Here is a 57,671-nt window from a genome sequence, read left to right on the forward strand (position 1 = left end):
GCCACGGAAGTGAATGGAAGTTTTCAGCTGTTGGGGAAGGCACACAAGATAAAAACTTAAGTGAGATTGTATCACGTTATCAATAAAATAAACCGAGGAGGAATTGTGTATGGCATCAATTTCATTGAAAAAAGGACAAAAGGTAGACTTAACAAAAACGAATCCAGGTCTTTCAAAAGTTCTTGTAGGACTTGGTTGGGATACAAATCGTTATGATGGACAAGCTGATTTTGATTTAGATGTTAGTATTTTCTTAGTAGGTGCGAACGGTAAAGTTTCAGGTGCAGAGGATTTCGTTTTCTATAATAATCCAAAAGGCGCAAATGGTGCTGTAGAGCATCTAGGAGATAACCGAACTGGCGAAGGTGAAGGCGATGATGAATCTATCAAAGTAGATTTGAAAAATGTACCTGCACATATCGAACGTATTTGTTTCACAATTACAATTTACGATGGAGAAGGTCGTAGCCAAAACTTTGGTCAAGTTTCTAACTCTTTCGTACGTATTTTAGATGAAGAAAAGAATGCAGAGTTAATTCGTTACGATTTAGGAGAAGATTTCTCTATTGAAACAGCTGTTGTAGTAGGTGAACTATACCGCCATGCAGGTGACTGGAAGTTCAATGCAATCGGAAGTGGATTCCAAGGTGGATTAGCGTCTCTATGTAATAACTTTGGTTTAGACGTAGAGTAATAGAGTTATATATCCATCCGTAAATATGTATTTACGGATGGATATATTCTTTAAGATTAAAATATAGAGGTGAATATAAATGGCTATTCAGTTACAAAAAGGACAAAAGATTGATTTAGGTAAGACGAGTCCTGGTTTAACAAAAGCGGTAATTGGTCTTGGCTGGGATATTAAATCTTACGACGGTGGATCAGATTTCGATTTAGATGCATCAGCATTCCTATTAGATGCGAACGGAAAATGTACAAAGGAAACTGATTTTATCTTCTATAATAATTTACAGTCTCCTTGTGGATCTGTTCTACATACAGGAGATAACCGCACAGGTGAAGGTGAAGGTGACGATGAACAACTTGTTGTGGACTTAAAGAAAGTTCCAGCAGATGTGCACAAAATTGCTATTACAGTTACAATTTATGATGCAGAAGGCCGTAGTCAAAACTTTGGACAAGTAGGGAATGCGTTCGTTCGTTTAGCGAATGAAGAAACGAATGAAGAAGTTCTTCGTTTTGATTTAGGGGAAGATTTCTCCATCGAAACAGCAGTTGTCTTTTGTGAATTATACCGTCATAATGGACAGTGGAAGTTTAATGCAGTAGGAAGCGGATTCCAAGGTGGCTTAGGTGCGCTTGTAAGAGCGTATGGCTTGGATGCATAGGAAGGAAACGATATTCGTTTCCTTTTTTTGACCTTTCTATAAATCTAGCAAAGAATAGGGGATAAAGGTAAGATGAGTATTTTGCAAGGAATCCTTGATACGTATGCTCAATTTTTCGACTTGGACATGTGGATTAAAGTGTTGCAGGATCCAGTATCTTGGGGATTAATAGGTACACTTGTTGTACTTGAAGGATTGTTATCTGCTGATAACGCACTTGTATTAGCGGTAATGGTAAAACACCTTCCGGAAGAAAAACGTAAAAAAGCATTATTCTATGGACTTATTGGAGCTTATGTATTTCGATTTATCGCAATTGGAATTGGAATGTTCTTAATTAAATTAGCATGGGTAAAAGTGTTAGGTGCACTTTACTTAGCATGGCTTTCAGTTAAATACTTTATTGATAAACGAAAAGGTAATGCAGAAGAAGAGGAAGCTCATGGTATGAACCAAAACAGTGTTCTCTTCAGAATGTTTGGTGTCTTCTGGGGAACAGTTGCGATGGTTGAATTAATGGATATCGCATTCTCTGTAGATAGCGTACTTGCTGCATTTGGTGTATCAAATGAAGTTTGGATTCTATTATTAGGTGGAATGCTCGGTATTTTAATGATGCGCGGTATCGCTGGTGTATTCTTAAAATTGTTAGAGCGTATTCCAGAACTTGAAACGACAGCATATATTTTAATCTTAATTATCGCAGCAAAAATGTTATTGTCTGTCATTCATATTGAAATAAGCCATACAGTGTTCTTCATTATTTTAGTTGTAGCATTTGGAGCAACATTTATACTTCACTACATGAAGAATTCTGGACAAGCTAAAGAAGAAGTTGCAGCTACTAAAGAAGACAATAAATAATTGAAATGGGTTTGCTCGTTTTACGAGCGCCCATTTTTTATAGACAGAAATAGTTTATAATAGAAGAAAGACTTAGAAAAAGTAAATGTTTTTGGAGGTGAACTGTTGTGTTTTCACGTTTTACACTTCAACCATATGCATTAAAAGATGAATCAGATTTAAAGCAATTTGAAACGCTTTTAGAAAAACGTCCACAATATGAGCTGACAGAGAATGAGATGAAATTTAGTTATATAGCATGTCGAATCCTTGGCGTTCCTAATGATGTAGATGAATATTTCAATGAACTATTTGATTATAGTGAAGCGAAAGGAATTGAAGTTTTACATGAACAAAATTTAAATAAAGTAATCGATTCGGAAAAACTTCGTCACATTCAAGAAGTGTTCGGATTACATCAAGAAGCACCAAATGGCCTAACAGTAAATAGGCTAGTGGCACACTTATCTGGGAAACAACTTTTGCCGAAAGTAGATAATCCTGATTTACAACATTATATACATACGACATTTATTTCTGTATTGAAATTATATGAGAAACAACATAATCAATCTTTAAAGACAGAAGGCTTCCGTCGTTTCTTAATCGACATGATTAAATTAAGCGAAAATTACGTAGCGAAGTGGTTCTCTACGACTAACTATAAGAAACAAATGCCGCGTATTGTTTGGTACGGTGATGCACAGGAAAGCCGTATATATTTCTTATACTTTCTTATTATGCTCGGCTGCGATGTACTTTATTATCACCCAGAAGGAAAAGATGGATTTGAGAATGTTGATGAGGAAGGAAGAAGTTTTATTGTGTCTCATCCAAGTCGCATTTCTCTTGAGCCATTTCCAGATCGCCGCCGCGAGCGTGTTGCAACAGTGGCATATCAAGCTTCAAAAGAAATTGAACAAGTACTTCACCACGATAATTCATTATTATACAAGCCGTGGCAATTCCGTTCCTATACACCTGTAGCTCGTACGTTAAAAACAACATACGATGAACTATTTTTAATTACGAAAGAAAAGGCGTTTGTACGCCCGACATTCTTTGTTGAAAATAAACACATTTATATTCCATCCCTATTTGCGAAAATATCAGGTGTTTCAAAGAATGATAAAGAGTATTTTCAACGATTAAAGGCTGTTACATCATTTGATAACAGTTTATTAATTAATACATTTCCGTTTACGAAAGAACAAAAAGCAAATTTCCAATACCATTATCGAGATGCATTAGACCGCGGGGGAAAATTGCATCCAGATTTAATTATGAACAGTCATTGGTGGCCGCACAAACGATTGCCAGAAGGATTACAACATGGTATTGCAGAAGCGATTATCCATACGTGTGAAAGTGAAATGTGTAAACCAATTGCAAAAGAGACGAAACAAGATGTAGCGCTATATGTTTTCGCGCAACTTTCTCAAATACCACCGAATATTTTAGAACAGCTTGAGAAATTTGATTATTCACAAGATGTACCGAAAATTGTTATATTTAATAATGAGAAGAGTGGAGAGTTAACTCGTTCTGATGCTGTTTTATTACTATTTTTAAATCAAATTGGAGTAGATGTATTCCATTTCAATCCAACGGGAAGAAACGATATTGAACCGTATATTGAAGCGGGGGCATTTGATTCACATTGGCTTGAAGAGGTTAATTTCGATCTTGAATTTCATGGTTCATCAGCCTATAAAAATTTATCACAAACAATAAAAGGACTATTTCGTCCATTTTTATAAGGAAAGGGAGAATACCATATGAATAACCCAGTCGTACTAGATTCGAAAACAGAATTAAATGAGCAAACAGCACAAGATGTTCGCTTGCAACTTAGACAAGATGCGGATGTACAACGTATTTATAATGCGGTAGATATTAAAGATCAATTAGAATTAATTGAACTTGGAAAAGAACCTTCTATGGAAATTTCACGTTTTGCTGATCAAATTTTACATACGATGTCATTATCAAAGATAGAAGATTCTGGTGAATTATTAAAACAGCTTGGTAAAATTATGGACCGATTCGATAGCAAAGACTTTGCGGAAGAGAAAAGCGGTTTCTTCTCACGTATGTTCAAAAAAGCGGATAAAATGATTGAACAAATCTTTAGCAAATATCAAACGATGGGCCGTGAAATTGATAAAGTGTATGTGGAAATTACGAAGTATCAAGATGAAATGAAAAAATCAATTGGTACGTTAGATGGTTTATATGAGCAAAACTTAAAATATTATTTAGACTTAGAAAAATACGTAGTAGCAGGAGAAATGTTATTAGAGCGTTTAAATACAGAGTTAGTTCCGATGTATGAAGAGCGTGTACGTAATAATGATCAATTAGCAGGTATTGAATTAGAATCGCTTAAAAACTCTGTTGAAATTTTAGAACAGCGTATTGATGATTTAGAAAAGGCACGTATGGTTGCGTTACTGACAGCACCACAAATTCGTATGATTCAACGTGGTAATAATAAATTAATTGGTAAAATCAATACAGCATTTATTACGACGATTCCGATTTTTAAAAATGGTATTATTCAAGCGGTAAATGCGAAGCGTCAAAAGCTTGTTGCAGATTCTATGGCTGAACTGGATCGCCGCACAAATGAATTACTTAAGAAAAATGCACAAAATATCGCAACGCAAAGTGTGGAAGTAGCGAGATTATCAGGTTCTTCTAGTATTAAGATGGAAACACTTGAGGAAACTTGGAACATTATTTCAAGAGGTATGCAAGAAACACAACAAATTGAAGAGCAAAACAAACGTGAGCGTGAAGAAAGTCGCAAACGTATGGCTACATTAACTGAGAACATTAAAAAAGAATTACAAGGATAAAGTGAAACTTTAATCAGTGGGGTTTTGTTCATTCCCGCTGATTATTAGTCTTCACCGATCGGATGTTTACTGCCCGGTGAATAGTGGGATAAATGAAAAGGCAATGAGGAATAGTCCTCATTGCCTTTTAGTTTTTCTTCACTAATTTAATGATTTCATTCACAACAAGCGGAATGATACTTAATAAGAGAACAAATCCCCAATCTCGCAGCGTTAATGCATGCACACCGAATATATTTGCAAGGGGCGGGATGGAGATGATACAAACTTGCATAAGAACACCGATAAGAAGGGAGAAGACTAAATATTTATTTGTAAAAATCCCAATTGAAAAAATTGATTTCGTTCTTGAACGCAAGTTAAATGAATGAACGAGCTGAGAAAAACTAAGAACGACAAATGCCATCGTTTGAGCGTGTAATAGAGCATCCTCATCAATTCGCTCTGGGAAAAGAGGGAATAAATTTGTATCTCCAGTATAGAACTTTGCTCCGGCGATAAAGGCTATTAGCGTTAAAAGTCCAATGACAACCCCATTGAAAATAAGGAAAGGAACGCTACCACTAAATAAGCTTTCTTTCGCATGTCGCGGTTTTTCCTTCATCACATCAGGATCTTCAGGATCAACCCCAAGTGATAATGCAGGCAGCGTATCTGTAATTAAATTTACCCACAAAATGTGAATAGGTCGTAGTGGTGTTGCCCAGCCGAGTAAAATGGCTAAAAATAAAGTAATAATTTCTCCGAAGTTACAAGAGAGTAGGAAGAGAATTGATTTTTTTATGTTACGATAAATGTTTCTACCTTCCTCAACAGCTTTCACGATAGATGAGAAATTATCATCTGTTAATACGACATCCGCTGCCCCTTTTGCAACATCTGTTCCTGTAATGCCCATCGCTACGCCAACATCTGCTTGTTTTAAAGATGGAGCGTCATTGACGCCATCACCAGTCATAGAAACGATATTGCCTTTTGCACGTAATGCTTTTACGATCTTTACTTTATGTTCTGGAGAGACTCTAGCGAATACATGTAAGCGATCAATTTTGTTTGCTAGTTCTGTATCTGAAATGTTGTCTAATTCAGTTCCAATCATAATTTCAGATATTTCTTCAGCGATGCCAAGTTCTTTAGCAATTGCAAAGGCGGTATCTTTATGGTCACCAGTAATCATAACTGTGCGAATACCGGCTTTTTTACATTCTGTAATTGAATCTTTTACTTCAGTTCGCGGTGGATCAATCATACCGACAAGACCAATAAAGATGAGATTTTCTTCGAGATGATCTATATCCACATCGTTTGAATTGTATTGTTTAAATGCGAATGAAAGTACTCTTAAAGCTTCTTGAGACATTGACCCAGCGGCTTCTAATATTTGATCTTTATCAGCATCTGTTAGAACCTCGATTTTACCGTTTTTAAATATGTGGGTACATCGAGGTAAGAGTTTATCGATAGCACCTTTCGTCATGCTATAGTAGCTTTCATCATATGTATGCACGGTTGACATCATTTTACGATCTGAATCAAAAGGTAGCTCATTTACACGTTCATGTATTTTTTCTAAATGATCTTTTTGCATATTAAAGGTGCTCCCGGCAACGAGAAGAGCAATTTCAGTCGGGTCTCCCGTTTGTGAGTCATTATTGTAAGATGCATCATTACATAGCACCATATTTTCTAACAATAGACGTTGCACATCATTATTTACGTTTAAATTTTCTAATTGATCGTATGTGTTATCACTATAAAAGTGAGTAACGGTCATTTTATTTTGTGTTAACGTACCTGTTTTATCTGAACAAATAATTGTGACAGAACCGAGAGCTTCAACAGCTGGTAGTTTCCGAATGATAACATTTTGTTTAATCATACGCTGCACACCAATTGCAAGAACGATGGAAACGATAGCTGGCAAACCTTCTGGAATAGCTGCAACGGCTAAACTAATTGCAGTCATAAACATTTCTAGTGTATCTCGTCCTTGTAAAAAGCCGATGAGAAACATCACGATACAAATAGCTACAGCAACAAAGCCTAAATACTTTCCGACTTGAGCTAAGCTTTTTTGAAGTGGTGTCATATCATCGTCTGCTTCATGTAACAAGGTAGCAATCTTACCAATTTGTGAGTTCATTCCAGTTTCAACAGCAACACCGACGCCTCGTCCATATGTAACAAGAGTAGACATAAAGGCCATATTCTTTTGATCACCGAGTGGTACTTGTTCATCACTTTGCATGGAAGGGTGGTAGATTGCATCTTTATCAACAGGGACAGATTCACCAGTTAGAGCAGATTCTTCAACTTTTAAATTTGCGGTTTCGATCAGGCGTAAATCGCATGGGATATATCGTCCGGCGTCGAGCATAACGATATCACCTGGAACGACGTGCTCAGATGGAATTTCTTTTAGTTCACCATTTCGCTTGACGATAGCTTTAGGTGTCGCCATCTTTTTCAATGCCTCTAAAGCTTGTTCTGCTTTCGATTCTTGGACGACACCGATAACAGCATTTAAAACTACAACGAGCGCAATAATACTTGCATCAGCCCATTCACCTACAAAGGCTGAAATAAGGGCAGCAATAATAAGGACATATACGAGGACGTCATTAATTTGGGCGAAAATACGTTGCCATAAAGTGCGTTTTTGTTTTGTAGCTAATTCATTAAAACCGTATTGCTTTAAACGTTCACTGGCAATTTCTTCTGTTAAACCGTGTTGTTCATTTGTTTCTAAGTCAATTAATGTTTGGTCTTTCGTCTTACTGTACCAATTGCTCATAAGTAAGCACCTCCAGTAAAAACAGTTAGCAATGGTAGTGTTGCTATTATTTGTGAGTAGTATGTATGGAGAAAAAATCTAAGGTGAGGTTCTACTTCTATTGTACAATATTTTACAGTTGATTGAGGGAAAGAGAAGAGTTGTCATGAATTTGTTGGAAGTAAAAAAGAGCCTCATAAACGAGGCTCCTTTACTTTTTAATTAATGTACCTAATTCTTCTGTAATAGCTTGCATTTCACTAATGCTGAATGTTTCACGTTTCATAACATGCTCATAAATGTCACGTAAGTCTTCGTACATTTCTTCATTAAAGCTAGCAGCTCTCATCGCTCCAGCATTAACCATACGTAATTTTTCTTTAATAGCTTCAACCATATATTCAACGTTTTCTTCTGACTTTACGGATAAATCCACCGAAGTGTCCCCCTTTAAAATAACATAAGGCTATCTTAACATTTTTTATCATTTTCGTTAATGAATCTTTTCAATCCTATTAAATTAGTAGGGATTTCCTTTATATTCACTAATTGGTTGTTTATACTATAAGTATATATAAAGAAATGCACCAAGAAAGGAAGAAACAAAAATATGGTTCAAGTATTGTTTGTTTGTCTTGGGAATATTTGCCGTTCTCCGATGGCAGAAGCGATTTTTCGAGATCTTGTCGTAAAAGAGGAACTCGAAGAGAAAATTGTCATTGATTCTGCAGGAACTGGAGATTGGCATGTTGGCCATCCGCCACATAAAGGAACACAAAAAATTTTAAAAGAAAATGCAGTCACTTTTGAAGGAATTAAAGCAAGGCAAGTAGAAAAAGAAGACTTAACAAAGTTTGATTATATTATTGCCATGGACAACAAGAATATAGCAGATTTAAAAAGTTTAGGTAAAACTGGAGGCTATATTGGTAGGCTGTCCGATTTTGTTCCAGACGGTGGCTGGACAGACGTTCCCGACCCTTACTATACAGGGAATTTCCAAGAAGTATATGACCTTGTAACAGAAGGGTGTGCAAAGCTATTAGCTTTCATTCGAAAAGAACAAGGAATATGAGGAAACTTAGAAAGAAATACTTTCTAACATAAGAAATGAAAGGGTGAAGGAATATGGCAAAGAAAAATAATATTGCTCGAAACATTGCGATTGGTGTAGCTGCAGGTGTAGCTGTATCTATGTTGAAGAAAGAAAACCGTGAAAAAGTAAAAAATACTGCAGAAAAAGCAAAAACAAAGATGATTGAAATTGGTGAAAATGCAAAAATCAAAGAAAAAGTGCAAACTGTTACAGATAAAGGACGCGAACTTGCTGATTTAAATGTAGTGAAAGCAAAAGTAGCAGAAATTAAAAAATTGACGCCGTCTGTTGTAGAGACGTTAAAAGAAACGAAAGAAATTTTTAGTAAGAAAAAGGTTGAGCCAGCAGAGAAGCCAGAAACGATTGAAATTCAAGCTGTTTCTCCAAAAGTAGATGAACTGAAAGCAGAAGAAGAGCCGGTAGTTGCTGAAGATGGCGGTATGAAAGAAGCGCGTGAACTATTTATGAAAGACTCCAATGTAGAGGAAAAAAAAACTGAAGCGTACATTGAGTTGAAGCAAGATAAAGAAGAGAAGAAAAGCGTTTAACCATATATGAGAAAAATTTTAGAAAAGGTGAGAAGAAATCGTACTTATTCGTTTGGTAAAGATTTATATGACCGAACGATGCGCGATGATGTAGCGGGCTTGGCAGCACAGCTCGCTTATTTCTTCTTGCTTGCGATTTTTCCTGGGCTTGTTTTCTTAATTACGCTTCTTGGATTCATTGACCTTCAAACAGAAAGTGTGCTCAACTTATTAGAACCGTACGTACCCGAAGATGCAATGTCTTTAATTGAAGTAAACGTGGATAAAGTTGTAAATGAGCAAAATGGTGGTTTATTATCATTTGGTTTATTATCAATGCTATGGTTTGCTTCAAATGGTGTAAATGCGGTGATGAATGCTTTTAACCGTGCGTATGATGTAACAGAAACACGTTCTTTTATTAAAACGAGGGCGTTATCAATTGTATTTACATTAGCGATTATTTTTATGATTGTGTTTGCACTAATTGTTCCAGTGTTTGGACAAGTCATTGGGGCAGCTGTATTTAAAGCAATTGGTTTATCGGATAGTTTTTCTTACGTGTGGAGTATTACGCGTTTAGTAGCGAGTTTCTTCGTGTTATTTGCATTGTTTAGTTTTTTATATACATTTGCACCAGATCGAAAATTAAAAAGAAGAGAAGTCATTTCAGGAGCAACATTTGCTACTGTAGGATGGATTGTGGTATCGTACTCATTTGCTTATTATGTTGATAAGTTTGCGAATTACGCCAATACATATGGTGGTCTCGGTGGTATTATTATTTTAATGTTATGGTTTTACTTAACTGGATGGGTAATTTTACTTGGCGGTGAAATTAATGGTTTACTCCATCATTATAGAACGGGTGACAATAATTCCCGTAATGAAAAGTGAGCTCTTGTTCCATAATAATAGGGAACAGGGGGGATATTTCATGAGTAATAATAAAAAGAATCACAACAATAAAAATAACAATAAACAAAAGAGTAGTTCGCATCCAAAGCATAAAACGAGTGGTAGTGCAAACGGGCATAATAGCTACCATTAGAAAAAACGGGTCCTTTATGAGGGACCCGTTTTAATTGTTTCCTTTTAATAATCGTAAGCCATTTAAAATAACAAGAATCGTACTTCCCTCATGCCCGATAACACCGAATGGAAGAGCTAAAAATTGCATGAAGTTTGAACAAATCAGCATTGCAATTACAGCTAGTGAAAAGATTACGTTTTGCTTTACAATACGGTTCATTCGTTTTGATAAACGGATTGCTTGTGAAAGGCGAGATAATTCGTTCTTCATAAGTACAACGTCTGCCGTTTCTAAAGCTACGTCTGTTCCTTCACCCATTGCTACACCAATGCTAGCAGTAGCGAGTGCAGGGGCATCATTTATACCATCTCCGACCATTGCTACTGTCCCGTATTTTTCTTTTAGCTTTTTAATCGTTTCCACTTTTGTTTCTGGTAAGCATGATGCGTAATATTCCTTTATATTACTTTCAGAGGCAATTGCTTTTGCTGTTTCTTCATTATCACCAGTAATCATAATTGCTTCGACACCGATGCTTTGTAATTCGCGAATAGCAGCTATCGTTTCTTGGCGAAGTGTATCTTTTAAAGCGATAAGTCCAAGGATACCATCTTCGTCACTAATATAAACGACAGTTTTACCTTCTTTTTCAAGGGAAGCAGAAATACCATTATGAAATGTCTTTGTTTCTTCACCGATAAAATCAGCTTTACCTATTTTATAAGCTTTGTTTTCGAATGTTCCTTTTAGCCCAAAACCAGTTACATCTTCAACGTTTTCTGGTTTTTTTAATGTAATGTCATACGCATGTTGTGCATACTTCACAATAGATTCAGCTAAAGGATGTGTAGAGTGACTTTCAATTGCTGCTGTAATAGAAAGTACTTCTTTTTCTGTCATATTTTCTCGAACATATACATCTGTTACAGTAGGTTTTCCTTCTGTTAATGTTCCTGTTTTATCAAAAGCAATTGCTTTTACTGAAGCGAGACGCTCTAAATGTATGCCACCTTTAAAGAGAATTCCGTTTCTTGCGCCGTTAGAAATAGCAGATAACGTTGCTGGTGTAATGGCAGCAACGAGTGCACAAGGAGATGCGACTACAAGTAAGATCATAGCGCGATAAAACGTTTCATTCCAGCTCCAATCTAGTAAGAAATGAGGGACGAACATCATAAGCGCAACAACGAGTAGTACACCTTTTACATATGTTCCTTCAAACTTTTCGATGAATAGCTGTGATGGTGATTTTTCACTTTGTGCACTTTGAACGAGACGAATAATCTTTTGGAATAATGTTTGATCGCTCGGCTTCGTAATTGTAACTTCGATAGCGCCGCGTAAATTTACAGTACCAGCAAATACTTCATCACCATATTTTTTTTCATTTGGAATAGGTTCACCAGTAATCGCTGCCTCATCGATATTTGTTTCACCGCTATGAATCGTACCGTCAGCAGGAACGCGCTCCCCTGGTTTAATTAGAATAATGTCGTTAATTTGTAATCGTCCAACAGGAACACGTTCTTCAGTTCCATTTGAAATACGTAATGCTTCTTCAGGTTGTAGATCAAGAAGCGCTGAAATTTCTTTTTGACTTTTACTTAATGTATAAGATTCCATAGCACCGCTTAGTGCGAAGATAAAGATTAAAATCGCGCCTTCTGCCCAGTAGCCAATAATTGCAGCGCCGATAGCAGCAAGGAGCATAAGCATTTCGACATTTAGCTCTTTCTCCTCAATTGTATCTTCAATACCTTCTTTTGCTTTTGCATATCCACCAACTATATAAGCAAGGATATAGCAAGTAATGCCTATATTCATTACATCGTTCTTTGTGAATAACCAACCAGCTAAAATGAAAATACCAGATGCGATTGCAAATATAAGTTCATAATGTTTCTTTAATGTATCCCATAAAGAGGGATGAGAAATAGACTTTTGTACTTGTAATGTTTTTACTTCTGAGTTCATTACTACTCGCTCCTTCCAAATTCTTATTGAGAAAAATAATCAAAATCGAAACCCCTATAAAACGACGAAAGCTGCCATCCATAATGGATAGCAGCATTTCTGTTGAATCTGTTTTTAACAGTTATTATGTTGTAATTATTCTATAGTATAGCATATGTTTTCGTTAGATGATATGTTTTTGTTTGCATATAAACTGAAAACTTGTGTTTTCACACTTCCTTTGGTATATATGAATATTGTTCGTAAAAAAGATCGGAAAGGAAGACAACAAGTGAAGACAGAGAAATTTTTTACCCATCCGATTGGCGTATTTATTGCTGCAATAGTAGCGACTTTTTTATGGGGAAGCGCATTCCCTTTTATTAAATTAAGTTATGCTGAACTTGGAATTCAGCCACAAGAAGTTGGGGAGCAAATATTATTTGCTGGTTATCGTTTCTTCTTATCTGGGGTTATGCTTTTATTCTTCTTTAAAGCGTTAGGAAAAGATATGAGCTTCAAAAAAGGAACGGGGAAGCAGTTAGTACAAATTGGCTTATTTCAAACATTTCTTCAATATATATGTTTTTATATTGGAATGAGTTATAGTTCTGGCATTGAAGGAGCTATAATTTCAGGAACATCATCATTCTTTCAAATTTTACTTGCGCACTTCTTATATAAAGACGATGCGCTCAATATGAAAAAAATAATTGGAGTCTCTATCGGATTTTGTGGTGTCGTTTTAGTAAATGTACCGAGTGATGGTAGTTTGTCATTCCATTTCGGAATTGGTAGTTTATTACTTCTGATTGCAGCAATGTTGTACTCGTATGGGAATATATTGGCGAAAGAAGGTAGTAAAACATTAGATGTTGGCTATATGACAGCATACCAAATGATTTTTGGTTCTATCGGGCTATTATGTATAGGGGGTTTGCAAGTTGGAGTTATGCCATTTACATTTAGTATACATGCAATACTAATGCTTATCTACTTATCTTTCTTATCCGCAGCAGGCTTTTGTATTTGGAATACGATTATGAAGTACAACAAAGTTGGAAAAGTATCAATGTACATGTTCTTTATACCCGTATTTGGTGTGTTATTATCGAGCATGATTTTAGGAGAAGCAATTCATTCATTTGTATTATTTGGTTTAGCATGTGTAGCCGCGGGAATTATCGTGGTGAATCGTACGCCAGCTAAGCAGAAAATGGAGCAAGAAAAACAAGTAGCATAAATAACAGGAAACTGATTACAATGGAAGAACAGTACTGTTCTTCTTTTTTTATGTAGAAAAAGGATAATAGACTAGGTATAACGAAAAAAGATACAAAAAGCATTTATTGGGGAGAACGTGTTATGAATCTACTTTACATGGTGTTAATTGCACAAATCATTCTTTTTTTAATTGGTGTAATTTATGCAATAGGACAGACAAAAAAGAAAAGAAATAATATGCCGTTACCTTTAGCGGTGCGTCTTATTCTTAGTTTTTCTTTAACAGCAAGTGCAATTTGGATATGGTTACAAGATCCATCAGTAGATTATAGTACGTGGGTTGCACTAGGTATGACGTTATCAACTGTAGGGGATTTATTTATGGCAGGTTTAATTCCAATTGGTCACAGGCTAATTGGAGGGATGATTACTTTCGCGCTTGCACATTGTTTTTATGTAAAAGCATTTTTGCAAACAGGCATTTCATGGAATGGTTTTTGGATTGGTTTACTCGTATACGGACTCTTTCTCATTATAGGATGGTTCTTTTTTATTCGAAATGAGAAACAAGATAAATTGTTTACGATAGGGGCGCTAATTTACGGATTGTGGGTTGGAGGAATGGCTTGCTTTGCATTCGCCTTATACTATGAGAATACAGGAATATGGTGGATACCAGCTTTTGGTGGTTTACTATTTGTGATTTCTGATTTTATTATTGGCGTGACAGATATTGGAGGGCGCAAATTAAAGTATGAACCACTTTGGATTTGGTTTACATATGTAGCGGCTCAAATGTGTATTGTATATGTGGGAATATAAAAAGATACTCTTCGAATAGTGGATAGACTATTTGAAGAGTATCTTTTTTGTTACTATGCTACAATGTTTTTTTGTTGTAGAGCAGAAAGGCTGTATTCATCTGCTGCTTTATAACCTTGGGATAATAAATCATTGATGTAAAGCTTGTTGTAAATAAAGCAGAAGACTAAGTTAGAGAATCCGAATGTAAACATACTAGCGACTAAAATAATTAAAAACCATTTCCAGTCTCCACGGAATATAGCAGGGAAGAAACCAAAGAAAAATACAGTCCAACTAAAACCAATTTTTGCTTGTTTAATTTGACCGGTATTTTCATTTTTAAGCATAACTTTCATAGAAAAAGTCCTCCTAAGTAACTAAAAATATAATGATAAATGCAAGGTATAGTATATCAAAATAATACATTCTTGAATATTATTATTTGTATTTTTGTAATATTATAATTTCTTAATTCAGAATCTTGTGGAAAATATACAGTTGAAGTCTTTATAATAAAAGTAAAAAGACGATGAGATGGTGGAATGATGCAAAAGAAAAAACGTTTGCGTGAATTCTTTGGAACAATTGCAATTGCTTGTTTGCTCGTGCTTTTGGCGAAAATTTTCGTATTTTTTCCTACGACTGTAAAAGGGGCGTCTATGAAGCCAACGTTACAAGATGGGGATAAGGTGATTGTGAATAAGTTGGCAAAGCAATTTGAAAGTTATGGGAGAGAAGATATTATTGTTGTAAAGACAGATAATTTTTATGTGAAAAGGGTTATTGGTTTGCCTGGCGATGTTATTGAGGTGAGAAATGATCAATTATATGTGAATCATGAAGTGATAGAGGAAGCGTATTTGTATAGTAATAAAAAACAAGCTGAAAAAAAACTTATGAATTTAACGGAGGACTTTGGACCGATTACAGTTCCTAAAAATAAGATTTTTGTTATGGGAGATAATCGCTTAATAAGCAGAGATAGTAGAAATGGTTTAGGACTCATTGATAAAGCTGATGTATTAGGAGAATTAGCAGCAATTTATTATCCATTTGAACATATGAAAATAATGAATTAAAGTAAAAAACCAAGCAAATTTCAGTTTGCTTGGTTTTTTATGTTAAATCGTAGGAGACTCATTAAATTCATAGACGTCTTCATTGTTTTTGTGCGTACTTAAAACGAATTTGTGCTGCAATAGTTGCAGTTTAAAGAATGCTAACGGATCGTGATAAGTTTCTGGATTGCTTCTTAACGTTGCTAATGTTTGTTCGTCTTCCTGTATTTCAAGTTGAGCGGATTCTACATTTTGTTTCAATATGCTAAGTGGATCTTTAAAGAACATCATGATATCTCGTTCTAATGCGCCTTCAAATACTTCAAATTGAAGGAAGAATTGTTTTGAGATTATTTGAGCAATTTCCGTATAGTCTTCCGTTTCAATGTATTGTTTATATTTATTTGCAAGCATAGATTGATTTTTTTGCATGTTACCAAATAGTTTTCCTGCACTCTTTAAGAAAAATTGTGTCGGTGTAAAGCGTAATAAAATATTGATGTTCGATACTGTAATTCTATTTGTCATACGTACAACATCTCGATGCCAATCATCTAGTAATTTGAAATCGCAAGGAAGTTTCATACGTTCTTCTTTATATAATTTATTAAAGGTTTCACTCATTTCATCTAAATACGATTGAGCTTGAATAAATTCATTATGCGCTGTTTCAATCCACTCTTGAATAAACCCAGTAAATTTAGGGAGAAGCACTTGCTGTACATGTTTTTGAATTCGTTCGTTCATCGCAGTATTTAATTCTTCATGAACTAATTTGAAATCACTATCTTCTTGAACAAGGTCAGAGCAGCTCTGTAATAATTCAGGAATTTGAGAATGGATATCTCTTGTGATTTCTTCTTTCGTTAAAAGATAAGATTCTGTAATAGAACGAATTTTATCTTTTTCAAGAGCAGTAAGATTGTTAATAAATCCGTTTAGTTTTACTGAGATATGTTTATTCCAGCGTACTGATTTGACTAATGTATTTTCTAATTCCACACGTTCATTTACAAGGTATGCGATTGTCTTTTGAGTAAACCATATTAGTTTTTCGATACGTTCTTGTTCTATATCGCGTTCTGCTAGATTAGAAAGAATAGACTCTGTCACGTCCCCAAGTTGTTGGCTCCCCTCTTGTGAAGGAGAGTATGGGAAGAACTGCGCATTTGGGAAATGGACTTTCATCTTACTCATTAGTTTTTCATTCGTATCCGCACTATTTGTATGTAATACGAAATGAATTTGTAAGTTTGGTACTTGTTCACGTAAATAAAGTAATGTATCAAGTTCTTCACCATGTAACGATGAAGCAGAATTTAATACGTAAATAAGGCTATCTGCGGCTTGTAAGTATTCAAAATATGAGCTGTTTTTATCCACTTGTCCTCGAACAGATGGTGTAACAAGAAATGCAAATTTATTCTTTCTCAAAAATCTACTTGGTAATTTAATTTCTATACATTTGTTCTCAAGTTCTGATTGTTCAGGTGTAGCCATTATTTGATGGAATTCATCAAAGTTCGGTATATTGTGCACATCTAACGCAGTGAATTCTGTTATTTCAGTTTGGCTATCATCTTTAAATAGAATAGGAGTTGTTATAGTTTCAGTTAAGATGTTCTCTCCTAATATTGAATTGACGAATGATAATTTATCATAGTCACTAGTTCCCGAAATTAGTAATTTTGTAACATTTAAATCACATAGTTCATGAACGAGTAACGTAAATTGATGACTTAAATCTACATCATTTTTTTCAGCCCATACAGCAATTGTTTCGAATAAATGAGAAACAGTTTCCATATTCACATTTGTTTCAGCTGTTGAATTAGAGAGTAGGGCTCCCGCACTTTTTACGAGTAATGACTCTAAAGTTGTAGGTGAAACTTCATTCCACGCTAACACTGCAGCAGAGACGAATAGGGCGTCTTTTGCTCTCGTTAAACTAAACCAATTTGTTAATAAGTCAGGTACAAGTCCTTGCATTTCATGCATGAAATGTTCACCAGTAATTAATTCAAAGTACGTATCTTGATAGCGTTCAACAATTTCATGCCAATCGTCATTGTTGTCTGTCTCAATATGTAAGAATAAATGATTGATTGTTTGAATCCAAGGTAGATGTGATTTTTCATTTTGATAGCTGTTCCAAAGAGCGATAACAAGTTCCTTAAATTGGACTTGATCAATTGCATATAAAGCTTTTAAAGATTCATAGAAATATTCTGGTTTGATTTGTTTCGTAAATCCTTGATTCACATAATTAATTAAAGTATCGAACCAGTGTAATGATTTTGTTCGAATTCCTTCTTGAACGGCAAGTTCGATGGCATTATTCCAATCTTCTTGTTTTTCATAGAACGAGCGAGCAATTGAAGTAATATTTGGATAGTCAGGTTGAAATGCAACAGCTTCACTAATCGTTTTAAATGCTAGACCTAAACGATCTTGTTCGATATAAAGAGAAAGAAGTTGTAAGGAAACTTCCATTGTAAGAGTTGTATCTTCCGTTTGGATAGATTGATACATTTCTTCTGCTTTTGGTAAGAATCCTAGTTCAAAATAAGCATCTGCAATATTTTTGGTTGCCCAAAGTGCAAGCTCGTTATTTACTTTCTCCCATTTAAATATCGCTGCTTCAAAGTCTTTATTTTGGTAATAAAATTCACCTTGAGCAAAGCGAATATTAGAAATGTTGGAGAATTCATTTGTAGATTCATTTATATATGCTTCACCGAGTACTTCTGATACTGGAGTAGAAGTTTCTTCTGTTAAAAATGTTTTATAGTAAACCTTTTGGATAAATTGATTTTCAATGGTCATGTTCGTTCCCCCTGTATAATTTAGAAAAATGATGTTGTATGTAAAGGGTGCATGTTCTTTTAATAGGTAGAAGTTGCATTATATCGACCAAACTGTGTTTTTGCTAGGTATATCATTTTTCCTGAGAGTTAAACCGTTGCGAAAAGTAACTTTCCTTTATTGTAACAAAAAAACAAGCATATGAATTTTTATTTTTTAATCATGGTATTTGTGGATAGTAAGATTAGTCCTTCAAGAGGAGATGGATATAAGGAAAGAAGGCGGGAGTCTAGCACATGATTGATGTGTACTAAGAATGAGCGAGGTCACTGATTAATAGTTCAATTTCTGCCTGCTAAAGGAATGGATAGAAGTAGAGTTCATTATAAAAACAATGTATAGTGAATATGTATACCATGTTTGTCTGAAAGATAGAAAGGGCACAATGTGGAATAACGATCGTGTATAGGATGTGTCTTCCGAATGGAACAACATATTGGCGAGTTAATCGCACATTATGGGTATTTTGGAATTATTATAGCTTTAGCTGGCGGGATTGTTGGATTACCGATACCAGACGAGTTTTTATTGACCTTCGTTGGTTATAACGTTTCAAAAGGCGTTATGTCAGGAACTGCTGCGTTTTTAAGTGGGATGGCTGGTGCGATGTTAGGCATTACATTAAGCTACATATTAGGTTTAAAACTTGGACTCCCTGTTTTAAAAAAATATGGACCGAAAATTAGAATTAAAGAACATCACATTGAAAAAACACATATTTTATTTGAAAAATATGGCCCATTTCTTTTAATAGTTGGTTATTTTATCCCAGGAGTACGTCATTTAACAGCGTATTTTGCTGGGATGTCGAATTTAACACTTTGGCGTTTTTGTTTGTACGCTTACGGTGGTGCACTTATTTGGATCAGTGTTTTTATTGGACTTGGCTGGAAGTTAGGAGAGAAGTGGCGTTTCGTTGAGTATAGTTTGCATCATTATGGAATATGGATTTTATCCATTTCAGTAGTTGTTACATGTGTCGTATGGTTTTACATAAAGAAAAAGAAAAACCGCGAGTAGCGGTTTTTTAGCTGAAAGCGATAAATAGTACACCAGCTGTAATAAAGACAACACCAATACCAGTCATAAAGTTTAATTTTTCGCCGAGTATAATCATAGCGAGAATGATAGAAAATACGACGCTTAATTTATCGACAGGAGCTACTTGTGAAACCTTTCCTGTTTTAAGGGCAAGAAAATAAAATAGCCATGACGAAGCACCTGCAACCCCACTTAATGTGATAAAGAGCAGTGCTTTTTTATTTAGAAGTACGTCGCCAATATTTTGAAATTTACCTTGTATAATAATAACGCCTACCATAAATAATGCCATGATAATAGAACGAACCGTCGTAGCAACATTGGCATCGATTCCATCTAAACCGATTTTACCGAAAATAGATACAAGGGCAGCAGCAATTGCTGATAATAGTGCGAATAAGAGCCATGAACTCATAGTAAAATTCCTCCAATCGTACATTATTATACATGAAAATCATTCTCACGTATAAAGTGAATGGGATTTTACCGCCTCGCAAAGAGCTGGATAGATAACGAAATAATCCCCACCTTATATTTTTCATAAGGTGGGGATTATTATACTACTCTGCAATTTCCTCATATAAAAAGTACGTTACATTATAAATATGTTCTACTTCATCGTCTGTCATAAATAATAATTCGTCACGCTCAATCCCTTTTTTCTTTTCGATAAACTCAATCATGTTTTTGCGTTCTTCTCTTTTCATCAATTTTATTTCTCCTCTCAATCTGTTTTAATACAGTTTATTTAAGTTACTGCTATTATATAACAGAATCTTTAGAAAGTTCCACCTATTTTATTGTTTTTTTCAGAAGAACTTTTCGACAAAACAAGCCCACATAAAGGTGGGCTTGTTTCACTTTATAGTCGTAAAAACTCGGGCTCCGTCGTACCGGCACCATCGATGTAATAAATTGTATCGGGGTTGATTTTAATTAGTACATAATTAGGGTCTTCAGGACCGAGTAACCAACGCTTTAAGCTATTATTCCAAAACTTGTTTTTTAATGTGGAGTCTTCCTCGATGGAGGCTAAGCCTTCCACTTCAATATAATCTTCATCTAATTTTTTTCCTTCACGACCAAGTAGAACATGTACATTTGGATTGTTTTTAATATCTGTTATCTTTTTTGATTGTCGATCTGTTGCAACATACAGTACAAAATCTTCGTGGAAAAACATCATAAAGGCGCTATGAGGTTTCTCATTTCGTACTGTAGATAATACACCGGTACGTTGACCTTGAATAATAGTTGCGATTTTTTCTTTTAAGTGCATAATTTTAACCCCTTTTCATAATTTATAATTCTGTCTGTTTCAACAAGGTAATTTAAATATCTTTCATACTGTTTTCTTCAATCCGATTTTTTAAACGCAATTGTGATGAAATCGGACAAGTTAGGAGAAGAATAATAATAATATCGAGGAGAAATACATACGATGGAAGGATGGAAAGCATGTTTAATAAAATATTTCTTATCGTGGCGCTTATAGGTGTACCACTGTCTGTACTTGGGAAAACACTTCATTGGCCTCAAACAATTATGTTTGCTGTGTATTGTATTACGATTATCGCATTAGCGGGTTTTATGGGGAGAGCGACAGAAAGTTTGGCAATTGTATCTGGTCCTAGAATAGGTGGATTATTAAATGCTACTTTCGGTAATGCCGTTGAACTAATCATTTCAATTTTTGCCCTTCAGGCAGGATTAATTGAAGTTGTGTTAGCTTCTTTAACGGGTTCTGTACTTGGAAATTTATTATTAGTAGGAGGGCTATCCTTCTTTGTGGGAGGGCTTAAATATAAGAGACAAAGTTTTAATGTATATGATGCAAGGCATAATTCGGCTTTATTAATCTTTGCTGTAGTAGTAGCATTTGTTATTCCAGAGATTTTTTCAATGAAGATGGACGCTGGAAAGACGTATCAGTTAAGTATAGGTGTCTCGATTATTATGATTATTATGTACCTTGCTGCATTGCTATTTAAGTTAGTTACGCACCGTGGTGTATATCAGCATAAAAGTGATGAAGTCGCTCATGAGGAAGAACCAGAGTGGTCGAAAGGGAAAGCATTACTCATTTTAGCGATAGCAACAATTGCGGTAGCTTATGTGTCAGAGGCGCTCGTGCATACATTTGAGACAGTTGCAAAATCATTTGGTTGGTCAGAATTGTTTATAGGTGTTATTATCGTTGCGATTGTTGGAAATGCAGCAGAACATGCATCTGCAATTATTATGGCGTATAAAAATAAAGTAAATATTGCAGTTGAGATTGCGATAGGTTCTACATTACAAATTGCCATGTTTGTTGCTCCTGTATTAGTACTGCTTTCTATGTTTTTCACGCAAAGGATGCCTTTAGTATTTACAATACCAGAACTTGTTTCTATGATTACAGCTGTTTTCTTAACGATTGCGATTTCAAATGATGGAGATACAAACTGGTTTGAAGGCGGTACTTTATTAGCTGCGTATGTCATTATGGGAATTGGTTTTTATTTATTATGAAAAATAGGCATAACAATTGTGCTCAGAGAAAACAATAAACGAAGTAGTATATATACCTTTATGTAGGAAGGAGCCAGACAGGTGAAACGAGTATACAGCATATGTCTTTCAACTATGGTCTCGTTTATTTTATTATTTCCTAACAGTGGCTTTGCAAAGACAACAGTAGAAACAAAAATGCCTTCATCTGTTTTAAATATTTCTAAAGACAATACGTTTCCAAATGATGCGCAAGATTTACCGCGTTTACAGCCGAGTAAGTTTGCTCAAGAATTATTAAAAACAGCAAATATTAAAATTGAAAATCCGGACTTAATTCGAATGTTTAATGAAACAACAATTTCGAATGCGCCGCTTGCGGTAGGGTACCGAGCAAAGATTTATTTAGGGCAATGGGCTTTACATTATGAATCGATTGATACATCGGTTAATTGGGAATATAAACAAGTAAATCGCAATGTGTACGATAATCGCGGAGGAGATCGCCTATATCCACTACGCTATAAGCAAGAAACACAAAAGACGGTTGAAGGTGATTTAACAGCAGATATGAAAGATGCTGCAGATGTGAAAAAAATGATGCTTCTCAAAGCACTTGAAAAAGTACAATTGCCACTTTCATTTAAAACGACTATTGGTTATGGTACAGGGCATGAGCGTGTGTATAATATTAGTCCGAGTCAACTTGGATATTTATATGCTTATACACCAGCAGTAAATGAAAAAGGGAAAGTAACATTTGGAGAAGTATATCTCGTATTAAAAGGAAATCAAAAAAGGCTTGTTGTAAAAAATATTACTTCTCAAGGAATTGGAGCCGCTATCCCAATTCATGATCATTTATATTTTAAATTCATTTCTTCTTCTCATTCGCAATAAGATAAAAAACGTCAGCTTATAAGCTGACGTTTTTTTATAATGTAATATTTGCTGTTTTTGATAAGAAATCTTCGGTTGGATAGTAGCTGTTTTTTACAAGAACATTCGGTCCAAGACATTTTACTGCTGGACAGTGACAGCTTAATGATTTTGCTGTTTTTGAAGCGCTCCATTTTTCATACGCTTCTTGTAACGTATTTGTTTGAATGTTACCTAGAAGTGGAACATCACCAAAGTCCGTTACAATAATATTTCCATCAAAAATATTTACATTTAAACGAGAACGGCCATCTGGATCGTTACGAACAGTTACATTTTTGCTCTTTTGTAATTTTTTAAATGTGGCAATGTCTCGCTCATCATCGCTACAAGCATAGAAAGGTAAAGTTCCAAATAACATCCATACATTTTCATCGCGAATTTCTAGTAAATGCTCAATTGCATCACGAATTTCAGCTTTTGTTAAAATCTCTAGATTACTCGCGAAGTCACTTGGATACATTGGGTGAACCTCATGACGTTTACATCCCATTTCATCAACGATTTGACGATGAATATGCTCAATGTGTGGTAGAGTTCGTTTATTCAACATCGTTTCGGCTGATACGAGTACACCTGCATCTGATAGAGCTTTACTATTTGTGATCATACGTTCAAATAATTTTGCACGCTGTTCATACGTAGGTTTACGCTCCATCATTGCAAATCCGCCTTCAACGAAGTCGTCAATTGTTCCCCAGTTATGAGATATATGCAATACGTCTAAATAGGGAATAATTTGTTCGTAACGTGCTAAATCTATAGTTAAGTTTGAGTTGATTTGAGTGCGAACACCTCGTTCGTGGGCGTATTTTAAGAGTGGTGTTACATAGTTGTCGACGGATTTTTTTGAAAGCATAGGTTCTCCGCCAGTAATACTTAAAGAACGTAAATGAGGAATCTCATCTAATCGTTTTAATAAAAGATCCATCGGAAGCGGATTCGGGTCTTTCGGCTGTAACGTGTAACCAACAGCGCAATGCTCACAGCGCATATTGCATAACGTCGTCGTTGTAAATTCAACATTTGTTAATAGTAGTTTGCCGTACTCTTCAAGGTCCATATACGCTTCCCATGGATCGTAAGAAGGAGTAATCGGCTTCATTTTTTGTGATATCGTCATATGAAATACTCCTTTGACTATTGAAATAACAATTTGTCCATTCTCTATAATAGAAGAATATGTGCTTTTTATAAAGCGAAACTTTTTAGAGGAAAAAGAGAGAGGGCTTACATTATAGCGAATAACCGTGACAAAATTGATGAAATTACATACCCATTGTAATCATTTTTGCGGTATAATAAAAGCAACTCGAATTAAAAGGAGAGTGCCTTCATGGGAAAAGCAATTCAAGATAAAGATACACAATTAGTATATTTAAAAGAACGTTTAAATATGTTCATTGAAGTAATTGATACAATTGAACCTGAAGAAGTAGAATTAGAAGATGTAGATCGTCTTCTTGCAATGTTAGATGAATTAGAATTAAAATGTGAGCAATTTAAAAAAGACGAATAATATATTAAAAAGGCTGCCAATTCCAATTTGGTAGCCTTTTTCTGTGCGGATAATAGAAGGACGATAGAAAAAGAGGTATAATCAAGTTGTGAAAAATTTCATTTATGCTTGAATAGCTTGAAACAAATAAAAAGCTAAAGAGCATAACAATGAAATTTTCAGCTCATAACGTTTTGGTAGCGTTCACAATTGAGGGGGAAGTAACAATGGAAAAGCTTCAAGAAAGCATGTATCAACTAATTGTTGAAACGTCAACGAACTTACCGAAAGATGTTCGTCGTGCGATTCAACAAGCGAAAGAGCGAGAAAATGCAGGGACTCGTTCTGCGATGGCACTTGGCACAATTACAAATAATATTAAAATGGCTGATGATAACATCTCACCAATTTGCCAAGATACAGGGATGCCAACGTTTAAAATTTATACACCAGTTGGTCTGAATCAATTAAAGTTGAAGGAAGCTATCTATAATGCGCTTGAGCGGGCGACAAAAGATGGTAAACTTCGTCCAAATTCTGTTGATTCTCTTTTTGGAGACAATAGTGGAAATAATTTAGGACCAGGTACACCAGTTATTAAGTTTGAGCAATGGGAAAAAGATTATATTGATGCACGTTTAATCCTAAAAGGTGGTGGCTGTGAGAATAAAAACATTCAGTATAGCTTACCATGTGAATTAGAAGGACTTGGACGAGCTGGCCGTGATTTAGAAGGGATTCGTAAATGCCTTCTTCATGCAGTATATCAAGCACAAGGTCAAGGATGTAGTGCAGGTGTAATTGGTGTTGGTATCGGGGGAGACCGCACATCAGGTTACGAATTAGCAAAAAATCAATTATTCCGTACATTAGATGATGTCAATCCAATTCCAGAGTTACAACAACTTGAAGAGTACGTATTAGAAAATGCGAATAAGCTTGGCATTGGTACGATGGGATTTGGCGGAGAAACAACTTTACTTGGCTGTAAAATTGGCGTGTATAACCGTCTGCCAGCTAGCTTCTACGTATCTGTGGCGTATAATTGCTGGGCATATCGTCGCCTTGGTGTAACAATCCATCCTGAAACAGGTGAAATTATGGATTGGTTATATCAAGAAGGTGACGATACACTGAAGCAAGAAGCACAAGAAAAAACAGAGCAACGTGAGATTGTATTACAAGCGCCAATTACAGAAGAGCAAATTCGTGAACTTCGCGTTGGTGATGTTGTAACAATTAATGGCATGATGTATACAGGTCGTGACGCAATCCATAAGCATTTAATGGATAACGATTGTCCAGTAGATCTAAATGGGCAAATTATTTACCACTGTGGTCCAGTTGTTGTGAAAGATGAAAATGACAATTGGCAAATTAAAGCGGCAGGTCCAACGACAAGTATTCGTGAAGAACCGTACCAAGGCGATATTATGAAGAAATTCGGTATTCGCGCTGTTATTGGAAAAGGCGGTATGGGTGCGAAAACATTAGCGGCTTTAGAAGAACACGGCGGTGTATATTTAAACGCAATCGGTGGTGCAGCGCAATATTATGCTGAATGTATTAAAGAAGTGAAAGATGTTGATTTCTTACAATTTGGTATTCCAGAGGCAATGTGGCATTTACGTATCGATGGATTTAAAGCAGTTGTAACAATGGATTCCCACGGTAATAGCTTACATGCAGATGTTGATAAAACATCACTTGAAAAATTAGCTAGCTTTAAAGAGCCAGTATTTAAGTAAATAAAAAATGCATCTCGAATGATTCGAGATGTATTTTTTTGGTATATATAGAAAAACATGTTCAGCATGAAAGAATGCAAGGCAACAGAAACTACAAGTACGATTATATATGGAAAGGAGACTATTTATGAAATATAAATGGTTATATATCGGTCTCATTTTTTCAATTATGATGGCACTTGTTCCAGTTTCGGCACTAGCTTATACAAATACCCCACATAACTGGGGAATCCCGCGTCCTAAAAATGAAACAGTACCAGATGCAGGAAAGTTATATACAGATTTATTACAAAAAAATGGTGGTTTTTATTTAGGAGATACGAAGAAAAAAGATATTTATTTAACATTTGATAATGGATATGAGAATGGATACACAGGGAAAATCTTAGATGTATTAAAAGAGAAAAAAGTACCAGCAACTTTCTTTGTAACGGGGCATTACATTAAAACACAAAAAGATTTATTGTTAAGAATGAAGGATGAAGGACATATTATTGGAAACCATTCTTGGAGTCATCCTGATTTTACAGCGGTAAATGATGAGAAACTTCGTGAAGAATTAACGAGTGTAACGGAAGAAATTAAAAAAGTAACTGGGCAAAAAGAAGTGAAATATGTACGTCCTCCGCGCGGCGTATTTAGTGAAAGAACGTTAGCTCTTACGAAAGAAATGGGCTATTATAATGTATTTTGGTCACTTGCATTTTTGGATTGGAAAGTAGATCAGCAAAGAGGATGGCAATATGCGCATAATAATGTTATGACGATGATTCATCCAGGATCTATTTTATTACTTCATGCAATATCAAAAGATAATGCAGAAGCACTTGCAAAAATCATTGATGATTTGCGCGAGAAAGGGTATCATTTTAAAAGTCTAGATGACTTAGTAAAAAGCAATCAACCGTAAGCATGTATGCTTGCGGTTTTCTCATGCTATAATGATGTGTAAAAAGGATGGGGAAACGTATGTGGAGCGAACATGTTACGTTAGAGTATCCGTATCATTTTGAAGAAGTATTAAAACGTTTATCTTTTGATCCTCTTAACGTCATTCAATTAGATGAGAAAGTTATTTATGTCCCGCTTTGTATAGACGAGGAACAGATTGTTGTTCGCCTGCAAGGGATTGGTACTGTTCAAAATCCACAGTTTTGGATTTCTAGTCAGACAGGAGATCCAGAGAAAGTCATGAAACGAATGAGGGCCATTTTTCATTGGAATGAACCGTTTCAAGATATACAAAATCATTTTTTAAACACATCATTACGTCCACTATTTGAAACATATGCTTATACTCCAATTATTTTAGAATTTGATTATTTTGCTTGTCTTCTTCGCTGTATCATTCATCAACAAATAAATTTGAAATTTGCTACTGCGTTAACAGAACAGTTTGTGAAACGATATGGAGCAGAGAAGAACGGTGTATTCTTTTTCCCCACTCCAGAAATAGTAGCAAATATTTCAATAGAGGAATTGAGAGAGCAGAAGTTTAGTCAGCGAAAGGCTGAATATATAGTAGGATTAGGTCGAAGCATTGCTAGCGGTACATTAAATTTAGCGAGTATAGAAACCAAGGCGGAAGAAGAGGTTTCAGCACAATTGTTACCAATTAGGGGGATTGGTACATGGACAGTGCAAAATTTTTTAATGTTCGGGCTTGGACGGAAAAATATGTTTCCGAAAGCGGATATTGGGATTCAGCGTGCAGTACAAGGTGTATTTCAATTAGAGGATAAACCTGATGATGCATTTTTAGAAAAAGTGAAACAAGAGTGTGAACCATACTGCAGTTATGCAGCGTTATATTTATGGAAAAGTATAGAGTAGAGGTGTAATAATGATACAAAAGCAACATGAGAGTAAGTTGGAAGTTGGTCAAACGTTTCCTGTGACAATTAAACGTCTTGGGATTAACGGAGAAGGCGTTGGTTATTTTAAGAGACAAGTTGTCTTTATTCCAGGAGCATTACCAGGAGAAGAAGTTGTTGCAGAAACGACGAAAATTCAGCGTGGCTTCGCTGAAGCGAAAGTGAAAAAAGTTCGTAAAGCTTCACCACATCGCGTGAAAGCACCATGTCCGGTATATGAAGAGTGCGGCGGTTGTCAGCTGCAACATTTAGACTATAAAGAACAATTAAATCAAAAACGTGATATCGTTGTACAAGCATTTGAGAAGTATATGAACAACAGTTTGGAAGAGAAAATTCGTCCGACGCTTGGTATGGAAAATCCATGGCATTATCGTAATAAGAGTCAATTGCAAGTGGGACGTAAAGACGAAAAGGTTATTACAGGGCTATATAAACAAAACTCACATCAGTTAATTGATATTGCTCATTGTATGATTCAACATAAAGCAACGAATGAAGCGACAAAAGTTGTAAGACGTATTTTAGAAAAATTAAATGTTTCTATTTACAATGAGAAAAAACAAAAAGGTTTAGTACGTACAATTGTGACACGTACTGCAGTTCAAACAGGGGAAGTACAAGTTACACTGATTACAACAAAAGAAGAGTTGCCAAATAAAGAACAATTTATTACAGAAGTACAAAAACAGATGCCAGCTGTTAAATCAATTATGCAAAATGTAAACTGGCGTAAAACATCTGTTATTTTTGGTGATAAAACATTTAAATTAGCTGGAAAAGAAGTAATTCAAGAAACACTTGGTGATTTATCATTTGAATTATCTGCACGTGCATTCTTCCAGTTGAATCCAGAACAAACGGTTGTATTATATAATGAAGCGAAAAAAGCCGCTGCTTTAACAGGCAATGAGAAAATTGTAGATGCGTATTGTGGTGTTGGTACAATCGGACTTTGGCTTGCAAATGATGCAGCGGAAGTACGTGGTATGGATGTAATTCCAGAAGCAATTGCAGATGCAAGAAAAAATGCGAAGCATCACGGATTTACAAATACGAAATATGAAGCAGGTAAAGCTGAACAATGGTTACCGAAATGGGTAAAAGAAGGATGGCGTCCAGATGTAATTGTTGTCGATCCACCTCGTACAGGTTGCGATGATAAATTACTGGAAACAATTTTAAAAGTGAAGCCGAAACAAGTTGTTTACGTATCTTGTAACCCTTCTTCATTAGCACGTGATGTACAAGCGTTAATGAAGAGCTATGAAGTGGAATATGTACAACCAGTTGATATGTTCCCGCATACAGCTCATGTTGAGAATGTAGTGAAGCTTGTTAGAAAGTAAAGTGTATTTATATTCCCTCACGATATGAGGGAATATTTTCTATGAAGGAGAATGAAATGAACAATTATAAATTAACGATTCAGTACGATGGTGCACGTTTTAAAGGATGGCAACGTCTCGGTAATAACGATAATACGATTCAAGGAAAAATCGAAAGTGTCATTTCTGAAATGGTCGGAAAAGAAATTGAAATTATCGGTTGTAGTAGAACAGACGCTGGTGTACATGCTTTGAATCAAGTTGCTAACTTTCAAAGTGATGAGAAGTTAGTGGAACATAAAGTGAAAAAATATTTAAATCAATATTTACCTAATGATATTAGTATTACGAATGTAGAAGAAGTACATGATCGCTTCCATGCTCGTTACAATTCTAAAGCAAAAACATATCTGTATAAAATTTGGAATGAAGAGCATACGAACCCATTTATGCGTAAATACAGCATGCATGTGAATAAAAAATTAAATGTGAAAAGCATGAAAGAGGCTGCGAAACATTTAGTTGGTTCACATGACTTTACTGCTTTTTCAAACGCGAAATCAAAGAAAAAGTCTATGGTGCGAGAAGTATATACACTTGATGTGATGGAAGAGGCAGGATTTGTACAAATTAGAGTGAGTGGTAACGGATTCCTTCATAACATGGTACGAAAAATTGTTGGAGCATTAATTGAAGTTGGATTAGGACAATTAGATGCAGAAGCAATTCCACACATTTTAGAGGCGAAACAACGCAATCAAATTAATTGTCTTGCTGAGGCGAGTGGTTTGTATTTGGAGAATGTGGAGTTTTAATGGCAAATAAAAAAATCGGGCTAAGTAGCTCGATTTTTTTAGTATTACGAAGATTTTTCGTTTTTTATACGTAGTTTCAAATTCCAAAAAGCAGCAAGCATAATAGCCGCAAAGGAGCCGCTAATTGCTGCGAATAGCTTTGCATAAGGATAGGCATTCATATCAATGAGTAACATCATACATACAATGGTAGGGAAGAAGGCTAAGTATTGTAATAACTTTAATTTGTTATCATTACTCATATATATCGTTCCTTTCTAGTATGTTATATGTTTATTGTAACATATTTTCCCATTTCTAGCACTTGGAGAAACATTCACCTCATATGTGTAAATGCAATTTTTTAATTCGATATTGTAAGTTTTGTCTACTTAACCCTAAAAACTTTGCAGCTTGTGAAATATTACCGTGATACTCTTTCAAAATTTGATTGATGTAGTTCTTTTCCATTTCTTCTATTGTGTGCTTTAACGTTTTTGGCGCATCAGTATCGTTATTAGTTAGGAGAGGTTGCATATTGAATTCTTTTTTTATTCGTTCGCGAAAGCGATTGGGAAGATGAAACGCTGTAATGATATGTTCATCTTCAACTAAATTCATTGAACCTTCAATGACATGTTCCAATTCTCGTACATTTCCAGGCCAATCATATGCATACAGGAATTCTCTTACATGTATATCTAAATCTGTTACGCCGAGTCCAAATTGAATGTTGTACTTTTCGATAAAGTGCTGAACAAGAGCAGGAATATCTTCTTTTCGTTCACGTAAAGGTGGGAGACATAAAGTAACGACGCTTAATCGGTAATATAAGTCTTCCCGCAATCGATTGTGTGTCATAGCTTCAAGTGGGTCTTCATTAATAGTTGCTATAATACGAACATCAATTTCTTTTTCTTGTGTGCCTCCGATTCTTCGTATTGTTTTTTCTTGTATAGCTCGCAGTAACTTCGCTTGAAGTGCTGGACTTAACGAATTAATCTCATCTAATAACAAAGTTCCTCCGTTTGCTTCTTCAAATAAACCAGCTTTATCAATAGCTCCTGTAAATGCACTGCGGTTCGTACCAAATAATAAGCTTTCCATGAGTGTATCAGGTATAGCGGCACAGTTTTGTGAAATAAATGGTTTGCCTGAACGCTGGCTTTTATTATGGATACTTTGTGCAAATAGTTCTTTACCGGTCCCTGTTTCTCCTACGAGAAGTATAGAAGAGGATGTACGAATTACTCTCTTAGCTTCTGTAATGACGGATTGAATAGCGCTAGAATTACCGATTATGTGATCAAAGGTAAACTTATTATTTTGTTTTCGAGAAAAGCTTGTTTTCATTGTTTGTTTGAAATGATTCATCTCTGTTGAAATTTCAATAGCACCTTTAATTTTTCCATTTTCTATTATAGGGAACGTATCGTTAATCGTCGTAATTTCTTGCCCTTTATTGTTAAAATACGTTTGTTTTATATTTTTGTTTGTTTTTCCTAATTTTAATGCTTCTATAAGAGTACTATTTTTATTTTCTTCAAATACGAATACTTCTAAAGGACTTTTATATAGCACATCTGAGCGCTCCATTGATTCAATTTCCATCATTTTGCGGTTATAGATAATCGTCTTACTTTCCTCATTAATAATATGAATCCCGATATCGAGTTCATTGAGTAAAGTTTCATATAGCATATTCATTTCAATGATCTGTTTTAAATTAATTTCTTCTGTACGCATAGATTATCTTCTCCTCATTTCACCCTATGAAGACTGACTTTTTATAATTTTATTAAAATTCTTATAAAACCGCAAAATTTTTTTGCTATTTTCCTTTTAAAACTTCTTAAATGATAGAAAAATTTTGCGGTTATGAAGTATTTTTTGTGAGAAACCTTCATTTTAAATAGGAATTGGAGATTGGTACGCATTTTGCATAAATAATAATTGAAATTTTTAAAGGAGGGATATGCAACGTTTCAGTACCAACTAATAAGAAGGAGGAGTTTATAAGGTGAAGACGGTTATAGAAGGCGTGTATAGTCCTTGTTACGGGAAAGTAGAGAAGTTATTTGTTACGGAAAGTTCTTACGTATATGAGTGGGAGAAATTAGCGTTAATTGAAACGATAGATAAACAGAAAGTAGAAATTAAGGTAGGAATAAGTGGATATATTGAATCATTAGAAGTAGTAGAAGGACAAGCTATCGCTGATCAAAAGTTATTAATAACAATGAGGGATGATCTTTTAATAACAGGTAGTGATTAATAGCATGATATGTATTTGGCACTCTTTAATAATTTATTTTACGATGAAGAATTTTTGAAACGCTTACATTTAATAGGTTTACAAAGTGAAAAGGGGGGGATTTATATGATGAATCAAAACCAAGGATTAAAAAGAGAATTGAAAAGCAGGCACATATTTATGATTGCACTTGGAGGAGTTATTGGTACCGGTCTTTTTTTAGGATCTGGGTATACAATTCATGAAGCTGGTCCTGGAGGAGCGATTGTAGCGTATCTTGTCGGAGGATTTGTTATGTATTTAACGATGCTCTGTCTTGGAGAGTTAGCTGTTGCAATGCCTGACGCAGGATCTTATCAAACGTATGCTACGAAGCACATTTCCCCTGCAGCTGGTTATGTAGTCGGATGGATGTCATGGTTAAACTGGTCAGCTACGATAGGGATTGAACTAATTGCAGTTAGTATTTTAATGAAACGATGGTTTCCAGATGTATCGTCATGGATTTGGTGCGTAGTGTTTGCGGTACTGCTTTTTGCTATCAACGCGTTATCTTCAAGGAGTTTTGCAGAAGTTGAATTTTGGTTTGCAAGTATTAAAGTAATTACAATCATTGCATTTATTATTTTGGGCGGGGCAGCAATGTTTGGTCTCCTAGATATGAAAGGAAATGAACCAGCACCGATGTTCTCTAGCTTTACTGATTATGGTGGATTGTTCCCAAATGGATTATCCGCTATTTTAATTACCATGATTGCAGTTAATTTTTCCTTCCAAGGAACAGAACTAGTCGGTATTGCAGCAGGTGAGAGTGAAAATCCAGAGAAAACGATCCCGAAGGCAATTAATAACACAGTTTGGCGTATACTCGTGTTCTTTGTATTATCTATTTTCATTCTTGCAGGATTATTCCCTTGGCAACAGGCGGGAGTAATAGAAAGTCCATTCGTAGTTGTATTTGATAAAATTGGTATTCCTTATGCAGCCGATATTATCAATTTCGTTATTATTACAGCGGTTCTATCCGTTGCGAATTCAGGATTATATGCAACTTCTCGTATGCTATGGTCTATGTCTAATCAAGGAATGATTAGTCCGATTTTTGGTAAGTTATCTAAAAATGGTGTTCCTATTTATGCATTGATTGTAAGTACAATTGTAGGTTGCCTTTCATTACTATCAGGCATTTATGCGGAAGATACAGTTTATTTATGGCTACTTTCTATTGCCGGGTTCGGAGCGATATTAGTTTGGGCATCTATTGCTCTATCTAACTTATTAGCTAGAAGGTCATATATAAAGCAGGGTGGGGATGTGAAAGAATTGAAATTTAAAACACCACTTTATCCATTCGTACCACTGCTTGCATTAGTATTAAATGTAACAGTAATTGTTGGTATGGCCTTTATTCCAGAACAAAGAATGGCGTTATATTGTGGAATTCCATTTATGATTGTTTGCTTACTGTTTTACCGTGCGACAAGAAATAAGGCACGTAAAGTAGAACATATTGAAAAGACAGATACAACAGAAGTAGAAAGTTTATAATATTGAGTAATTTAGAGACTGTAAAATTGTAAACAGTCTCTTTTTTTGTGAAAATAAAGCTGGAAACATATTATGTATGCAAAGGGGGATTAGCGATGAATCAAGAAGTTTCACAGCTATTAGAACAGATTGATTTACGAAAAGATGAGTTACTAGAGCTTACAAAAACCTTAATTCGTTTTGAAACACCAGCACCACCGGCGAGAAACACAAATGAGGCGCAAGAATTTGTTGCAGAGTTTTTAAGAAAACGAAATTTTAGTGTTGATAAATGGGATGTATATCCGAATGATCCGAACGTTGTTGGGGTGAAAAAAGGGATAGAAAGTGACACACATAAAAATCTTATTATTAATGGACATATGGATGTAGCTGAAGTGACAGCAGATGAGGCGTGGGAAACGAATCCGTTTGAGCCATTTATAAAAGATGGTTGGTTAGTTGGACGTGGTGCGGCAGATATGAAAGGGGGACTGGCTGGGGCACTATTTGCTATTCAGCTATTACAAGAAGCTGGTATTGAATTACCTGGAGATCTAATCTTTCAATCCGTAATTGGGGAAGAAGTGGGAGAAGCAGGTACACTTCAATGCTGCAAAAGAGGGTATGATGCTGATTTTGCAGTCGTAGTGGATACGAGTGATTTACATATGCAAGGACAGGGCGGCGTAATTACTGGATGGATTACTGTGAAAAGCCCGCAAACGTTTCATGATGCAACACGTAGGCAAATGATCCATGCAGGGGGTTGTTTATTCGGAGCGAGCGCGATTGAAAAAATGATGAAAATTGTGCAAAGTTTACAAGAATTAGAGCGTCACTGGGCAGTCATGAAAACATATGAAGGCTATCCATCTGGAACAACAACAATTAATCCAGCTGTTATTGAAGGCGGAAGACATGCAGCATTTATTGCGGATGAGTGCCAGTTATGGATAACAGTACACTTTTATCCGAATGAAACACATGAACAAATAATAAAAGAAATTGAAGAGTATATTGGGAAAGTGGCAGCTGCCGATCCATGGCTAAGTGAAAATCCACCACAATTTAAGTGGGGCGGAGAATCAATGATTGTGGATCGTGGCGAAATTTTCCCTTCTTTAGAAATAGATAGTGAACATGCAGCTGTAAAAACGCTTAGCTCAGTACACGAATCAATTCTTTCTAAAAATGCAATTTTAGATATGTCTGCAACGGTAACGGATGGTGGTTGGTTTAGTGAATTTCATATTCCGGCCGTTATTTACGGACCAGGTACATTAGAGGAAGCTCATTCAATAAATGAGAAAGTAGAAATAGAACAGTTAATTGAATTTACAAAAGTAATAACAGCATTTATATATGAATGGTGTCATACGAAAAAATAGATTAGTATGTTGAAATCGTACAGGTATGTATACTTGTACGATTTTTTAGTGAACTATTTCAGAGTTGGATAGAAACAACTGAAATAGTTCTTTATTTTTCTATGTCTTTCGTTTTAGCGCGATTAATTTCTCTTTTGCTAATTCAACAGCAATTGCATCATCTAAATAACCAATTGGAAAGAGATAGTCGGGAATAATATCTGTCGATAAAATGAAATACAGTAATGCGCCGCCAAGAACTGCACGCTCTTCTTTTGAAATCGTTTCATTGCAAAATTGTTGATACATATCCGTTAATTGTTCAATGAAAGGACCAGCACTATCAATTTGTTCTAACTTGCTTGCAAAACTTTCATGAATACGTTTTTCACCCTCTGTTGTTTGCGCATATCGTTCATAGTTTTCAAGTTCTTGTTTTACGCGGGTTGTTGTGTAGTCGAAATCGAATAAGTTAGAGGATTGCAGCGTTTGCTGAATTGTATCAAGAGATGTGTACATATCCGTCTTTTCTTTATTAATGTGAGGAGAATCCGGATACATTTCATCAAATAACAATTGGGGTGGAACTTGCAGACATTCTGCGAATTTTTGTAGGTGTTTTTGTTTTGGCGGTTGTTTACCATTCATAATTCTTGAGATTGTTGCGGGATCAATATTTGTAAGCATTCCGAGTTGACGCATAGATAAGGCACGTTCTTTTAAAAGTTTTTTTATTAATCTACTAAGCCGCTCATTTGGATTTTCTTTAGGCATAGCGAAGGCACTCCTTTTTATTGTTGAAAAAATGTTGAGTATTTATTACATGTATATGAAACAGACAGGCACAGTTGCTCAACATTTTCATAAGATGCATTGAAAAGTGAGAAAAAGGGGTGGCTATTTATGAGTACGGCAGGTCTATTTTCAATTTTTTTAATTGGGATTGCTTCTAATTTAGATAATGCAGGTGTTGGGATTGCATATGGCATTCGTAAAATTAGAATTTCGTGGTTCAACAATTTTATCATCGCATTTTTTGGTTTTTTATTTACTTTATTAGCTGGATTTTTTGGGAACTGGATTGCGTTATTTATTTCAGAGTTTACAGCAAACTTGATTGGAGCAATCGTTTTAGGGATAATCGGTGTGTTTATTTTGTGCCAGCCTTTCTTGGGGCAAAGAAATACCGTAGGCTCTAAAGATGGTAATGTACTTATGGGGATTTTACGTGATCCAGAAAAAGCAGATTTTGATGGTTCTAAAACAATTAGTTTTTCAGAAGCAATTGTTTTAGGGATTGCGTTGTCTATTAATAATATTGCAGGTGGATTTGATGCTGGAGTAACAAACTTGAACCTTTGGCTTACAGCAACTATTTCTGGGGTGTTTAGTTTTATTTGCATAAGTGGTTTTGCGTATGTAGGAAAACGATATTTAGCAGAATACTTAGGGAAATGGGCTACGGTTATTGCGGGCGTGTTATTAATTCTTATCGGGATAGATCAGTTGTTGTAAGGAGAGTAGAAAACAAGGTTCGAGTATTTCCTTGGAAATACAGCAAGGGATTGCATATATCGACGTACTTTTCTCCATACTAATACGGATTTCTTTTAAGAAAGGGGGATTTGTATGGGACGCGGGAAAGCATTTGATCATAAGAAAAAAGGGCATGATCACCAACCACCTAAAGGTGCGTTCATTCATAAAGATGTAAATGAACATACTTTGGAAGAGGAAGAGCTACCAGTAAATATTGAAGCGTATAAAAATAGTTTGAAAAAACATTAAAAGCACTGAAGTGAACCCGAATAGTGGTACATGAAAAAAACACCTCCTGAATTCGCATACTAAGTATGCAAATTCAATGGAGGTGTTTTTCGTTTGAAGACAAGAGTTCATTACCCAGAAGAAACAAAGTGGAAAGTGATTGAAATGAAGAAAGACGGCTATTCAAATCGTACAATTATGGAGAAACTCGGAATTAAAAATGTTTCCCAAATTAAGACATGGATGAAATGGTATCGTACAGATCAAACGTATCGTTTTCAACAACCTGTAGGAAAACAATATTCTTATGGAAAAGGACCAAAAGAGCTCAGTGAATTAGAACAGCTACGTTTAGAAAATAAACATCTAAAAACAAAATTACTTGTATGGGGAAAGTATCTGGAAATCGAAAGGGGCTGAAACCAGAAACTGTAGTTACTTTATGGGAAAATGTAAAAACAAAAATAACGGTAAAAGAATTGTGTAACGTATTAGAATTACCCCGTTCCACATTTTATCGTTGGTTACAACGAACGGAAGATTTGAAAGATGGTATAGAAGAGAAAATAAAGGACGTTTGTCTTAGGCATAAATTCCGGTATGGATATCGAAGAGTGACCGCTACTCTTCGAAAAATGGGACTGTGTGTCAATCATAAAAAAGTATTACGAATCATGAGACAAAATCACATTCTTTCAAAAGTACGTCGAAAGAAAAAGAAATATATCAATGGTGCGGAGCCAATGGTAGCCCCTCATCGATTGGAGCGCCAATTCGATGCATCCAGACCAAATGAAAAATGGTTTACGGATGTGACGTATCTCTTATTTGGAGAGCGTACTTTGTATTTATCAACGATTATGGATGCCTTTAATCGTGAAATTATTAGTTGTGTCATCAGCGAATCACAAACACTGACATTAGCGATGAAGACATTAAAACAAGCAATGAGAGGGCGAAAAGTAAAAGATGTCCTTCTTCACTCAGATCAAGGAAGTATTTATACAGCAAAAGAATTTCAAGCGTATGCCAAAGAAAACGGCATTATCACCAGCATGTCCCGGAGAGGAAATTGCCATGATAATGCCGTCATGGAAAGCTTCTTTGGTCATTTAAAAAGTGAAGCTTTCTATTCACAAAAGATAACAAAAGTATCCAACACAACTGTGCGAAAGATTGTGCTAGAATACATTCATTACTACAATTGTGTGCGAATTCAAGAAAAATTAAACCACCTATCCCCTAAAGAATTTAGGGAACAAGTGGTTTAGGTGTTTTGATTGGTGTCCCGTTTTCGGGGGTCACTTCACACCTACATAGGTGCTTTTTTTAACGTATATCTTCAATTAATTGTTCCGATTCTTCATGCATACTGTACTCACTTAATACTTGGATACAAAGCCACTTTAATTCTTCAATTGTATGTTCAAGTTCTTCAGGAAGCACATGATGAATGTCTTCAAGTCCCATTCCGAAATGAATAAGTTCCAGTACTTGATCATCGATGTTCCGATCCATTAATAGTTCAAGTACTTCTAAATTGAATATGTATCGGTGAGCTTCATCGAGTGAAACGACTTTTAACTTCAAGCTTTCTACAATACTCAATATAAAAAGAAGAATTGTTTTTTCAAGAACAGGTTGTTTTCCCATTTGAAATATTAGTTTCATCTTTCACACCTCCACATATAGCGCTAGGTTGTACTATATTATTCAGGAGGGGGGAGCAAATATGCATGATATAGAGAAACTTTCAGTACGGTTTTTATAAGGAGATTGATGGCTGATAAAGTTGAGATTTTTTATGAAATAAAAAAATCCTGCTAGTATAGCAGGATAACTCTCAATTAAAAAATGCTCCAGCCTTCTTGAGCAGAAAGAAGTTCAAGAATTTTAAAACCAGCGATACTATTTCCGTTTGCATCTAAGGCTGGTCCGAAAATACCAATTCCCATTTCGCCTTTTACGCAGCCGAAAATGCCACCAGCTACACCGCTTTTTGCGGGGATACCAACCCGAATCGCAAATTCACCAGACTCGTTATACATACCGCATGTAACCATAAATGTTTTACAAATCTTTGTAATATGCTTAGGGATAATTTGTTTTTTCTTATATGGATCATATCCATCCATCGCAAAAATTAAACCGATACGTGCTAAATCGATACAGTTTACCTCAACTGCACATTGACGAGTGTATAAATCCATCAGTTCTTCGATGTCACAATCGATAATTCCGTTTTGTTTCATGTAGTAACAAAGTGAACGATTTAAGTAAGCTGTCTCTAATTCTGAATTGGCAACTTTAGAAGAATAATTAATAGTAGGATTATCTGTTATTTCACGTACGAAATGAAGAATGCGCTCCATTTTTTCTTCATTATCTTTTCCTGCTAACATGCTTGTAATAGCTAGTGCTCCTGCATTAATCATTGGATTAAGTGGTTTAGAAGGACTTGTCGTTTCTAACTTAATAATAGAGTTAAATGGATCACCAGTTGGTTCCATTCCAACTTTAGAAAATACATATTCTTCACCACGATCTAAAAGGGCAAGTGCAAGTGTAATTACTTTTGAAATACTTTGAAGAGTGAATAGTGTTTGTGAGTTGCCAGCATGAATGTATTCTGTTTCTTTATGAAAAATGGCAATCCCTAAATCATCTGGATTGGCATTTCCTAGTTCGGGGATATAAGTAGCAAGCTTTCCTTTTTTCGTATATGGTTTTACTTGTTCTAACAACTGTTGTAAGTTGTTTGTTTCAATGCACTGCATAGTACCAACGCTCCTATTTCGAATTAACTAAGTTTACTTTTCCCGATATGCTCGGAAATAAATAATAACATGAAAAAGTGGAATGATAAAACGAAAGTTGCATGTTCTATATTGGGCCGTTCGTTTCGAGTATTCTGTAGTAAAAAAGGAGAATTTTCCTTTTATATAACAGTTTGGAAATAGGAGATTTATCCATAAAAAATTCAAAAATAAAAACTACACATCTATACAACTATATGTTATTATGGTTATGTAAATAGAAAGCGTTTTCTAAGGCGTACTTATAATGATAACGATTTCATAAATTGAATTAGGGGGAATTAAAATGTTGCAGTTTCTACAACGTATTGGTAAAGCGTTAATGCTTCCAATCGCAGTACTACCAGCAGCAGGATTATTGCTTCGTTTAGGGCAACCAGATGTATTTGATATTCCTGTTATGGCACAGGCTGGCGCAGCAGTTTTTGATAATTTAGCACTTATTTTTGCAATTGGTATTGCAATCGGTCTTTCAGTTGATGGTAGTGGTGCAGCAGGTCTTGCAGGTGCAATTGGTTATCTAGTTATGAAAAACAGTATTGATGCACTGAGCAAAGGGTATTCTACTGCTGAATTACAAGATAAATTAGGCAAAGTCCAAGATTTAATAGGTAATAGCGCTAATGTTGATCCATCTAAGCTTGCAGATACAATGACACAAGTATCTAAGGCGGCCGAATTATCGACTAAAGTGGATATGAAAGTTTTAGGTGGCATTATTGTTGGTGTTATAGCAGGACTTCTTTATAATAAATTCCATAAAATTAAACTTCCAGAATGGTTAGGGTTCTTTGCTGGAAAACGTTTCGTTCCGATTGTTACATCGGTAGTAATGCTAATACTAGGAATTTTATTTGCACAAATTTGGCCAACAATTCAAAATGGCATTGATGCATTAGCTCACGGAATTGTTAATTTAGGTGCAATTGGTTCAGGATTGTTTGGTTTATTAAACCGTCTATTAATCCCAATCGGTTTACACCACGTAATGAACACATATTTCTGGTTCGTATTTGGGGACTTTACAAATGCAGCAGGTAATGTTGTGAATGGTGATATTGCTCGTTTCCTTGCGGGTGATAAAACAGCAGGTATGTTCATGACAGGTTTCTTCCCAGTTATGATGTTCGGTTTACCAGCAGCATGTTTCGCAATGATTGCGGCTGCTAAACCAGAAAAACGTAAAATGGTTACAGGTATGTTAGGTGGTCTAGCATTAACTTCATTCTTAACTGGTATTACAGAGCCAATTGAATTCTCATTCATGTTCTTATCACCAGTATTATATGGTATTCACGCTGTATTAACAGGTCTGTCTCTATTCATTACAACAACACTTGGCATTCACGATGGTTTCTCATTTAGTGCTGGGGCAATCGATTACTTCTTAAACTTCGGTATTGCAACAAAACCAGTATTATTAGCAGGTATCGGTTTAATTTACGCAGCAATTTACTTTGTAGTATTCTACTTCTTAATTAAGAAGTTCGATCTAAAAACTCCTGGTCGTGAAGAAGAAGAGGAACTAGCTGAAGGTGAAGAAGCTCCAGTTGCAGGTTCAATTGGTGAAACTTACGTATTAGCTTTAGGTGGAAAAGAAAACTTAACAGTTATTGATAACTGTGCAACACGTCTACGCTTACAAGTGAAAGATGCTGGTCAAGTAAACGAAGCAGCATTAAAACGTGCTGGTGCAAAAGGTGTTATGAAATTAAGTAACACGAGTGTCCAAGTTATCGTAGGTACAAATGTTGAATCTGTTGCCGATGATATGAAAAAACACGTATAAATAATTAGATAAGAGGATATCCAAAAAGATTGATAATATCAGTTTTTTAGAGGATATCCTCTTTTTTTATGTTAAAAATTTAACGGGAATCTTACTTTTGTAAATTTTCTTTTTCTTTTTTATACATATAGGTTGGTAATATGTGCAGTGCGTGATAAAGTAGGGATGACGTCGAATGGAATGTCGAAAATCTATGAAAAAGATTCGGAATGAATCTTGTGTAGTGGAATTAAATTATCGGTAAATAAGGGGAAAAAAGCAATCATGGATCAAGAAAAAAATAATGCGAATGGGAAGTCACGTCGGCCGATTGTATACATAAAAAGAACAATCATTCTCGTCTTACTATTTTCACTTGTATATTTCATGTATACAAAAATTGTTGCGCATAATAAGAAAGAAGAAACTTTAAAAGCAGCGGCAGAACTGAAGAAACAAGAAGAGCTAAAAAAGAAAGAAGAAAAAAAGAAGCAAGAAGCACAAAAACAAAAAGAGCAGGAAGAACAAGTAAAGCAAGTACAAGCTGCAGAACAGCCTGCTGAGGGACCACCTCAAGAAATTAATGAAAACGCTCAATTAGATCAATATTTGCAAAAAACAGGATTTAGCGGGACAGCGGTTATTGTGAAGAACGGAAAGGTTCTTTTGAATAAAGGATATGGTATGGCGAACAAAGAGAAACAAGTACCGAATAATTCAGAGACAACTTTTTATATTGGTTCTATTTCAAAGGCGTTCGTAGCGACTGCTATTATGCAATTAAAGGATCAAAATAAATTAAACGTAGAGGATACGGTTGCAAAGTATATTCCAGATTTCCCTCAAGGTAATGGTATACAGTTAAAACATTTACTAACACATACATCAGGAATTCCAGAGTATGAACAGGGAACAGAGGATATTTCGCATGAAGAATTGATAAAACGAATAGGAAAGCAAAAGCGTATTGGAAGTCCAGGGGAGAAATGGAAATATTCCGATTCGAACTATTCGATACTTGCCTACATCGCTGAGAAGGTAAGTGGACAACCGTTAGAAGAGTATATTAAACAACATATTTTTGCTACTGCTGGTATGAAACATTCTGGTTTTGGTAGAGAGCTAGAACAAACAAGATTTCCATCGACAGGTTATAAAATAGTAAATAATAATATGACAACACCTAATATTCCAAGTATGTCACAACTTTATGGTTGTGGTGATATATATACAAGTGCCCATGATTTATATTTATTTAATGAAGCGCTCTTCTCTGGAAAGTTAATTTCTAAAGAGAGTTATAATCAAATGTTTACAGCCGTGAAAAAGGATTATGGATTTGGTTGGTATGTAGACCCGGGGAGTTATTCGAATCACGGTGTAATGCCAGGCTGGAACTGTTTAAATGGATTTAGTAAAAATGGTAGTGTGTATGTTGTTTTATTATCTAACATTCAAAACAACATTAAATCCTTTGGTAAAGTGAATAATGACATTTATACGATGTTACGAAATATTGAAGTGTAAGAGACTATCTTTTTAGGTAGTCTTTTTTTATGTGATTAGAACATATTGTTTCGTTGAAAAATGTATGTCTTACCTATCACAAAAAAAGCCTGCTCTGTATACATTAAGATGTATGGATATATTTTTATACTTTAAAAATAATAGGAGGAGAAGTGTATGTGTCTGTTCAAAAAATATTGGCATAAATTATCGAGATTGTTTAATAGACAATTAGGTTATTTTTTAGATGACAAGTTACTGCCTGCTGTGGAACGACTTTTGTTTTCGCAAAACTTCGCGAGGTTTATTCAAAGAAACTCCAAGCAAGCTACAGAAGAGTTTATTAAATCAAGTCAATTTCAATCAATTATTTGTAACATTTTAAAAGAATGTAATACATCACCTTTTAAAGAAATTGCAGAGCAGTATTTAGGTAAAAATGTTGAAATTACTGTGACAGTTGGACAGTTAGCAGGTGTAATTGTAGCAGTTGGTGATGATTTTTTAACACTGCAAGAAGGAATAGGAACAGAAATTTTATTACCATTTACAAGTATTATATCAATTAAAGAAGCGTAAGAAAGGAGACTTATATATGTTATTTACTGAAGAATTACGTAACCATGTTGGTGAGCTAGTGCAAGTTGTGACAGCGGTCGAAATTGTTGCGGGTATTTTGTTATCTGTGACAGACGGGGCAGTAAGTGTTCGTACTTCTCCTTCTTATGGACCACCGGAAGATGTAGTTGTACGTATTCCTATCATTTCTTATGTTCGCTTGGAAGGGTAAGCGTGGTACAAGTATGAGGGTATCAGTTATTATTCCGGCGCATAATGAAGCGAGTACTTTATCACAAGTCTTAGTAGAAGTGGAGAAATTGAAACCATATGAAATTATCGTAGTAGATAATGGATCGACAGATGGAACAAAAGAAATAGCCTTACAACATCATTGCCATGTCATTTATTATAAATATTCTCTTGGTAATGATGTTGGACGGGCAATTGGTGCAAGAGAAGCGAAAGGCGACATTGTTTTGTTTTTAGATGGTGACATTGTCATTGATCATAGAGAGCTACAGCGTTTCATAAAGGGAATTCAGCAAGGTCACCAAATTGTTGTGAATAATTTAACATGGTCCGTTTATTTAAAGATGAGACCGCATTATACGACAGTTGGAAAATTTATGTTGAATCGTTATTTGAATAAAAAAGAGCTTGTTGTTGGATCTTTAATCGCAATTCCACATGCAATGAGTAGGGAAGTTATTCAGAAGTTTGGTTGGTGGAATTTAGCGGATCCAGCACTGTTTCAAGCGATGGCGATGTCTAGAGGAGTAGATATTGTCGATATGGCTTCAGTCGATGTCATTCATACAAATAAAGTTCGTCCTGTTCATACTGGTACATCACCCGGTTCTCCTTATCCGAAAGCGACTAGCCGTATTATGGGGGATCATTTACGTGCTTTGCAATACGTAATCGAAATATATGGTAAGCGTGGCGGCTTTTCGGAAGGAAAGAGGGATAGAGAATTTATAGGAAAGTATAAACCAATTTTATTACAAAGAGAAAAAGCAAAATATAGTGCGATTATCCCAGTATCAGAAGAAAAGACGACTATAAGATCTGTTATACAAGAAGTGAAAAAAGCAGGTATAGATGAAATTATAGTTGTTGCGAATGGAGCGGACGTTGAGACAGTTAAACAAGCAAAGCTAGAGAATGTCATTGTTATTGAATTTGAGGAAGCGCTCGGACATAATGTAGCCCGAGCGATAGGAGCTATGCATGCTATGGCCGATATTTGTTTATTTGTCGATGGTGATTTTGTTATTCCAGGGGAAAAACTAATTCCATTTTTACATGCTATCGAAGATGGAAATGATGTGGCATTGAATGATTTACAGTGTTTATTAGATATGTTTCATCCGGCAGACCCAATTAGCATGGGAAAATATTTTGTGAATTTGGTAGCGAAACGACCAGATTTATGGAATAACTCATTAACGGCAGTACCACATGCTATGCATAAAAAGGTAATAGAGAAAATCGGATATGATTCTCTTATCATTCCACCACTAGCTCAAATGAAAGCTATTTTGGAGGGATTTTCTATTACAGCGGTAGACTTTGTAGATGTCATAAAAACAAATCGAGTACGCCCAGAGCAACATGGATTTGTAAATGGGCGTATTCCAGCATTTGATCGTATTTTCGGTGATCAACTTGAGGCGATTGCATATTTATTGCAATCCACAGACGAACGCGGGAGTTTTACAGATGGAGAGCGGAATAGAAATATAATTCAACAATTGAGAAAGGAAGAAGAGAATACAGATGAATGTTAGTAGTACAGTTGCCATTATCGGATTAGGATATGTTGGTCTTCCTTTGGCAGTTCATTTTGCAGAGAGAGGACATACAGTGCTTGGATTAGATAAAGATGCTAGAAAAATAGAATCAATTATACAGGGAGAAAGTTATATTCCAGATGTTTCTTCTAAATCGTTACAAAGTTTATTGACTAGAAAAAAATTAATAGTAAATACACCGGATCAAGGTGTTGCTGATTTTCAAAATAGTGATTACGTTATTGTCACTGTCCCAACTCCAATTAATGAACAAAGAGAACCAGACTTAAGTGCCCTCATTTCAGCTTCGCATTATATACAACAACACCTTCAAAAAGGACAAACCTTCATTTTCGAAAGTTCCACATATCCAGGTACACTCGAGGAAGTTATCATTCCGATTATTTCTCAAACAGGAAAAAAGGTAGGAGAAGATTTCTATATTGGATATTCTCCTGAGAGAATTGATCCAGCTAATAGTCAATATTCAGTTCAAACGATTCCAAAAGTCATTAGTGGACAAACAGAAATGTGTAAACAAAAAGTACAGGCTTTGTATAGCACTATATTTGATGTAGTTGTTCCAGTTAGCTCTCCAAAAGTAGCAGAAATGTGTAAGCTATTTGAAAATATTCAGCGCTTAGTCAATATTTCATTAGTAAATGAGTTAAATACACTATGTGAAAGTTTAGGAATTGATTTTTATGAGGCACTTGAAGCGGCATCTACAAAACCATTTGGATTTACCCCATATTGGCCAGGACCAGGAATAGGGGGACACTGTATTCCGGTAGATCCTTTATATTTCCAGTGGAGAATAAAAAAGAATGGAGCAATGAGTCAATTAATTGAGGCGGCACATGTAATTAATGAGGAAATGCCAGAAAAAATGGTCCGGAAAGTAAAAGGTGTGGTGCAATCACCTGCAACGATTTTAATTGTAGGGATTGCATATAAAAAAGATGTAAATGACTTAAGAGAATCACCGGCGTTGCCAATTATTGAATTGTTAATAAAAGCAGGATATGAGATAGCGTATCACGATCCATATATTTCTTCTGCAAAATTTGGAGATAAGGTGTATCAATCTGTTTCTTTGGATGAACAAGTCGTTAAACAAGCGGATTGTATTTTAATTTTAACAGACCACTCTAATATCGATTGGAAGGTTTTTAAAGGGATAAAGCAAGTCGTAGATACACGTGGAATTATAAAGAAGGTGAGTGTATGAGTAAGAAATGTTTAATCACAGGTGGAGCAGGATTTATTGGATCGCATTTAGCTGAAGAGCTGGTGAAAAGAGGTTATGATGTCACTATCGTTGATAACTTCTATAAAGGGAAAAATAAATATCATAATGAGTTAATGAAAGAAATTCGGGTTATTCCAATAAGTGTTTTAGATAAAAATTCTATTTATGAATTAGTAAATCAACATGATGTAGTGTTTCATTTAGCAGCAATTTTAGGTGTGAAAACGACAATGGAAAAGAGTATAGAGCTTATTGAAACGAATTTTGATGGAACGAGAAACATTTTACAAGCAGCGCTAAAAGGAAAGAAGAAAGTAGTTTTTGCGTCTACTTCAGAAGTATATGGTAAGGCAAAGCCGCCCTTTTCTGAAGAAGGAGATCGATTATACGGTGCAACCTCTAAAATACGTTGGAGTTATGCAATTTGTAAAACGTTAGAAGAAACATTATGTTTAGGATACGCTTTAGAAGGTTTACCTGTAACGATTGTTCGTTATTTTAATATTTATGGTCCAAGAGCGAAAGATGGTCCGTATGCAGGGGTAATCCCACGATTTATCCGCGCAGCACTGCAAGGAGAAGACATTCTCGTATATGGAGATGGAAAGCAGACACGTTGTTTTACGTATGTAAGTGATGCGGTAGAGGCAACGATTCGAGCAATGGATGAGAAGGTAAATGGTGAGATTATTAATATAGGTTCTGAGAATGAAAAGAGTATAAAAGAAGTAGCAGCAGTAATAAAAAAATTAACGAATTCTTCTTCAAAAATTGTTCAAGTTCCTTTCGAAGAGGTATATCCACATGGCTTTGAAGAAATTCCAAATAGAAGACCAGATGTAACGAAATTAAGAGAACTTGTTCAATTTCAAGCAAAAGTAACGTGGGAACAAGGGTTGAAAGAAACTATTAAATGGTTTCGTGAAGAAAACAATGGCTAAGTCACTATCGATTATTATACCTGTATGTAATGAAGTGGATACGATTTCAGACGTTATTCAATCGGCAAAAGGATTAAATCCAGTAGAGATTATTGTAGTAGCAAACGGTTGTAACGATGGTACAGAAGAGGTTGCTGATCGTTTAGGGTGTAAAGTAATCAAGTATACAGAGCTACTGGGGAATGATGTGGGCCGTGCAGTTGGCGCAAAACACGCGATAGGTGATGTATTACTATTTATAGATGGAGATTTTGTTATTCAAACTTCAAAGTTACAATTATTCCTAAATCCAATTTTACATGATCAGGCCGACATCGTTTTAAATAATTTGGATGCATTATTTTTAAAGAAACAAAAACCGCACTCAGTGACAGTGTGGCGCCAAATATTAAATGCAATGTTAGAGAGTGAGGAGTTAAAAATTGACTCTTTATTATCTGTACCTCATGCATTGACGAAAGAAGTTGTTCAAAGCATTGGGTATGAATGTTTTGTTAATCCTATTGTCGCTCATTTACGTCTTGTTCAAAGCAAATGGAGAATTAGTCGACATTGTGCAATTGACGTTATTACACCAAATAAATTTCGGCCGACCGAGCATGCTGCGTATGGCACGGGTCTTTCTCATTCTGAAAAACGGATGATAGGTGACCATATAGAAGCTGTAGCGGAGCGAATAGTAGGTAGCGATGAGCGCGGAGGGTATTATGATGGAAATAGGAAAAGAGATAGTGTCTATCATACTTTAGATTTTGAAGATTTTTATCAAGGATGGGGCGTTACATCGAATTTGTATAAGGGAAAGCAATTATCGGTCATTATTCCTGTACAAGATGAAGAGAAAACAATTGGAAACGTTATAGAAGAACTTCGCAAAATTGAACCTTTTGAAATTATCGTTGTTGTAAATGGTTCGTCTGATCAAACAGCAACGATTGCAAAAGAAAAGGGAGCAACGACAATCGTATATAAAGAAGCACTCGGAAATGATGTGGGGCGCTCACTTGGAACGTATTTCGCAAAAGGAGAAATTGTATTATTTATAGACGGCGATTTTGTTATTCCAGCGAGTGAGTTATATCCTTTTGCGAAAGCTATTGCAGATGGAACAGATGTTGCATTAAATGATCTAAATCATTATTTAGATTTAAGAGTACCGCTTCATCTTGTAACTGCATTTAAATATGCATTAAATTTAGCTTGTGATAGAAAAGATCTAGGCGTAGGCTCTCTTATCGCTGTACCGAATGCATTTAGTCGTAAGTGTTTGAAAGAAATTGGATATAGATCTTTACTGGCACCGTGTGTAGCTCAAGTGAAAGCTATTCTTTCAGGATTTGAAGTTGCATGTGTAAGTCGTGTTGAAGTCGATAAGATGAACCGTATTCGACCCAGTGAACATTTTGCTAAAATAGGTCATCCACCAGCTGTACTTCGAATTATTGGTGATCATATAGAAGGGTTAGAGCAATTAATTGTATTAACAGGTAGTCGTGGTGGATTCCATGATGGAAATAGAAAAAGAGATATTTTATAGGTAACAAAAAAGTGTACAACATATGTACACTTTTTTGTTCTGTTATAAAAACTATAACAGATTAGGAGATAAGAGTATTACAGCTCTACAATGGGTATTGTTTTTATATTACAAAATAGGACTCGTATATAAGAATACCAAAAAAATACAATTAAGGAAAGGGTTAATTTTAAAGACTTTAAAATGAAGTTAACACTATGTATATAGTAGTTTGCTCAACATTTCACAAACATGTCACAACTATTTCGTTCACTTTCGTAAAAAAGTAGTATTCTAAGTGTGTAAGCTGTTATATAAAAAATCTTAGTCCTGTACTAATCAAAAATGGAGGAGATTAGGATGACTCAAGTATTAGAAAATGTTAAAAATGCATGGGAAAACTTTAAAGGTGAAAAATGGAAAGCAGAGATTGATGTTCGCGATTTCATTTTAAATAATGTAAACGTTTACGAGGGAGACGAATCTTTCTTAGCGGGAGCAACTGAAGCAACGAAACAACTTTGGGATCAAGTAATGGATTTAACAACGAAAGAACGTGAAAACGGTGGCGTTCTTGATATGGATACAAAAATTGTTTCTTCTATTACATCACATGAACCAGGATATTTAAATAAAGAGACTGAAAAAGTAGTCGGTTTCCAAACTGATAAACCATTTAAACGTTCTTTACAACCGTATGGTGGTATTCGTATGGCGGAACAAGCTTGTGAATCTTATGGATACGAAATGGATAAAGAGCTTAGTCGTATTTTTAGAGATTGGAGAAAAACTCATAACCAAGGTGTATTTGATGCTTATACACCAGAAATGAGAGCTGCTCGTAAATCAGGTGTTATTACGGGTCTTCCGGATGCATACGGACGTGGACGTATTATCGGTGACTACCGCCGCGTAGCATTATATGGAGTAGATCATTTAATTGAAGCGAAGAAAGCAGATTTAAATTTAACTGGCGGTGTAATGAGTGAAGATACAATGCGTTTACGCGAAGAGTTATCTGAACAAATACGTGCACTTCAAGAGTTAAAACAAATGGCTGCTTCTCATGGCTTTGATATTTCTAAGCCAGCAACAACTGCTCAAGAAGCATTCCAATGGTTATACTTCGCATATCTTGCAGCAATTAAAGAGCAAAACGGAGCTGCAATGAGTCTTGGACGTACTTCTACATTCTTAGATATTTATATTGAAAGAGATTTAGCAAATGGTACTTTAACAGAAGAAGACGTACAAGAAATTGTGGATCACTTCATTATGAAATTACGTCTTGTGAAATTTGCAAGAACACCTGATTATAATGAATTATTCTCTGGTGACCCAACTTGGGTAACTGAGTCTATCGGCGGTATGGCATTAGATGGCCGTCCATTAGTAACAAAGAACTCATTCCGTTTCTTGCATACACTAGATAATTTAGGACCAGCTCCAGAACCAAACTTAACAGTTCTTTGGTCTAAACAATTACCACAGAACTTTAAAAACTACTGTGCGAAAATGTCTATTAAAACATCAGCAATTCAATATGAAAATGATGACATTATGCGTGCTGACTACGGCGATGACTACGGGATTGCTTGTTGTGTATCTGCAATGAGAATCGGTAAACAAATGCAGTTCTTCGGTGCACGTGCAAACTTAGCAAAAGCATTGCTATATGCGATTAACGGTGGTAAAGATGAAAAATCTAAAGCACAAGTTGGTCCTGAGTACGCACCGATTACTTCTGAAGTATTAGATTATGAAGAAGTTATGCATAAGTTTGATATGACAATGGAATGGTTAGCGGGTCTATATTTAAACACATTAAATGTTATTCACTACATGCACGATAAATATAGCTATGAACGTATTGAAATGGCACTTCACGATACAAATGTTCTTCGTACAATGGCAACAGGTATCGCGGGTCTATCTGTAGTAGCAGACTCTTTAAGTGCAATTAAATACGCAAAAGTAAAACCAATTCGCGATGAAAACGGAATTGCAGTTGACTTTGAAATTGAAGGAGATTTCCCTAAATACGGTAACAATGATGACCGTGTAGATGAAATTGCTGTAAATCTTGTGAAAACATTTATGAATAAACTTCGTAAACATAAAACATATAGAAATTCTGTTCATACAATGTCAATCTTAACAATCACATCTAACGTTGTATACGGTAAGAAAACTGGTAACACTCCAGATGGTCGCCGTACTGGAGAACCATTTGCACCAGGTGCGAACCCGATGCATGGACGTGATACAAAAGGTGCGTTAGCTTCATTATTATCTGTAGCTAAATTACCATATGAAGATGCACAAGATGGCATTTCTAATACATTCTCTATTATTCCAAAAGCACTTGGTAAAGAGGATGAAGTACAAGTACGTAACTTAGTATCAATGCTTGATGGTTATGCAGTAAAAGAAGGACATCACTTAAATATTAACGTATTTAACCGTGAAACATTAATGGATGCAATGGAACATCCTGAGAAATATCCACAATTAACAATTCGCGTATCTGGTTACGCTGTAAACTTTATTAAATTAACTCGTGAACAACAAATCGATGTAATTAACCGTACAATGCATGAAAGCATGTAAATGAAAAAAGTGTCCCTCTGCATTTTATAAATAGCAGAGGGAGGCTGTTTCAATAAAGGAGGAAGTAACATGGTAAAAGGAAGAATTCATTCTGTAGAGTCTTGTGGTACTGTTGATGGCCCAGGAATTCGTTATGTCATATTTACACAAGGGTGTTTATTACGTTGTCAATATTGTCATAATGCTGATACGTGGGAGATCGGTAAAGGAAAAGAAATAACAGTCGAAGAAGTAATGCAGGATGTGACATGTTACCTTCCTTTTATTGAAGCTTCCGGAGGCGGTATAACAGTTAGTGGTGGGGAACCATTATTACAACTAGATTTCTTAATTGAATTATTTAAGAAGTGTAAGGAAATTGGAATTCATACAACAATTGACTCTTCGGGTGGTTGTTATTCTGAAGAACCAGAATTCCAAAATAAGCTAGATATTTTAATGGAGTACACAGATTTAGTTTTATTGGATTTGAAACATATTGATTCAAAGAAACATCGTAAATTAACAGGAAAACCAAATGAACATATTTTACAATTTGCTCGTTATTTATCGGATAAAAATAAACCGATTTGGGTACGACACGTATTAGTTCCTGGTATTACTGATAATGAGGAGGATCTACAAAAACTATCTAGTTTTATTCAAAGTCTGTCTAATGTTCAGAAAGTTGAAGTGCTACCATACCATAAGCTTGGTGTATATAAATGGGAGGCACTTGGGCATAAGTATCCACTCGCAAATGTAGAACCGCCTACTGAAAAAAATGTAGAAGAAGCAAGACATATTTTACAAGCAGTCTAATCCAAATGTTGGGTTAGGCTTTTTGCTTTCTTTACAATAAAACCTAGAGTATATATGGAGAAAAGAGTATACTGAAAATAGAATATCCATATTTTTGTAAGGAATAAGTGGAGAAATTTACATAATTGTAAAGGGAAATCAAAATAGTAAAAAGAATTAAGAAGTAAAAGAGTGAGTATCATGGAATAGAGAACATTTGTAAGTTATTGCGAAAGCTCTTATAGGAAAGTATAATGTAAAGATATGAGCACAGATAGGATTAAGGGGTCAATCTTATATGCTTTGCATATCCACGACAGGTACATAGCTGAAAGAGAAATATTAGAGTCTGTTTATGTAATTTTTAAGGAAAATGTTTTTCCTATTGTCGTATATGCAATATGGAGAAACAATAAGCTAGGAGTGGATTTGTTTGATAAAAAACCCCAAGGTTTTAATATTAACTGCACATTACGGAAACGGTCATGTGCAAGTAGCGAAAACATTAGAACAAACATTTCGCCAAAAAGGAATTAAAGATGTAATTGTATGCGATTTGTTCGGAGAATCACATCCGGTTATAACCGATATTACAAAATATTTATATTTAAAAAGTTATACAATAGGAAAAGAATTGTACCGCTTGTTTTATTATGGCGTGGAAAAAATTTATGATAAAAAAATAGCATCTTGGTATGCTAATTTTGGAAGAAAACGTTTGAAATTACTTTTACAAGCGGAGAAACCGGATATTGTTATTAATACGTTTCCGATTATAGCTGTACCAGAATTAAAAAAGCAAACAGGTATTTCAATTCCTGTGTATAACGTATTAACGGATTTCTGTGTGCACAAAATATGGATTCATCGGGAAGTAGATCGTTATTTTGTAGCAACTGATCACGTAAAAAAAGTTATGGTTGATATTGGTGTGCCTGCGGAGCAAATTGTTGAAACTGGAATTCCGATTCGTAGTAGTTTTGAGTTAAAGATCAATTCAGATATTATATATAATAAATATCAGTTATGTAAGAATAAAAAGATTTTACTAATTGTAGCAGGTGCTCATGGAGTATTAGGAAGTGTAAAAGAACTATGCCAATCATTTATGTCAGTACCTGATTTACAAGTAGTTGTTGTTTGTGGGAAAAATGAAGCGTTAAAACAGGATTTGTTAGGGTTACAGGAAAAAAATCCTGATGCATTAAAAGTATTTGGTTATGTAGAAAATATTGATGAACTATTCCGTGTTACTTCTTGTATGATTACAAAGCCAGGCGGTATTACGTTAAGTGAAGCGGCAGCATTGCAAGTACCTGTCATTTTATATAAGCCTGTTCCAGGACAAGAAAATGAAAATGCGATGTACTTTGAAAGAAAAGGGGCTGCAGTTGTCATTCGTGATGATAGTGAGGTTTTTGCAAAAACAGAGGCGTTATTACAAGATGATATGAGGCTTCTTCAAATGAAAGAAGCGATGAAAAGCATTTATCGTCCAGAGCCAGCTGATCATATTGTGGATACAATTTTGGCAGAAAACCATGTAGAACCGAATCATATACCTATTAAATCACCTGCTCTTGCACAATCATTTACTTAATATGAAACCCTCTTTTGTATGTTTAAAGAGGGTTCTTTATTATTTTCGAAGATAAAGACTTATCCACATGAAGAGTGCGCTTTCATTAAACAGTAAAGTCGGAATATTAACAACTATATCCACATTATCCACAATTTTTAGAAAAATATCCACAATTCTAACATTTGATGTGCGTTACGATATATAAACTGGTGAAAGGTTTGCCTAATTTATTCACAATTCTATAAATTATGTGGATAACGTTATCCACATAAAAAAGGTTCCTTATTTATAAGGAACCTTTTTCCTACTCTATCACGTAGAAAAAATATGTAATGAGAATGAATAATTAGGGGGGGGAGAACTTCTAATTATTCATTCTCACTTTAAATACTTTTCGAGCGATAACCCGCTGCGCGATCTGCTTTACGAAATTCTCGTTGGTAGAGAACTTCTTGTGTACTAGATAATGCGTTTTTTGCTTTATCACGTTTCTTTTTATCCATTACAAATCACCTCGTGTCCTAAAGTCACTATTTATCGTTTCCAAAGACATGGGGTGATATACGTATATATCAAAATGTTAATGGTTAATTATTATTTCTGAAAATTTAGATTATGCTTCTTTTAAGTGATGAGAATCTTGGAACGTTGTATCTCGCATTGTAGCAAGTGTATATTGATCTTTTGGAATTTCATATAAGTTATATACTTCTTCATTTGCGTTAATTTCATCATAAACGGCCTTTCTTGTTTCGTTTGCTAGGTTTACATATTGTAATTTTTCTGCAGCTTTAATAGAACGAATATTTATTTTGCGAATACGCATAAAGATCGTTTCAATATCTAACTCGTAGAAAAGTTCGCTAAAAAATGAATCTTTTGCCAATTTATTGTAGCCTTTTCCGTGATAAGGTTTGCCAAGCCATGTTCCAAGGAATCCGGCTTTTTCTTGCACATCAAATAAAGTAATTGTTCCGATAGGGTTACCCCATTCATCTAAAATTGTGCGTGAAATTAATTCCCCACGCTCTTCAGCTTCAATCGTTTGTTTCGTTAAAAATAAATATTCCTCATAAGAATAAGCCTTTTGACGCACAAAAGGGAAGACAGCTGGATCCACCATTAACTCGTATAGAACGTGGCTGTCGTGTAAGTCGCGTTTTTTCAACATACTAACTCCTCCTCACACGAGGGTAGCATGACGAAAAAACACCCCACCCTCGAAATTTTTATATCAATCTTTAAAAAATTTCGGGGTGGGAATCGAACCCACTAGAACCAGTTTCTAACGCTGGTGGCGCACCATTTGCCTTCCCCATTCATCAATTTGAAAATGATAATCACGACACAAATTGATTATGGTTTCATTCAGTTTATAATCGTATAATACTTTATCTAGTCAAAAAAATAAACTAGTTTTTTTTATTTTTTTTGTAAATTATTTTTCCATCAATCATAGTTAGTACAGGCTTGGCTAAATAATGGAAAGGATGATGGGTCCAGAGCACAAGATCAGCGTCTTTTCCAGCCTCAATGCTTCCAATTCTATCCTCTAAACGTAAATTTCGCGCTGGAAATATAGTGATTCCTTCTAGTGCAGTTTTTTCGTCTAACCCTTCCCTTACTGCGACAGCAGCACAAACATTTAAATATTGAATGGGTGTATAGGGGTGATCTGTTGTGATGGAAACTTCCACTCCATTTTTTGATAATATATGGTAAGTATCCCATGTTTTATTTTTTAGTTCGATTTTAGAACGGCGTGTAAGCGTGGGGCCAACTGAAACCTTCAAATTGTGTTTTGAAAGTTCTTCAACAATAAAGTGTCCTTCTGTACAATGTTCAATACGTAAATCAAGATTGAACTCTGTTGCAAAGCGTAGAGCGGAACTAATATCATCTGCTCGGTGAGCGTGGATACGTACGGGTATTTCACGGCGTAATGCTTTTAAAATAGGAAGCATTCGAAAATCTGCTTCATGCCCGTAGTGCTGTGCTTCATAAAATGATTCCCGAAGTAATCCCATAATTCCCATACGCGTAATGGACTCTTTTGTGCCATTACTATGGACTTTTTTAGGATTTTCGCCAAAGGCAATCTTTAAGCCAGCAGGTTCTTGAATGATCATATGATCAATACAAGTTCCGGCTGTTTTTATTACACAAGTCGTACCACCGATAATGTTTTGACTTCCTGGCATAACGTGAACAGTTGTAATTCCATTTTGTACCGCATCTTGAAATGCAATATCCAAAGGGTGGATTCCGTCTAAAGAACGAATATGGGGTGTTGAAACTTCAGACGTTTCATTTGCATCATTGCCAGCCCAACCAGTACCTTCATCATAGAGACCAAGATGGGTATGGACATCAATAAATCCAGGTAAGAGATGAAGAGCACGTGCGTCTATAACTGTCATATCTTGAGTAGGTTGAATGGAAGGCTTGACCTCAGCAATTTTTTCTCCTATAACGAGTACATCCCCTTGAAATTTTTGGGATGTAATAGGATAGACAATGGCTTGTTTGAGCAATATTTTCATAGGTACCTCATTTCTGTTACTTTATAATGTTAATGGAATGTAAGGGAAAGTAACTGAAAGATTATTTGTGTAATAATGCTCCGGATGCTAGAAAATAAAAGTTTTGAAAGGGCCCTCTGTAAAACTGTGTTTTAGAAGTACTACATTGTATGCGAAAGTATATTTTGTAATGCATGGTCTATTGACGGAAATGTGTATTGATACCCATACTCAATTGCTTTACTAGGTAATACATGTTGCCCTTCTAGTACAAGTATGCTCATCTCACCTAATAAAGCATGAAGCATAAATGAAGGGACAGGTAACCAATGAGGTTTTTTTATTATAGTTGCAATGATTTCTCCAAATTCCTTCATTCTTATAGGATCAGGAGCTGTAATGTTAAGAGGTCCATCAATTTCTTCTTTGTGTATGATGAAATCAATCATGGAAGCGACATCGTCTATATGAATCCATGATAACCATTGATTTCCAGATCCAACTGTACCTCCGATATAGAATTGATAGGGAAGTAGCATTTTTGGAAGGGCTCCTCCGTCTGGACCTAATACGACTCCGAATCTTGCATAGATTGTCCGTATTCCGAGAGCACGTGCTTTAGATGCTTCTTGTTCCCATGAATATACTGTATTTGCTAAAAAGTCATTTCCAGGAGTCACATGCTGTTCTGTAAAAGACTCGGTTTCAGACGTTCCATAGTATCCAATTGCACTTGCGTTAATAAATGTGTGTGGTTTTGTAGGGAGTGCCTGCAATTGTTTAATGAGTCCTTTTGTTGTTTGAATTCTACTGTTTAAAATGACTTTCTTTTGTTTCTTTGTCCATCTACTATTAATAGACTCTCCAGCTAGATTAATAACTACATCAATAGAAGAGAGGGGGAAGGTTTGTAAATCTGGTGTCCATTGTACATACTGAAGGTTAGGATCGGAAGTTTCAGCAGTTTTTTTTCGTGAGAGAATGTAAACAGTATATCCTTTT

The 57,671-nt window shown here is 35.4% G+C and carries 57 protein-coding genes (2 of these 57 running past the window's edge); 39 read left to right on the forward strand and 18 right to left on the reverse strand.

From position 1 onward, the window contains the following. The 6 genes from EGX95_RS28790 to EGX95_RS28815 all read left to right on the forward strand — a co-directional run. Positions 1-86 carry the 3' end of a TerD family protein gene (locus EGX95_RS28790; RefSeq protein WP_001121583.1) on the forward strand. 511 nt of this gene lie to the left of the window's left edge, so only the last 86 of its 597 coding nucleotides appear in the window; the start codon falls outside the window, past its left edge; its stop codon occupies positions 84-86. A gap of 23 nt (positions 87-109) precedes the next feature. Next, positions 110-694, forward strand: a complete 585-nt coding sequence (locus EGX95_RS28795; protein WP_000146722.1) for a TerD family protein — start codon at positions 110-112, stop codon at positions 692-694. Between the two features lie 79 nt (positions 695-773). Next, on the forward strand, positions 774-1,352 hold the full coding sequence (locus EGX95_RS28800; protein WP_001007533.1) for a TerD family protein: 579 nt from the start codon (positions 774-776) through the stop codon (positions 1,350-1,352). 72 nt (positions 1,353-1,424) lie between these two features. Continuing rightward, positions 1,425-2,216 (forward strand): TerC family protein, encoded by a 792-nt coding sequence (locus EGX95_RS28805; protein WP_000025699.1) that lies wholly within the window; start codon positions 1,425-1,427, stop codon positions 2,214-2,216. 107 nt (positions 2,217-2,323) lie between these two features. Continuing rightward, positions 2,324-3,955 (forward strand): YceG family protein, encoded by a 1,632-nt coding sequence (locus EGX95_RS28810; protein WP_000492875.1) that lies wholly within the window; start codon positions 2,324-2,326, stop codon positions 3,953-3,955. Positions 3,956-3,973: 18 nt separating this feature from the next. Beyond that, positions 3,974-5,056: a toxic anion resistance protein gene (locus tag EGX95_RS28815; RefSeq protein WP_001064413.1), complete on the forward strand. Its 1,083-nt coding sequence runs from the start codon at positions 3,974-3,976 to the stop codon at positions 5,054-5,056. A gap of 127 nt (positions 5,057-5,183) precedes the next feature. Here EGX95_RS28815 and EGX95_RS28820 read toward each other — a convergent pair whose 3' ends face one another. Next, positions 5,184-7,850 carry a cation-translocating P-type ATPase gene (locus EGX95_RS28820; RefSeq protein ID WP_000073700.1) on the reverse strand — a complete coding sequence of 889 codons (2,667 nt, stop codon included), beginning with the start codon at positions 7,848-7,850 and terminating at the stop codon, positions 5,184-5,186. A 190-nt stretch (positions 7,851-8,040) separates the two neighbouring features. Next, on the reverse strand, positions 8,041-8,265 hold the full coding sequence (locus tag EGX95_RS28825) for a DUF1128 domain-containing protein (RefSeq protein ID WP_000366197.1): 225 nt from the start codon (positions 8,263-8,265) through the stop codon (positions 8,041-8,043). 174 nt (positions 8,266-8,439) lie between these two features. Here EGX95_RS28825 and EGX95_RS28830 point away from each other — a divergent pair, with 174 nt between their 5' ends. The 3 genes from EGX95_RS28830 to EGX95_RS28840 are packed head-to-tail and all read left to right on the forward strand — an operon-like array spanning position 8,440 to position 10,349. Continuing rightward, positions 8,440-8,904: a low molecular weight protein-tyrosine-phosphatase gene (locus EGX95_RS28830; protein WP_000250902.1), complete on the forward strand. Its 465-nt coding sequence runs from the start codon at positions 8,440-8,442 to the stop codon at positions 8,902-8,904. 53 nt (positions 8,905-8,957) lie between these two features. Further along, positions 8,958-9,473, forward strand: a complete 516-nt coding sequence (locus EGX95_RS28835) for a DUF4075 domain-containing protein (protein ID WP_001085393.1) — start codon at positions 8,958-8,960, stop codon at positions 9,471-9,473. A gap of 6 nt (positions 9,474-9,479) precedes the next feature. Next, complete coding sequence (locus tag EGX95_RS28840; RefSeq protein WP_001226530.1) at positions 9,480-10,349, forward strand: YihY/virulence factor BrkB family protein; 870 nt, start codon at positions 9,480-9,482, stop codon at positions 10,347-10,349. Positions 10,350-10,533: 184 nt separating this feature from the next. On the opposite strand, the gene EGX95_RS28845 is transcribed toward EGX95_RS28840, so the two are convergent. After that, on the reverse strand, positions 10,534-12,459 hold the full coding sequence (locus EGX95_RS28845) for a heavy metal translocating P-type ATPase (protein ID WP_123805804.1): 1,926 nt from the start codon (positions 12,457-12,459) through the stop codon (positions 10,534-10,536). Positions 12,460-12,730: 271 nt separating this feature from the next. Here EGX95_RS28845 and EGX95_RS28850 point away from each other — a divergent pair, with 271 nt between their 5' ends. Both EGX95_RS28850 and EGX95_RS28855 read left to right on the forward strand, forming a co-directional pair. Then, positions 12,731-13,681: a DMT family transporter gene (locus tag EGX95_RS28850; protein WP_012644172.1), complete on the forward strand. Its 951-nt coding sequence runs from the start codon at positions 12,731-12,733 to the stop codon at positions 13,679-13,681. 122 nt (positions 13,682-13,803) lie between these two features. After that, on the forward strand, positions 13,804-14,484 hold the full coding sequence (locus EGX95_RS28855) for a lysoplasmalogenase (RefSeq protein ID WP_001051052.1): 681 nt from the start codon (positions 13,804-13,806) through the stop codon (positions 14,482-14,484). A gap of 53 nt (positions 14,485-14,537) precedes the next feature. Here the strand turns inward: EGX95_RS28855 and EGX95_RS28860 are convergent, their stop codons facing one another. After that, on the reverse strand, positions 14,538-14,822 hold the full coding sequence (locus EGX95_RS28860) for a hypothetical protein (RefSeq protein ID WP_000867043.1): 285 nt from the start codon (positions 14,820-14,822) through the stop codon (positions 14,538-14,540). Positions 14,823-15,008: 186 nt separating this feature from the next. On the opposite strand from EGX95_RS28860, the gene lepB reads away from it, so the two are divergent. Beyond that, positions 15,009-15,545, forward strand: a complete 537-nt coding sequence (lepB, locus tag EGX95_RS28865; RefSeq protein WP_000983298.1) for a signal peptidase I — start codon at positions 15,009-15,011, stop codon at positions 15,543-15,545. 42 nt (positions 15,546-15,587) lie between these two features. Here the strand turns inward: lepB and EGX95_RS28870 are convergent, their stop codons facing one another. Continuing rightward, on the reverse strand, positions 15,588-18,350 hold the full coding sequence (locus EGX95_RS28870; protein ID WP_000151441.1) for a tetratricopeptide repeat protein: 2,763 nt from the start codon (positions 18,348-18,350) through the stop codon (positions 15,588-15,590). 462 nt (positions 18,351-18,812) lie between these two features. Here EGX95_RS28870 and EGX95_RS28875 point away from each other — a divergent pair, with 462 nt between their 5' ends. Then, positions 18,813-19,409: a DedA family protein gene (locus EGX95_RS28875; RefSeq protein WP_000434856.1), complete on the forward strand. Its 597-nt coding sequence runs from the start codon at positions 18,813-18,815 to the stop codon at positions 19,407-19,409. Positions 19,410-19,416: 7 nt separating this feature from the next. Here the strand turns inward: EGX95_RS28875 and EGX95_RS28880 are convergent, their stop codons facing one another. The 3 genes from EGX95_RS28880 to EGX95_RS28890 all read right to left on the reverse strand — a co-directional run bounded on the left by EGX95_RS28880 (position 19,417) and on the right by EGX95_RS28890 (position 20,709). Further along, entirely contained in the window at positions 19,417-19,845 is a 429-nt protein-coding gene (locus EGX95_RS28880) for an EamA family transporter (protein ID WP_000100306.1), read from the reverse strand. A 145-nt stretch (positions 19,846-19,990) separates the two neighbouring features. After that, the gene (locus tag EGX95_RS28885) at positions 19,991-20,137 is read right to left on the reverse strand and encodes a BH0509 family protein (protein ID WP_000817786.1); all 147 of its coding nucleotides are present in this window, start codon (positions 20,135-20,137) and stop codon (positions 19,991-19,993) included. A gap of 155 nt (positions 20,138-20,292) precedes the next feature. Next, positions 20,293-20,709 carry a pyridoxamine 5'-phosphate oxidase family protein gene (locus tag EGX95_RS28890; protein WP_000550221.1) on the reverse strand — a complete coding sequence of 139 codons (417 nt, stop codon included), beginning with the start codon at positions 20,707-20,709 and terminating at the stop codon, positions 20,293-20,295. A 179-nt stretch (positions 20,710-20,888) separates the two neighbouring features. Between EGX95_RS28890 and cax the strand changes: the two genes are divergently transcribed. Next, positions 20,889-21,944, forward strand: coding sequence for a calcium/proton exchanger (cax, locus tag EGX95_RS28895; RefSeq protein WP_000482144.1), 1,056 nt, complete (start codon positions 20,889-20,891; stop codon positions 21,942-21,944). Positions 21,945-22,025: 81 nt separating this feature from the next. Beyond that, positions 22,026-22,823 (forward strand): YfkD famly protein, encoded by a 798-nt coding sequence (locus EGX95_RS28900; RefSeq protein ID WP_001992424.1) that lies wholly within the window; start codon positions 22,026-22,028, stop codon positions 22,821-22,823. 34 nt (positions 22,824-22,857) lie between these two features. On the opposite strand, the gene yfkAB is transcribed toward EGX95_RS28900, so the two are convergent. After that, complete coding sequence (gene yfkAB, locus EGX95_RS28905) at positions 22,858-23,985, reverse strand: radical SAM/CxCxxxxC motif protein YfkAB (RefSeq protein WP_000156010.1); 1,128 nt, start codon at positions 23,983-23,985, stop codon at positions 22,858-22,860. Positions 23,986-24,198: 213 nt separating this feature from the next. On the opposite strand from yfkAB, the gene EGX95_RS28910 reads away from it, so the two are divergent. The 6 genes from EGX95_RS28910 (at position 24,199) to truA (ending at position 30,125) form a co-directional block, all read left to right on the forward strand. After that, positions 24,199-24,381: an SE1561 family protein gene (locus tag EGX95_RS28910; protein ID WP_000513558.1), complete on the forward strand. Its 183-nt coding sequence runs from the start codon at positions 24,199-24,201 to the stop codon at positions 24,379-24,381. Between the two features lie 206 nt (positions 24,382-24,587). After that, positions 24,588-26,108: a class I fumarate hydratase gene (fumA, locus tag EGX95_RS28915; RefSeq protein ID WP_000413498.1), complete on the forward strand. Its 1,521-nt coding sequence runs from the start codon at positions 24,588-24,590 to the stop codon at positions 26,106-26,108. A gap of 127 nt (positions 26,109-26,235) precedes the next feature. Then, positions 26,236-27,018: a delta-lactam-biosynthetic de-N-acetylase gene (gene pdaA / locus EGX95_RS28920; RefSeq protein ID WP_000875957.1), complete on the forward strand. Its 783-nt coding sequence runs from the start codon at positions 26,236-26,238 to the stop codon at positions 27,016-27,018. Positions 27,019-27,077: 59 nt separating this feature from the next. Further along, positions 27,078-27,941 carry a DNA-3-methyladenine glycosylase family protein gene (locus EGX95_RS28925; RefSeq protein ID WP_000269436.1) on the forward strand — a complete coding sequence of 288 codons (864 nt, stop codon included), beginning with the start codon at positions 27,078-27,080 and terminating at the stop codon, positions 27,939-27,941. 10 nt (positions 27,942-27,951) lie between these two features. Continuing rightward, positions 27,952-29,331, forward strand: coding sequence for a 23S rRNA (uracil(1939)-C(5))-methyltransferase RlmD (gene rlmD / locus EGX95_RS28930; RefSeq protein ID WP_000615216.1), 1,380 nt, complete (start codon positions 27,952-27,954; stop codon positions 29,329-29,331). A gap of 56 nt (positions 29,332-29,387) precedes the next feature. Beyond that, on the forward strand, positions 29,388-30,125 hold the full coding sequence (gene truA, locus EGX95_RS28935; protein ID WP_001067307.1) for a tRNA pseudouridine(38-40) synthase TruA: 738 nt from the start codon (positions 29,388-29,390) through the stop codon (positions 30,123-30,125). Between the two features lie 44 nt (positions 30,126-30,169). Here the strand turns inward: truA and EGX95_RS28940 are convergent, their stop codons facing one another. Continuing rightward, a complete protein-coding gene (locus tag EGX95_RS28940) occupies positions 30,170-30,367 on the reverse strand; it encodes a hypothetical protein (RefSeq protein ID WP_000063914.1) in 198 nt (65 codons plus the stop codon). 79 nt (positions 30,368-30,446) lie between these two features. Next, positions 30,447-31,850: a sigma-54 interaction domain-containing protein gene (locus tag EGX95_RS28945; protein WP_063246782.1), complete on the reverse strand. Its 1,404-nt coding sequence runs from the start codon at positions 31,848-31,850 to the stop codon at positions 30,447-30,449. A gap of 274 nt (positions 31,851-32,124) precedes the next feature. Between EGX95_RS28945 and EGX95_RS28950 the strand changes: the two genes are divergently transcribed. From EGX95_RS28950 to EGX95_RS28960, 3 genes are all read left to right on the forward strand, one after another. Then, positions 32,125-32,379 (forward strand): biotin/lipoyl attachment domain-containing protein, encoded by a 255-nt coding sequence (locus EGX95_RS28950; protein ID WP_000859493.1) that lies wholly within the window; start codon positions 32,125-32,127, stop codon positions 32,377-32,379. Positions 32,380-32,484: 105 nt separating this feature from the next. After that, positions 32,485-33,906, forward strand: coding sequence for an amino acid permease (locus EGX95_RS28955; protein ID WP_000981869.1), 1,422 nt, complete (start codon positions 32,485-32,487; stop codon positions 33,904-33,906). A gap of 95 nt (positions 33,907-34,001) precedes the next feature. Beyond that, positions 34,002-35,276 (forward strand): acetylornithine deacetylase, encoded by a 1,275-nt coding sequence (locus EGX95_RS28960; RefSeq protein WP_001071202.1) that lies wholly within the window; start codon positions 34,002-34,004, stop codon positions 35,274-35,276. A gap of 99 nt (positions 35,277-35,375) precedes the next feature. Here the strand turns inward: EGX95_RS28960 and EGX95_RS28965 are convergent, their stop codons facing one another. Then, positions 35,376-36,029, reverse strand: coding sequence for a helix-turn-helix domain-containing protein (locus EGX95_RS28965; protein ID WP_001123719.1), 654 nt, complete (start codon positions 36,027-36,029; stop codon positions 35,376-35,378). A 129-nt stretch (positions 36,030-36,158) separates the two neighbouring features. Here EGX95_RS28965 and EGX95_RS28970 point away from each other — a divergent pair, with 129 nt between their 5' ends. The 3 genes from EGX95_RS28970 to EGX95_RS28975 all read left to right on the forward strand — a co-directional run bounded on the left by EGX95_RS28970 (position 36,159) and on the right by EGX95_RS28975 (position 38,293). After that, on the forward strand, positions 36,159-36,770 hold the full coding sequence (locus EGX95_RS28970) for a manganese efflux pump (RefSeq protein ID WP_000100725.1): 612 nt from the start codon (positions 36,159-36,161) through the stop codon (positions 36,768-36,770). 114 nt (positions 36,771-36,884) lie between these two features. Further along, a complete protein-coding gene (locus EGX95_RS30580; protein ID WP_000532409.1) occupies positions 36,885-37,043 on the forward strand; it encodes a hypothetical protein in 159 nt (52 codons plus the stop codon). A 93-nt stretch (positions 37,044-37,136) separates the two neighbouring features. After that, positions 37,137-38,293, forward strand: a protein-coding gene (locus EGX95_RS28975) for an IS3 family transposase (RefSeq protein WP_085962608.1) whose coding sequence is annotated in 2 segments (ribosomal slippage) — positions 37,137-37,389 and positions 37,389-38,293 — 1,158 coding nt in all. Because the reading frame shifts where the segments join, the coding sequence is not laid out codon by codon here. 58 nt (positions 38,294-38,351) lie between these two features. On the opposite strand, the gene EGX95_RS28980 is transcribed toward EGX95_RS28975, so the two are convergent. Further along, a complete protein-coding gene (locus EGX95_RS28980) occupies positions 38,352-38,693 on the reverse strand; it encodes a DUF3969 family protein (RefSeq protein WP_000766603.1) in 342 nt (113 codons plus the stop codon). Positions 38,694-38,869: 176 nt separating this feature from the next. Beyond that, positions 38,870-39,799 carry a glutaminase A gene (gene glsA, locus EGX95_RS28985; RefSeq protein ID WP_001149853.1) on the reverse strand — a complete coding sequence of 310 codons (930 nt, stop codon included), beginning with the start codon at positions 39,797-39,799 and terminating at the stop codon, positions 38,870-38,872. Between the two features lie 69 nt (positions 39,800-39,868). Here glsA and EGX95_RS31085 point away from each other — a divergent pair, with 69 nt between their 5' ends. The 12 genes from EGX95_RS31085 to EGX95_RS29050 all read left to right on the forward strand — a co-directional run bounded on the left by EGX95_RS31085 (position 39,869) and on the right by EGX95_RS29050 (position 54,165). After that, positions 39,869-39,982, forward strand: coding sequence for a hypothetical protein (locus EGX95_RS31085; RefSeq protein ID WP_002026935.1), 114 nt, complete (start codon positions 39,869-39,871; stop codon positions 39,980-39,982). A 142-nt stretch (positions 39,983-40,124) separates the two neighbouring features. Then, on the forward strand, positions 40,125-41,627 hold the full coding sequence (gene nagE / locus EGX95_RS28995; protein ID WP_000938898.1) for an N-acetylglucosamine-specific PTS transporter subunit IIBC: 1,503 nt from the start codon (positions 40,125-40,127) through the stop codon (positions 41,625-41,627). Positions 41,628-41,891: 264 nt separating this feature from the next. After that, the gene (locus tag EGX95_RS29000; protein WP_000371831.1) at positions 41,892-43,133 is read left to right on the forward strand and encodes a serine hydrolase domain-containing protein; all 1,242 of its coding nucleotides are present in this window, start codon (positions 41,892-41,894) and stop codon (positions 43,131-43,133) included. A gap of 156 nt (positions 43,134-43,289) precedes the next feature. Then, positions 43,290-43,691, forward strand: a complete 402-nt coding sequence (locus EGX95_RS29005; protein ID WP_000335526.1) for an LSm family protein — start codon at positions 43,290-43,292, stop codon at positions 43,689-43,691. Between the two features lie 16 nt (positions 43,692-43,707). Next, on the forward strand, positions 43,708-43,902 hold the full coding sequence (locus tag EGX95_RS29010) for an LSm family protein (RefSeq protein ID WP_000899481.1): 195 nt from the start codon (positions 43,708-43,710) through the stop codon (positions 43,900-43,902). Beyond that, complete coding sequence (locus tag EGX95_RS29015) at positions 43,883-45,463, forward strand: glycosyltransferase family 2 protein (protein ID WP_001992447.1); 1,581 nt, start codon at positions 43,883-43,885, stop codon at positions 45,461-45,463. Before EGX95_RS29010 ends, EGX95_RS29015 begins: the two co-directional genes overlap by 20 nt. Next, positions 45,453-46,697, forward strand: coding sequence for a nucleotide sugar dehydrogenase (locus EGX95_RS29020; RefSeq protein WP_001103211.1), 1,245 nt, complete (start codon positions 45,453-45,455; stop codon positions 46,695-46,697). Before EGX95_RS29015 ends, EGX95_RS29020 begins: the two co-directional genes overlap by 11 nt. Continuing rightward, entirely contained in the window at positions 46,694-47,659 is a 966-nt protein-coding gene (locus EGX95_RS29025) for a UDP-N-acetyl-alpha-D-glucosaminuronate decarboxylase (RefSeq protein WP_000037037.1), read from the forward strand. The genes EGX95_RS29020 and EGX95_RS29025 overlap by 4 nt, the downstream gene beginning before the upstream one ends. Beyond that, complete coding sequence (locus EGX95_RS29030) at positions 47,652-49,196, forward strand: glycosyltransferase family 2 protein (protein WP_001129993.1); 1,545 nt, start codon at positions 47,652-47,654, stop codon at positions 49,194-49,196. Before EGX95_RS29025 ends, EGX95_RS29030 begins: the two co-directional genes overlap by 8 nt. Positions 49,197-49,535: 339 nt before the next feature. Next, complete coding sequence (gene pflB / locus EGX95_RS29040; protein WP_000195487.1) at positions 49,536-51,785, forward strand: formate C-acetyltransferase; 2,250 nt, start codon at positions 49,536-49,538, stop codon at positions 51,783-51,785. 69 nt (positions 51,786-51,854) lie between these two features. After that, a complete protein-coding gene (gene pflA / locus EGX95_RS29045) occupies positions 51,855-52,586 on the forward strand; it encodes a pyruvate formate-lyase-activating protein (RefSeq protein WP_000238472.1) in 732 nt (243 codons plus the stop codon). A 412-nt stretch (positions 52,587-52,998) separates the two neighbouring features. Next, entirely contained in the window at positions 52,999-54,165 is a 1,167-nt protein-coding gene (locus tag EGX95_RS29050) for a diglucosyl diacylglycerol synthase (protein ID WP_000594713.1), read from the forward strand. Between the two features lie 365 nt (positions 54,166-54,530). Here EGX95_RS29050 and EGX95_RS29055 read toward each other — a convergent pair whose 3' ends face one another. The 4 genes from EGX95_RS29055 to EGX95_RS29070 all read right to left on the reverse strand — a co-directional run. Continuing rightward, positions 54,531-54,650, reverse strand: a complete 120-nt coding sequence (locus tag EGX95_RS29055; protein WP_000358480.1) for a YfhE family protein — start codon at positions 54,648-54,650, stop codon at positions 54,531-54,533. 110 nt (positions 54,651-54,760) lie between these two features. After that, positions 54,761-55,318: a GNAT family N-acetyltransferase gene (locus EGX95_RS29060; protein WP_000914738.1), complete on the reverse strand. Its 558-nt coding sequence runs from the start codon at positions 55,316-55,318 to the stop codon at positions 54,761-54,763. Between the two features lie 241 nt (positions 55,319-55,559). After that, complete coding sequence (locus EGX95_RS29065) at positions 55,560-56,690, reverse strand: amidohydrolase (protein WP_000698303.1); 1,131 nt, start codon at positions 56,688-56,690, stop codon at positions 55,560-55,562. A gap of 140 nt (positions 56,691-56,830) precedes the next feature. Next, positions 56,831-57,671, reverse strand: the 3' portion of a protein-coding gene (locus tag EGX95_RS29070; RefSeq protein WP_000684392.1) for a TIGR01777 family oxidoreductase. It continues 65 nt past the right edge of the window; the window shows 841 of its 906 coding nt (coding positions 66-906); the start codon falls outside the window, past its right edge; the stop codon is at positions 56,831-56,833.

This window comes from Bacillus sp. FDAARGOS_527 (assembly GCF_003812125.1).
Classification (GTDB): Bacteria; Bacillota; Bacilli; order Bacillales; family Bacillaceae_G; genus Bacillus_A; species Bacillus_A paranthracis.

Excerpts from the sequence above, each read along its gene's own strand:
- EGX95_RS28815 (WP_001064413.1), top strand. The coding sequence starts at position 3,974 with ATGAATAACCCAGTCGTACTAGATTCGAAAACAGAATTAAATGAGCAA.
- EGX95_RS28965 (WP_001123719.1), bottom strand. The coding sequence starts at position 36,029 with ATGCCTAAAGAAAATCCAAATGAGCGGCTTAGTAGATTAATAAAAAAA.
- EGX95_RS29005 (WP_000335526.1), top strand. The coding sequence starts at position 43,290 with ATGTGTCTGTTCAAAAAATATTGGCATAAATTATCGAGATTGTTTAAT.
- EGX95_RS29010 (WP_000899481.1), top strand. The coding sequence starts at position 43,708 with ATGTTATTTACTGAAGAATTACGTAACCATGTTGGTGAGCTAGTGCAA.
- EGX95_RS28855 (WP_001051052.1), top strand. The coding sequence starts at position 13,804 with ATGAATCTACTTTACATGGTGTTAATTGCACAAATCATTCTTTTTTTA.
- glsA (WP_001149853.1), bottom strand. The coding sequence starts at position 39,799 with ATGCAGTGCATTGAAACAAACAACTTACAACAGTTGTTAGAACAAGTA.
- EGX95_RS30580 (WP_000532409.1), top strand. The coding sequence starts at position 36,885 with ATGGGACGCGGGAAAGCATTTGATCATAAGAAAAAAGGGCATGATCAC.
- EGX95_RS28925 (WP_000269436.1), top strand. The coding sequence starts at position 27,078 with ATGTGGAGCGAACATGTTACGTTAGAGTATCCGTATCATTTTGAAGAA.
- EGX95_RS28820 (WP_000073700.1), bottom strand. The coding sequence starts at position 7,850 with ATGAGCAATTGGTACAGTAAGACGAAAGACCAAACATTAATTGACTTA.
- EGX95_RS28795 (WP_000146722.1), top strand. The coding sequence starts at position 110 with ATGGCATCAATTTCATTGAAAAAAGGACAAAAGGTAGACTTAACAAAA.
- EGX95_RS28800 (WP_001007533.1), top strand. The coding sequence starts at position 774 with ATGGCTATTCAGTTACAAAAAGGACAAAAGATTGATTTAGGTAAGACG.
- EGX95_RS28870 (WP_000151441.1), bottom strand. The coding sequence starts at position 18,350 with ATGACCATTGAAAATCAATTTATCCAAAAGGTTTACTATAAAACATTT.
- EGX95_RS28845 (WP_123805804.1), bottom strand. The coding sequence starts at position 12,459 with ATGAACTCAGAAGTAAAAACATTACAAGTACAAAAGTCTATTTCTCAT.
- EGX95_RS28835 (WP_001085393.1), top strand. The coding sequence starts at position 8,958 with ATGGCAAAGAAAAATAATATTGCTCGAAACATTGCGATTGGTGTAGCT.
- EGX95_RS28880 (WP_000100306.1), bottom strand. The coding sequence starts at position 19,845 with ATGAGTTCATGGCTCTTATTCGCACTATTATCAGCAATTGCTGCTGCC.
- lepB (WP_000983298.1), top strand. The coding sequence starts at position 15,009 with ATGATGCAAAAGAAAAAACGTTTGCGTGAATTCTTTGGAACAATTGCA.
- pdaA (WP_000875957.1), top strand. The coding sequence starts at position 26,236 with ATGAAATATAAATGGTTATATATCGGTCTCATTTTTTCAATTATGATG.
- EGX95_RS29015 (WP_001992447.1), top strand. The coding sequence starts at position 43,883 with ATGTTCGCTTGGAAGGGTAAGCGTGGTACAAGTATGAGGGTATCAGTT.
- cax (WP_000482144.1), top strand. The coding sequence starts at position 20,889 with ATGTTTAATAAAATATTTCTTATCGTGGCGCTTATAGGTGTACCACTG.
- EGX95_RS29030 (WP_001129993.1), top strand. The coding sequence starts at position 47,652 with ATGGCTAAGTCACTATCGATTATTATACCTGTATGTAATGAAGTGGAT.
- EGX95_RS28910 (WP_000513558.1), top strand. The coding sequence starts at position 24,199 with ATGGGAAAAGCAATTCAAGATAAAGATACACAATTAGTATATTTAAAA.
- EGX95_RS29055 (WP_000358480.1), bottom strand. The coding sequence starts at position 54,650 with ATGGATAAAAAGAAACGTGATAAAGCAAAAAACGCATTATCTAGTACA.
- EGX95_RS28945 (WP_063246782.1), bottom strand. The coding sequence starts at position 31,850 with ATGCGTACAGAAGAAATTAATTTAAAACAGATCATTGAAATGAATATG.
- fumA (WP_000413498.1), top strand. The coding sequence starts at position 24,588 with ATGGAAAAGCTTCAAGAAAGCATGTATCAACTAATTGTTGAAACGTCA.
- EGX95_RS28840 (WP_001226530.1), top strand. The coding sequence starts at position 9,480 with ATGAGAAAAATTTTAGAAAAGGTGAGAAGAAATCGTACTTATTCGTTT.
- EGX95_RS29025 (WP_000037037.1), top strand. The coding sequence starts at position 46,694 with ATGAGTAAGAAATGTTTAATCACAGGTGGAGCAGGATTTATTGGATCG.
- EGX95_RS31085 (WP_002026935.1), top strand. The coding sequence starts at position 39,869 with ATGAAAAAGTGGAATGATAAAACGAAAGTTGCATGTTCTATATTGGGC.
- EGX95_RS28980 (WP_000766603.1), bottom strand. The coding sequence starts at position 38,693 with ATGAAACTAATATTTCAAATGGGAAAACAACCTGTTCTTGAAAAAACA.
- yfkAB (WP_000156010.1), bottom strand. The coding sequence starts at position 23,985 with ATGACGATATCACAAAAAATGAAGCCGATTACTCCTTCTTACGATCCA.
- EGX95_RS29060 (WP_000914738.1), bottom strand. The coding sequence starts at position 55,318 with ATGTTGAAAAAACGCGACTTACACGACAGCCACGTTCTATACGAGTTA.
- truA (WP_001067307.1), top strand. The coding sequence starts at position 29,388 with ATGAACAATTATAAATTAACGATTCAGTACGATGGTGCACGTTTTAAA.
- EGX95_RS28875 (WP_000434856.1), top strand. The coding sequence starts at position 18,813 with ATGGAACAACATATTGGCGAGTTAATCGCACATTATGGGTATTTTGGA.
- EGX95_RS29020 (WP_001103211.1), top strand. The coding sequence starts at position 45,453 with ATGAATGTTAGTAGTACAGTTGCCATTATCGGATTAGGATATGTTGGT.
- EGX95_RS28885 (WP_000817786.1), bottom strand. The coding sequence starts at position 20,137 with ATGAAAAGAGAAGAACGCAAAAACATGATTGAGTTTATCGAAAAGAAA.
- EGX95_RS28805 (WP_000025699.1), top strand. The coding sequence starts at position 1,425 with ATGAGTATTTTGCAAGGAATCCTTGATACGTATGCTCAATTTTTCGAC.
- pflA (WP_000238472.1), top strand. The coding sequence starts at position 51,855 with ATGGTAAAAGGAAGAATTCATTCTGTAGAGTCTTGTGGTACTGTTGAT.
- EGX95_RS29000 (WP_000371831.1), top strand. The coding sequence starts at position 41,892 with ATGGATCAAGAAAAAAATAATGCGAATGGGAAGTCACGTCGGCCGATT.
- EGX95_RS28940 (WP_000063914.1), bottom strand. The coding sequence starts at position 30,367 with ATGAGTAATGATAACAAATTAAAGTTATTACAATACTTAGCCTTCTTC.
- EGX95_RS29065 (WP_000698303.1), bottom strand. The coding sequence starts at position 56,690 with ATGAAAATATTGCTCAAACAAGCCATTGTCTATCCTATTACATCCCAA.
- EGX95_RS28955 (WP_000981869.1), top strand. The coding sequence starts at position 32,485 with ATGATGAATCAAAACCAAGGATTAAAAAGAGAATTGAAAAGCAGGCAC.
- pflB (WP_000195487.1), top strand. The coding sequence starts at position 49,536 with ATGACTCAAGTATTAGAAAATGTTAAAAATGCATGGGAAAACTTTAAA.
- nagE (WP_000938898.1), top strand. The coding sequence starts at position 40,125 with ATGTTGCAGTTTCTACAACGTATTGGTAAAGCGTTAATGCTTCCAATC.
- EGX95_RS28970 (WP_000100725.1), top strand. The coding sequence starts at position 36,159 with ATGAGTACGGCAGGTCTATTTTCAATTTTTTTAATTGGGATTGCTTCT.
- EGX95_RS28890 (WP_000550221.1), bottom strand. The coding sequence starts at position 20,709 with ATGCACTTAAAAGAAAAAATCGCAACTATTATTCAAGGTCAACGTACC.
- EGX95_RS28860 (WP_000867043.1), bottom strand. The coding sequence starts at position 14,822 with ATGAAAGTTATGCTTAAAAATGAAAATACCGGTCAAATTAAACAAGCA.
- EGX95_RS28960 (WP_001071202.1), top strand. The coding sequence starts at position 34,002 with ATGAATCAAGAAGTTTCACAGCTATTAGAACAGATTGATTTACGAAAA.
- EGX95_RS28830 (WP_000250902.1), top strand. The coding sequence starts at position 8,440 with ATGGTTCAAGTATTGTTTGTTTGTCTTGGGAATATTTGCCGTTCTCCG.
- rlmD (WP_000615216.1), top strand. The coding sequence starts at position 27,952 with ATGATACAAAAGCAACATGAGAGTAAGTTGGAAGTTGGTCAAACGTTT.